The organism is Paenibacillus piscarius, from assembly GCF_022234545.1.
GTDB lineage: Bacteria > Bacillota > Bacilli > Paenibacillales > Paenibacillaceae > Paenibacillus_AQ > Paenibacillus_AQ piscarius.
In genome coordinates, this window is the sequence record NZ_JAIEUI010000034.1 from 1 (window position 1) to 43,771 (window position 43,771).

Annotated in this window: 42 protein-coding genes, 1 tRNA gene, 1 other RNA gene and 2 riboswitches; of the genes, 30 read left to right on the forward strand and 14 right to left on the reverse strand. The window is 53.5% G+C overall.

The window, feature by feature from the left end:
- Positions 1–721: 721 nt before the first annotated feature.
- The 9 genes from guaB (at position 722) to K1558_RS31100 (ending at position 8,687) form a co-directional block, all read left to right on the forward strand.
- Positions 722–2,179 carry an IMP dehydrogenase gene (gene guaB, locus K1558_RS31060; protein WP_238655838.1) on the forward strand — a complete coding sequence of 486 codons (1,458 nt, stop codon included), beginning with the start codon at positions 722–724 and terminating at the stop codon, positions 2,177–2,179.
- Positions 2,180–2,305: 126 nt separating this feature from the next.
- Positions 2,306–3,703, forward strand: a complete 1,398-nt coding sequence (locus tag K1558_RS31065) for a D-alanyl-D-alanine carboxypeptidase family protein (RefSeq protein ID WP_238655839.1) — start codon at positions 2,306–2,308, stop codon at positions 3,701–3,703.
- 118 nt (positions 3,704–3,821) lie between these two features.
- Positions 3,822–4,703 carry a pyridoxal 5'-phosphate synthase lyase subunit PdxS gene (gene pdxS, locus K1558_RS31070; protein WP_238655840.1) on the forward strand — a complete coding sequence of 294 codons (882 nt, stop codon included), beginning with the start codon at positions 3,822–3,824 and terminating at the stop codon, positions 4,701–4,703.
- Between the two features lie 16 nt (positions 4,704–4,719).
- The gene (gene pdxT, locus K1558_RS31075) at positions 4,720–5,304 is read left to right on the forward strand and encodes a pyridoxal 5'-phosphate synthase glutaminase subunit PdxT (RefSeq protein ID WP_238655841.1); all 585 of its coding nucleotides are present in this window, start codon (positions 4,720–4,722) and stop codon (positions 5,302–5,304) included.
- Between the two features lie 89 nt (positions 5,305–5,393).
- Complete coding sequence (gene serS, locus K1558_RS31080; protein ID WP_238655842.1) at positions 5,394–6,683, forward strand: serine--tRNA ligase; 1,290 nt, start codon at positions 5,394–5,396, stop codon at positions 6,681–6,683.
- A 65-nt stretch (positions 6,684–6,748) separates the two neighbouring features.
- Positions 6,749–6,837: transfer RNA gene (locus K1558_RS31085), tRNA-Ser, on the forward strand.
- A 142-nt stretch (positions 6,838–6,979) separates the two neighbouring features.
- Entirely contained in the window at positions 6,980–7,321 is a 342-nt protein-coding gene (locus tag K1558_RS31090) for a hypothetical protein (protein WP_238655843.1), read from the forward strand.
- Between the two features lie 12 nt (positions 7,322–7,333).
- Positions 7,334–7,486 carry a small acid-soluble spore protein P gene (locus K1558_RS31095; RefSeq protein WP_238655844.1) on the forward strand — a complete coding sequence of 51 codons (153 nt, stop codon included), beginning with the start codon at positions 7,334–7,336 and terminating at the stop codon, positions 7,484–7,486.
- Positions 7,487–7,589: 103 nt separating this feature from the next.
- Complete coding sequence (locus tag K1558_RS31100; RefSeq protein ID WP_238655845.1) at positions 7,590–8,687, forward strand: hypothetical protein; 1,098 nt, start codon at positions 7,590–7,592, stop codon at positions 8,685–8,687.
- A 73-nt stretch (positions 8,688–8,760) separates the two neighbouring features.
- Here the strand turns inward: K1558_RS31100 and K1558_RS31105 are convergent, their stop codons facing one another.
- Positions 8,761–9,339, reverse strand: a complete 579-nt coding sequence (locus K1558_RS31105; protein ID WP_238655846.1) for a GNAT family N-acetyltransferase — start codon at positions 9,337–9,339, stop codon at positions 8,761–8,763.
- Positions 9,340–9,383: 44 nt separating this feature from the next.
- Positions 9,384–9,896 carry a tRNA adenosine(34) deaminase TadA gene (tadA, locus tag K1558_RS31110; protein WP_238655847.1) on the reverse strand — a complete coding sequence of 171 codons (513 nt, stop codon included), beginning with the start codon at positions 9,894–9,896 and terminating at the stop codon, positions 9,384–9,386.
- A gap of 302 nt (positions 9,897–10,198) precedes the next feature.
- On the opposite strand from tadA, the gene K1558_RS31115 reads away from it, so the two are divergent.
- Together K1558_RS31115 and K1558_RS31120 are read left to right on the forward strand one after the other, a co-directional pair.
- On the forward strand, positions 10,199–12,529 hold the full coding sequence (locus K1558_RS31115; protein ID WP_238655848.1) for an ATP-binding protein: 2,331 nt from the start codon (positions 10,199–10,201) through the stop codon (positions 12,527–12,529).
- Entirely contained in the window at positions 12,516–13,217 is a 702-nt protein-coding gene (locus K1558_RS31120) for a pseudouridine synthase (protein ID WP_238655849.1), read from the forward strand. The genes K1558_RS31115 and K1558_RS31120 overlap by 14 nt, the downstream gene beginning before the upstream one ends.
- Before the next feature lie 73 nt (positions 13,218–13,290).
- Here the strand turns inward: K1558_RS31120 and K1558_RS31125 are convergent, their stop codons facing one another.
- Together K1558_RS31125 and motA are read right to left on the reverse strand one after the other, a co-directional pair.
- Positions 13,291–14,118, reverse strand: coding sequence for a flagellar motor protein MotB (locus K1558_RS31125; protein ID WP_238655850.1), 828 nt, complete (start codon positions 14,116–14,118; stop codon positions 13,291–13,293).
- Positions 14,102–14,902, reverse strand: coding sequence for a flagellar motor stator protein MotA (gene motA / locus K1558_RS31130; RefSeq protein ID WP_238655851.1), 801 nt, complete (start codon positions 14,900–14,902; stop codon positions 14,102–14,104). The genes K1558_RS31125 and motA overlap by 17 nt, the downstream gene beginning before the upstream one ends.
- 202 nt (positions 14,903–15,104) lie before the next feature.
- On the opposite strand from motA, the gene K1558_RS31135 reads away from it, so the two are divergent.
- A complete protein-coding gene (locus K1558_RS31135; RefSeq protein ID WP_238655852.1) occupies positions 15,105–15,398 on the forward strand; it encodes a hypothetical protein in 294 nt (97 codons plus the stop codon).
- 209 nt (positions 15,399–15,607) lie between these two features.
- A complete protein-coding gene (locus tag K1558_RS31140) occupies positions 15,608–15,883 on the forward strand; it encodes a 4a-hydroxytetrahydrobiopterin dehydratase (RefSeq protein ID WP_238655853.1) in 276 nt (91 codons plus the stop codon).
- A 110-nt stretch (positions 15,884–15,993) separates the two neighbouring features.
- Here the strand turns inward: K1558_RS31140 and K1558_RS31145 are convergent, their stop codons facing one another.
- From K1558_RS31145 to K1558_RS31170, 6 genes are all read right to left on the reverse strand, one after another.
- Entirely contained in the window at positions 15,994–16,350 is a 357-nt protein-coding gene (locus K1558_RS31145; protein WP_238655854.1) for a c-type cytochrome, read from the reverse strand.
- 126 nt (positions 16,351–16,476) lie between these two features.
- Positions 16,477–16,962, reverse strand: a complete 486-nt coding sequence (locus K1558_RS31150) for a GNAT family N-acetyltransferase (RefSeq protein ID WP_238655855.1) — start codon at positions 16,960–16,962, stop codon at positions 16,477–16,479.
- A 249-nt stretch (positions 16,963–17,211) separates the two neighbouring features.
- Complete coding sequence (locus K1558_RS31155; protein WP_238655856.1) at positions 17,212–17,703, reverse strand: C40 family peptidase; 492 nt, start codon at positions 17,701–17,703, stop codon at positions 17,212–17,214.
- 4 nt (positions 17,704–17,707) lie between these two features.
- Positions 17,708–17,851: riboswitch (cyclic di-AMP (ydaO/yuaA leader) on the reverse strand.
- 394 nt (positions 17,852–18,245) lie between these two features.
- A complete protein-coding gene (locus K1558_RS31160) occupies positions 18,246–18,674 on the reverse strand; it encodes a C40 family peptidase (RefSeq protein ID WP_238655878.1) in 429 nt (142 codons plus the stop codon).
- A gap of 57 nt (positions 18,675–18,731) precedes the next feature.
- A riboswitch (cyclic di-AMP (ydaO/yuaA leader) is annotated at positions 18,732–18,871 on the reverse strand.
- 223 nt (positions 18,872–19,094) lie between these two features.
- A complete protein-coding gene (locus K1558_RS31165; RefSeq protein ID WP_238655857.1) occupies positions 19,095–19,892 on the reverse strand; it encodes a hypothetical protein in 798 nt (265 codons plus the stop codon).
- 45 nt (positions 19,893–19,937) lie between these two features.
- Positions 19,938–21,956: a M1 family metallopeptidase gene (locus K1558_RS31170; protein ID WP_238655858.1), complete on the reverse strand. Its 2,019-nt coding sequence runs from the start codon at positions 21,954–21,956 to the stop codon at positions 19,938–19,940.
- Between the two features lie 102 nt (positions 21,957–22,058).
- On the opposite strand from K1558_RS31170, the gene K1558_RS31175 reads away from it, so the two are divergent.
- Complete coding sequence (locus K1558_RS31175) at positions 22,059–22,565, forward strand: YwhD family protein (RefSeq protein ID WP_238655859.1); 507 nt, start codon at positions 22,059–22,061, stop codon at positions 22,563–22,565.
- A 92-nt stretch (positions 22,566–22,657) separates the two neighbouring features.
- Here K1558_RS31175 and K1558_RS31180 read toward each other — a convergent pair whose 3' ends face one another.
- The 3 genes from K1558_RS31180 to K1558_RS31190 all read right to left on the reverse strand — a co-directional run bounded on the left by K1558_RS31180 (position 22,658) and on the right by K1558_RS31190 (position 26,283).
- Positions 22,658–23,137 carry an AbrB/MazE/SpoVT family DNA-binding domain-containing protein gene (locus tag K1558_RS31180; protein WP_238655860.1) on the reverse strand — a complete coding sequence of 160 codons (480 nt, stop codon included), beginning with the start codon at positions 23,135–23,137 and terminating at the stop codon, positions 22,658–22,660.
- A 284-nt stretch (positions 23,138–23,421) separates the two neighbouring features.
- The gene (locus K1558_RS31185; protein ID WP_238655861.1) at positions 23,422–24,099 is read right to left on the reverse strand and encodes a DNA-3-methyladenine glycosylase; all 678 of its coding nucleotides are present in this window, start codon (positions 24,097–24,099) and stop codon (positions 23,422–23,424) included.
- A gap of 105 nt (positions 24,100–24,204) precedes the next feature.
- Positions 24,205–26,283 (reverse strand): transglycosylase domain-containing protein, encoded by a 2,079-nt coding sequence (locus K1558_RS31190; RefSeq protein ID WP_238655862.1) that lies wholly within the window; start codon positions 26,281–26,283, stop codon positions 24,205–24,207.
- Positions 26,284–26,517: 234 nt separating this feature from the next.
- Here K1558_RS31190 and K1558_RS31195 point away from each other — a divergent pair, with 234 nt between their 5' ends.
- Together K1558_RS31195 and argS are read left to right on the forward strand one after the other, a co-directional pair.
- The gene (locus K1558_RS31195) at positions 26,518–26,961 is read left to right on the forward strand and encodes a YwiB family protein (RefSeq protein WP_238655863.1); all 444 of its coding nucleotides are present in this window, start codon (positions 26,518–26,520) and stop codon (positions 26,959–26,961) included.
- Positions 26,958–28,643 carry an arginine--tRNA ligase gene (argS, locus tag K1558_RS31200; protein WP_238655864.1) on the forward strand — a complete coding sequence of 562 codons (1,686 nt, stop codon included), beginning with the start codon at positions 26,958–26,960 and terminating at the stop codon, positions 28,641–28,643. Before K1558_RS31195 ends, argS begins: the two co-directional genes overlap by 4 nt.
- A 59-nt stretch (positions 28,644–28,702) precedes the next feature.
- On the opposite strand, the gene K1558_RS31205 is transcribed toward argS, so the two are convergent.
- Positions 28,703–29,911: a S8 family peptidase gene (locus tag K1558_RS31205; RefSeq protein WP_238655865.1), complete on the reverse strand. Its 1,209-nt coding sequence runs from the start codon at positions 29,909–29,911 to the stop codon at positions 28,703–28,705.
- 444 nt (positions 29,912–30,355) lie between these two features.
- Between K1558_RS31205 and rpoE the strand changes: the two genes are divergently transcribed.
- The 14 genes from rpoE to K1558_RS31275 all read left to right on the forward strand — a co-directional run bounded on the left by rpoE (position 30,356) and on the right by K1558_RS31275 (position 43,358).
- Entirely contained in the window at positions 30,356–30,913 is a 558-nt protein-coding gene (gene rpoE, locus K1558_RS31210) for a DNA-directed RNA polymerase subunit delta (RefSeq protein WP_238655866.1), read from the forward strand.
- A gap of 300 nt (positions 30,914–31,213) precedes the next feature.
- A complete protein-coding gene (locus K1558_RS31215) occupies positions 31,214–32,821 on the forward strand; it encodes a CTP synthase (protein WP_238655867.1) in 1,608 nt (535 codons plus the stop codon).
- A gap of 345 nt (positions 32,822–33,166) precedes the next feature.
- Positions 33,167–33,553: a response regulator gene (locus K1558_RS31220; protein WP_238655868.1), complete on the forward strand. Its 387-nt coding sequence runs from the start codon at positions 33,167–33,169 to the stop codon at positions 33,551–33,553.
- Between the two features lie 206 nt (positions 33,554–33,759).
- Positions 33,760–34,614: a class II fructose-1,6-bisphosphate aldolase gene (fba, locus tag K1558_RS31225; RefSeq protein WP_238655869.1), complete on the forward strand. Its 855-nt coding sequence runs from the start codon at positions 33,760–33,762 to the stop codon at positions 34,612–34,614.
- Between the two features lie 194 nt (positions 34,615–34,808).
- Positions 34,809–36,062 (forward strand): UDP-N-acetylglucosamine 1-carboxyvinyltransferase, encoded by a 1,254-nt coding sequence (locus K1558_RS31230; RefSeq protein WP_238655870.1) that lies wholly within the window; start codon positions 34,809–34,811, stop codon positions 36,060–36,062.
- Between the two features lie 143 nt (positions 36,063–36,205).
- A complete protein-coding gene (gene rho, locus K1558_RS31235) occupies positions 36,206–37,564 on the forward strand; it encodes a transcription termination factor Rho (RefSeq protein WP_238655871.1) in 1,359 nt (452 codons plus the stop codon).
- Positions 37,565–37,594: 30 nt separating this feature from the next.
- Positions 37,595–38,872, forward strand: coding sequence for a radical SAM family protein (locus K1558_RS31240; RefSeq protein ID WP_238655872.1), 1,278 nt, complete (start codon positions 37,595–37,597; stop codon positions 38,870–38,872).
- Between the two features lie 124 nt (positions 38,873–38,996).
- On the forward strand, positions 38,997–39,194 hold the full coding sequence (gene rpmE / locus K1558_RS31245) for a 50S ribosomal protein L31 (RefSeq protein WP_238655873.1): 198 nt from the start codon (positions 38,997–38,999) through the stop codon (positions 39,192–39,194).
- Positions 39,195–39,367: 173 nt separating this feature from the next.
- Positions 39,368–39,636: signal recognition particle sRNA large type (gene ffs, locus K1558_RS31250), an RNA gene on the forward strand.
- A gap of 262 nt (positions 39,637–39,898) precedes the next feature.
- Positions 39,899–41,605 carry a DNA polymerase III subunit gamma/tau gene (dnaX, locus tag K1558_RS31255; RefSeq protein ID WP_420800487.1) on the forward strand — a complete coding sequence of 569 codons (1,707 nt, stop codon included), beginning with the start codon at positions 39,899–39,901 and terminating at the stop codon, positions 41,603–41,605.
- Positions 41,606–41,655: 50 nt separating this feature from the next.
- The gene (locus tag K1558_RS31260; RefSeq protein ID WP_036698884.1) at positions 41,656–41,967 is read left to right on the forward strand and encodes a YbaB/EbfC family nucleoid-associated protein; all 312 of its coding nucleotides are present in this window, start codon (positions 41,656–41,658) and stop codon (positions 41,965–41,967) included.
- Positions 41,968–42,003: 36 nt separating this feature from the next.
- On the forward strand, positions 42,004–42,603 hold the full coding sequence (gene recR / locus K1558_RS31265; protein WP_238655875.1) for a recombination mediator RecR: 600 nt from the start codon (positions 42,004–42,006) through the stop codon (positions 42,601–42,603).
- Positions 42,604–42,796: 193 nt separating this feature from the next.
- Complete coding sequence (locus K1558_RS31270; protein WP_238655876.1) at positions 42,797–43,063, forward strand: hypothetical protein; 267 nt, start codon at positions 42,797–42,799, stop codon at positions 43,061–43,063.
- Between the two features lie 28 nt (positions 43,064–43,091).
- A complete protein-coding gene (locus K1558_RS31275) occupies positions 43,092–43,358 on the forward strand; it encodes a pro-sigmaK processing inhibitor BofA family protein (RefSeq protein WP_238655877.1) in 267 nt (88 codons plus the stop codon).
- The last annotated feature ends 413 nt before the right edge of the window (positions 43,359–43,771 follow it).

A 43,771-nucleotide genomic window follows, 5' to 3' on the forward strand; every position in this document is an offset into this window, starting at 1 on the left:
TACTTGGACCGAAGGGTCCTGGGAGAGTAGGACGCCGCCAAGCACATGAGACCACTGTTGATCACTCAGCAGTGGTCTTTTTGCGTGTATGGGCAGTGTGATGGGCGATGGCTGAACGTGCCCGATAAACGGAAATGAAGGGACAAAGGGGAAATAGTTGGATTCTGTACACTTGCTGGGGAAGAAGTGGGCGATTCCCGGACAGAAGTTGGAAAAACAGCACTTAATTCTTTCGATTTCAGCCAAAGTAACCGTAACGAGTTCCAATAGATGCTGTTAATCCAATTGCTTCAGCCGAATGCGCGGAAACCAGCAAAATAAGGTACGTAAATACAATTACTTTCTCGGCTTACCTAGATGGATTCGGCCGGATCGGCCAGATCAACCAGAGGTGTGAGCTCCTTACCCAGTAGCATTAAGATTAAGTATACAAAAATGTCCACCACACACGGACTTTCGTCCAAGAATTCGCTTACCTGAGGCCGGTTGGCGAAATCCTCTCCCAGGTGAAGTAATGTTCTTGACAGGCCAAAAGGCCTTTGCTAAGATGGCAATAATATATTTTTGGACAAGCCTCTCAAACCTTAACTGAAGACATTATTATGTTGAGCTCCCAGGCTCGTACCGCTGTCTATCGGGTATGGACTTGAATCAGGAGTTTCTTTATTCATAAGTTGGCGGGCGGGTAGAGAATAGAACATTTTGAGGAGGAATGACCCAGGTGTGGGAAGATAAGTTTGGTAAAGAAGGATTGACTTTTGATGATGTGCTGCTGGTTCCGCGTAAATCCGAGGTGCTGCCCAAGGAAGTGGATCTTTCAACTGTACTCAGCAGTGGTGTTAAGCTTAACATTCCGCTGATCAGTGCAGGTATGGATACTGTTACAGAAGCTGCTATGGCCATTGCTATTGCCCGCGAAGGCGGGGTTGGCATCATCCATAAGAACATGACTGTGGAGCAGCAGGCTGGGGAAGTGGACCGAGTGAAGCGATCCGAAAGCGGCGTAATTACCAATCCTTTCTCTCTCACCCCGGATCATCTGGTCTCTGACGCCGAACGCCTTATGGGCAAATACCGTATCTCCGGCGTTCCGGTTGTAGATGAGAATAACAAACTGGTTGGCATTATCACGAACCGGGATATGCGCTTCATTCATGATTACAGTGCACCAATCAGCGAATATATGACACGCGATAATCTGGTGACGGCTCCGGTCGGCACTACGCTTCAGGAAGCTGAAGTGATGCTCCAGAAGCATAAGATTGAGAAGCTGCCGCTGGTCGATGATAACAATATTCTGAAGGGCCTCATTACTATTAAGGACATTGAGAAGGCGATTCAATTCCCGAACGGTGCCAAGGATGCCCAGGGACGCCTGCTGGTCGGCGCAGCGATCGGGATCTCCAAGGATGCGGAAGAGCGTGCCCAGGCGTTGATTGACGCAGGTGTGGATCTGCTGGTTGTAGATTCCGCGCATGGACACCATATCAATATTATTGAAGCTGTACGCAATCTGCGTGCCAAGTATCCTGATCTTACAATTGTAGCCGGTAATGTGGCCACAGGTGAAGCTACACGTGAGCTGATTGAAGCTGGAGCTTCTATTGTGAAGGTGGGCATCGGGCCGGGTTCGATCTGTACAACCCGCGTCATTGCCGGTATCGGTGTACCGCAGATTACAGCCATCTATGATTGTGCAACGGTTGCCCGTGAATACGGGGTACCGATCATCGCAGACGGCGGGATTAAGTACTCTGGTGAGATTACCAAGGCGATTGCTGCCGGAGCATCGGCGGTTATGATGGGAAGCCTGTTCGCCGGAACGGAAGAGAGCCCGGGAGAATCGGAATTGTACCAGGGACGCAAGTTCAAGGTATACCGCGGGATGGGCAGCATGAGCGCCATGAAGCAGGGCAGCAAGGACCGTTATTTCCAGGATGATGACAAGAAGCTGGTGCCTGAGGGTATTGAAGGGCGTGTAGCCTTCAAGGGGCCGTTGTCCGATACGGTTCATCAGCTGATCGGCGGACTGCGCTCGGGCATGGGATACTGCGGAACGAAGACGCTGGAGGAGCTGCGCAACGACACTTCATTTATCCGTATTACCGGAGCGGGACTTCGCGAGAGTCATCCGCATGATGTGCAGATTACCAAGGAAGCTCCGAACTATTCGCTGTAAGCGGCGAGAATCGCATATTTTGCTGACAGGCAGGACGAATTCGTCCTGTCTGTCTTTTTTTGCAGATACCCCTGTGTTAGAATAGAACAAGCACTGATCTGAGGAGTAAAAGGAGAGTAGTAATCATTGAATTACAAGCGGAAACTAAGCGGTAAGCAAATTGTGATTAAGACAGCGACAGTAGGTCTGCTTCTAAATATGTTAGCATTTCCGGCGGCTTCTGCGATGGCAGAGGCTGCTTCCAAACCGGCAGCGACATCATCCGGGAACAAAGCGGCAGCTACAGCTCCGGCCAAATCAGCGGCCGCCAAGATTCCAAGTGTGGAATCCCTGGGGCTGAATGTGAAATCAGCAGTGCTGATTGAGCCGACAACAGGCGAGGTGCTGCTCTCGCTGAATGCCGACCAGCCTATGCCTCCGGCGAGCATGACGAAGATGATGACGGAATACCTTGTGACGGAAGCGGTTAACAGCGGCCAGATCTCCTGGGACCAGAAGGTCATTATTCAGGAGAATGCTTCCAAGCAGATTGGTTCGCGGATTTTCCTGGCTGCGGGTGATGAACACACCGTGAAGGAACTCTACATAGCGATGGCCGTAGGCTCTGCTAATGATGCTACTGTTGCCCTGGCCGAACTGGTCGCAGGTTCAGAGCAGCAGTTCGTCACAATGATGAATGAAACAGCGAAGAAGATGGGGATGAAGACCGCCCATTTCATTAATCCCACCGGGCTTGACCGTAAGGACATGCCCAAGAAATTCCGTCCCGAGGGTGAAGGCGAAACGGTAATGTCCGCGATGGATGCTGCTATTCTCGCCAAGTACATTGTCACTGATCATCCCGATTTCACTGACTTCACGACCATCCAATCCTACAAATTCCGCGAGCGCGATGCCAAGCCGATGATCAATTACAACTGGATGCTGGAGGCCAATAAGAATATTCCTAACTTCAAGGCCTACGCTTATCCGGGTCTGGACGGGCTCAAGACAGGGCACACGACTAATGCAGGCAACTGCTTCACAGGTACGGCGGTGCGTGACGGTATGCGTCTGATCAGCGTAGTTATGGGAGCAGACTCTGAGGCCCACCGCTTTACAGAGACGAAGAAGGTGCTGGATTACGGCTTCAATAACTTCGAGATTAAGCAGGTTGTTGCGCCCAAGGCTGTAATAGCCGGAACGGAGACGGTTCCGGTACTGAAGGGCAAGGAGAAGCAAGTATCCGTTGTTACGGATGCTGGCGTTACGTTCATGGTACCGAAGGGGACCACTGCGCCGCAGATTAAGACCACTGTAGTGACGAATGACCCGGCGACACTGGTTGCTCCGATTGCCGGTGGCAGCAAAATCGGCAAGGTCACCTATTCCTACCAGATCGAAGGAATGCCTCAGGTCCAGGAGAAAACCGTCAACCTGATCACTGCTGAGGAAGCGGAGAAGGCAGGCTGGTTCAAGCTGCTGCTACGGGCGATCGGAAGTTTTTTCGCAGACTTGTTTAAAGGAATCAAAAACCTGTTCTAATGAACCCGGCGGGTTATGCCGGTGACACGATGAAATCCCAGCAAATGGGTTGTGTATATGAAGGCCTTACGGTAGAATTACAAGTTAGATTGCGATAGATTTAGCGGGAGGCGGAGAGATGGAGACAGGAACATCGCGGGTTAAAAGAGGTATGGCAGAGATGCAAAAGGGTGGCGTCATTATGGACGTCATGAATGCGGAGCAGGCAAAAATTGCTGAAGCCGCCGGTGCGGTAGCGGTTATGGCACTGGAGCGGGTTCCTTCCGATATCCGCGCAGCGGGCGGAGTTGCACGTATGGCTGATCCTACCATTGTTGAAGAGGTTATCCGGGCAGTGAGCATCCCTGTTATGGCCAAAGCCCGTATCGGACATTATGTCGAAGCGAAGGTACTGGAATCTCTGGGCGTTGACTATCTCGATGAGAGCGAAGTCCTGACTCCTGCCGATGAAGTATTCCATATTAACAAGCATGAATTCACCGTACCTTTTGTATGCGGAGCCAAGGACCTGGGAGAAGCACTGCGCCGCATTAGCGAAGGAGCTTCGATGATCCGCACCAAAGGTGAGCCGGGAACAGGCAACATTGTGGAGGCGGTACGCCATATGCGCTACATCAACGGCCAGATCCGCAAAGTGGCAAGCCTCTCAACGGATGAGCTATATAATGAAGCAAAGACGCTGGGAGTGCCGTATGAGCTGCTGCTGGAGGTCCATCAGCTGGGCAAGTTGCCGGTAGTTAATTTCGCTGCCGGGGGTGTTGCTACACCTGCAGATGCCGCGCTGATGATGCATCTTGGTGCCGACGGCGTGTTTGTCGGCTCGGGCATCTTCAAATCGGACAACCCCGAGAAATTCGCGCGCGCCATTGTAGAAGCAACGACCCATTTTACAGACTATAAGCTGATTGCTGAAGTGTCGAAGAACCTGGGTACCCCGATGAAGGGGATTGATATCGCCTCGCTGACCCCGGCTGAACGCATGTCGGAACGCGGCCGCTAAGAGAGAAGGCTTGTGGATGAGAATAGGAGTGCTGGCGCTGCAGGGCGCTGTAACCGAGCATATGGCCAGTATCGGGAAGACCGGGGCCCAAGCGTTGCCCATCAAGCGTACAGAGCAGCTTAATGAAATAGACGGCCTGATTATTCCCGGCGGCGAGAGTACAACGATTGGCAAATTAATGCGCAAATACGGATTTATTGAAGCGATCCGCGAATTTGCCGGTCATGGGAAGCCGATCTTTGGCACATGCGCCGGCATGATTGTATTAGCGAAGCAGATCGAAGGCGGAGAACCCGCCCATCTGGAGCTGATGGACATTACCGTTGCCCGGAATGCCTTCGGCCGCCAGCGGGAAAGCTTTGAATGTGACCTTGAGGTGAAAGGCATTGCGGAGCCGGTAAGGGCGGTATTCATCCGCGCTCCGCTGTTGACTGAGGTGGGCCCGGACGTTGACGTGCTTGCTGTCTATAACGGTGAGATTGTAACGGCGCGTCAGGGCAGCCTGCTGGTCTCCTCCTTTCATCCGGAACTGACTGAGGATTACAGGCTGCATCAATATTTTGCCGATATGGTAGAGGACAGAATTGCGGCCAATCTATAGAACTGCATATAAGAACATCTTTGACTCTTTCATAGCTGTCCATGACGGCCTGATGAAAGAGTTTGGGCTGTTTTCAGGAGGGAAACGTTGTGTTAGATGTTAAAGTATTGCGCAGTGATTATGCCAGAGTAGAAGAGGCGCTGAATAAAAGAGGGAAATCGCTCGATCTGATTGCCGGCTTCCCGGAGCTTGACCTGCGCCGCCGTGAGCTGCTTCAGGAAACGGAAGGTCTCAAGAACCGCCGGAATACTGTATCGGCAGACGTAGCCAAGAAGAAGAAGAATGGCGAGCCGGCCGAGGATCTGATCGCAGAGATGCGTACTGTATCTGACCGGATTAAAGAGCTGGATGATGAGGTTCGCGGGCTTGAAGCCAAGATTGATGAGCTGACGATGAGCATTCCGAACATTCCGCATGAATCGGTGCCTGTCGGCAAGTCCGAGGAAGATAATGTGGAAGTCCGCCGCTGGTCGGAGCCCAAGGAATTCGGTTTTACACCGAAATCACACTGGGAGCTGGCACAGCAGCTGGATATTATTGATTTTGAGGCGGCCGCCAAGGTTGCGGGTTCCCGGTTTGTCTTCTATAAGGGTCTGGGTGCCCGGCTGGAGCGGGCGCTGATTAACTTCATGATGGATCTGCACAGCGGCGAGCACAACTATGAGGAGATGCTGCCTCCTTATATCGTCAATAAGGACAGCCTGTACGGAACAGGACAGCTGCCGAAGTTCGAAGAGGATCTGTTCAAGCTGCGGGACACAGAGTATTATCTGATTCCTACGGCGGAAGTGCCTGTGACCAACTACTACCGGGAAGAGATTCTGACGGCTGCTGACCTGCCGAAGTACCATGTGGCTTACAGCTCTTGCTTCCGTTCGGAAGCCGGATCTGCGGGACGCGATACCCGCGGCCTGATCCGCCAGCATCAGTTCAACAAGGTGGAGCTGGTGAAGCTGGCCAGCCCGGAGAACTCCTATGAGGAGCTGGAGAAGATGACAGCCGATGCGGAGCGCGTCCTGCAGCTTCTGGGGCTGCCCTACCGCGTCCTGCTGTTGTGTACAGCGGATATGGGCTTCACCTCCGCGAAGACGTATGATCTGGAGGTATGGCTGCCGGAGAGCGGAATGTACCGTGAGATCTCCTCCTGCTCCAATACAGAGGATTTCCAGGCCCGCCGGGCCAACATCCGCTACCGTAAGGAGCCTAAGGCCAAGCCGGAATTCGTGCATACGCTGAACGGTTCTGCACTGGCTGTGGGCCGCACCGTAGCCGCGATTCTGGAGAATTATCAGCAGGAGGACGGCAGCGTGCTGATTCCGGAATGCCTGCAGCCGTACATGCGGAATGTGAAGTCGATCAGCCCGAAATCCGCCCAATAATTATGCTTGCATCTGATTTGATCCGTGTGGTATAATTCCTAATGCATGTGAAATTTGGTTGCATTGGAGAGGTACCGAAGCGGTCATAACGGGGCGGTCTTGAAAACCGTTAGGGTGCAAGCCCACATGGGTTCGAATCCCATCCTCTCCGCCATTTCCAACAATATATACTGCCGATAGAAGCCGTTCTCCTTAGGAGAGCGGCTTTTTTGCGATTTAGCGGGAGGCAGAGGGAATAAAAAGCCCTCTTTCTCCGCAATGTATTAATGTATTAGAGAAGGAGGCTGATAATCAAGATGGACCGACAATTACAAGTAGATCAGCAGAGTCTGGTGTCTGCGTGGCAGGAGAGACTGCCTGCTCTGATGGAGGACGGGGAGAGCTTCAGTGTCCAGGGAGACGCCGCCAACCAGAACAGCCTGCTTATTCATTTCAATGCGGCAGGGCGGCAGGGGTACTCTCTGGATTTCCGCTGCACGTATGTGGACAGCCGGGAGGTCGCGGTAGACCTGCTGGATGCCGAGCAGCACGGCGCACCTGCCGATGATCATCTGGAGGCTGTACAGGCATTAGCGCAGCAGTATACGAGACAGATTCATGAATGTGCCCAGGCCCTTCAGGGCATAACCAATCCGTAGGAGGTTAATCCGATGAGCAAGCCAAAAAGCATGCCGGTTCCCGGTGTACAGCAGGACCGTCAGGAGAAACGTAAAGAGCATCATTCTTCAGGTCCGGAGCCGCTATCCGGTTCCAAAAAGGTAAAGCAGGCCAATCATGTGGATCATAATAATCCTCAAGGCTGAGCCCAAAATACAATGAAATTAGTGAGAAATGTTTCTCATATTTGCCAAATGGTTTATCATTAAGGAGGGGAAAGAATTTTGTATATGGGAGAGGAGAAAAATAATGAACAAAAAATGGGGGTTGTCGGCTGCCGCGCTGATGCTTGGCGCAGCATTAATCCTGCCGGGATGTGCCAAGAAGGAAGAGCCGAAGGAAGCGTTGACCGCTGCGGCATCCAAGGCCACGGCAATGAAATCTTACGAAATGAAAACGAAGCTTGTCATAAATGATCTGACTATTGATACAGGCAGCAATGAAGCTGATGCTTCGACAGGTCAGATTATGAGTATGCTTAAGAACGCTGAGCTTACCATTGATGGCGTCTACCAGGCAGAGCCTATGCAGACAGAGTTTACTACCGTTCTTAATCTCAAGGGAGATATGGCCATGTCCTTCACGGTTCCAATGGTCATGACCGGAGACAAGATGTATATCAAGGTGCCGTCTATTCCGTTCTTTCCGATTCCTGAGACGATTGTGAATAAATTCGTTGAATTGGATCTCAAAGAACTGGCAGAGCAGCAAGGAGCTGAATTCAATCCTTCACAGATGGACGCCCAGAAGGTGCAGAAGCTGTCGAATGAAGTGATGAATACCCTGCTTGGCGAATATGACCAAGCGAAGTACTTCGAAAATATCAAACCTAAGGATGCCGGACTGCCTGAAGGTGTAGATGCCAAGCAAGTCGTTCAGTTCAAGGTGACCAACGATAATGTCAAAGAGGCGCTCACCATTCTGGTGAACAATGCTATGCCGAAGATCATTGATATTCTGGGCAAGGAAGAATATAAGGATCTGCTGCAGATTGAGCCTGCTCAGCTGGCAGAAGCCAAGCAAGAGCTTCAGTCCAGTGAGGCACGGGCTGAATTCGACAAGAACCTGGCTGATCTGAACAAGTATCTGACGATTAACCAGTTCCATCTGAATACGGCACTTAATAAAGATGACTTTCCGGTATATCAGGATATGCTGATGGATATTAAGGTAAACGACCCTGACAAGGGAGAGAATGTGACCGTATCAATGAATGCAAGCAACCAGTACAGCAAGATCAACGAGAAACAGACCTTCAAGATTGGTATTCCGCAAGGCGATGACGTTATTACCCTTGAAGAGCTGCAGCAGCAGTTCGGCAATTCGGGTATGAGCACTACTTATTAATACAAAATAATCCCCACCTGAAGATCCCGCAGAAGCGCTAATGGCTCCTGCGGGATTTTTGGGCCGCGGGGCTTCACTCAGAGACCGTCTCTGTCTCTGTCAGGAAGTCCTCTGCGAGTATGGCATAAGTGCGGTGGTCCTGCCATTCTCCGTTAATCTTAATGAAACGGCGGGCCAGACCCTCCGCCTGGAAGCTGTTCTTCTCCAGTACTCTGCGGGAGGCGTTGTTATGGGGAAGGATGGCCGCCTGCACCCGGTGAAGCCCCAGAGAGCGGAACGCATACTCCAGGACGAGATGGACCGCTGCACTGGCATATCCCTTGCCCTGCCGGGTATGGTCGATTAAATAGCCGATGTCGGCAAATTGTCCCACTCCCCGGACTACATTGGAGATCGTAATCTGTCCGATCAGCTCACCGCTCAGCAGAAAGATGCCGAACATATACGCCCGGTCCACCTGAGTCTCCAGTCTGCGCTGATTAATCAGATGATGCTGGCTCTCCAGCGTGAAGTAATCCTCATCCCGCAGCGGTTCAAATTCCTGATGGGCTGTGCGGTTGTTCAGACGCAGATGAAGCAGCGCCTCAGCATCCTTAAGCTCCAGCAGCGAGAGATAGATTCCCTGAGGGGTGTTATACAGCTTAAATGACATGAAGAAGCATCCTCCTTATGGAATTATAAATGTGCAGGTTCGGGTTAGAGCCGGGCAGGCCTCTGTTGCCGTAACCGGCGGAAGAAGGAGGTCAGAAGCTCTGCGCATTCTTCCTGCAGGACACCCTGGATGACCTCAGTACGGTGATTAAAGCGGGATTCCTCCAGCAGGTTCATCAGGGTGCCGGCACAGCCTGCCTTGGGGTCAGGTGTCCCGTACACTGTAAGCGGCACCCGGGCCTGGACCATCGCGCCCGCGCACATCGGGCAGGGCTCCAGCGTAACGTAGAGCCGGCAATCGAGCAGACGCCATGAACCGAGGACAGTGCTGGCTTCACGGATGGCGACCATCTCTGCGTGGGCGGTGGAATCAAGCGTGGTCTCGCGCAAATTGTAGCCCCGGCCGATGATCGTATCATTATGAACGACAACCGCTCCGATCGGCACCTCGCCCAGGGCCTCAGCCTTGCGGGCTTCCCCGATCGCTTCAGCCATCCAGCGTTCATGCAGGGCCCGCTCTTCGGCTGAGAGTTCTTCCAGACGTATATTCAATTTCATCTTCCCTTCTTCAATAACCCCTTGTCCAACGAACAAATATTCGCGCTTAACAAATTGTGCATAACTCTGTGGATAAACCGCTACTTATGCACAAAATTGTACACATCAGAGCATTAATAATTGTAGATATGTGCACAACCTGTGGATGGTCCTTATTTATTGTAGAGAAACTGTGGGAAGAATTCAATATTTTCCGTTGTTTAGGTACTTTGGAAATGTCTTTTCAAATGAGGGGGCAACAGGTATGATTATGATGAATGCCCCGCTAGGATTTACCAGCGGATAAGAGGTGAAGATTACGCTTGTCCATCAAAACGAAGTTATCAGCGATTCTATTCGGCTCAGTACTCCTCATCCTGATGCTCAATCTTACACTTAACCTGTATGCCGCCCGGAATAACCTGCGTAATGAAAGTGTAAGCAATATGAAGATTACTGCGAAGCAGGTTGCCGTCTCGGTAGAACAGAGCAGCTACAGCTCCAACTATGTACAACACAAAATTGCCCAGAACCTCCGGCTGATCGCCATTTTGGCGTCTAATGAGCTGGACCCGGACATTAACAATATTGATAACAGACAGCTAAAGGATCTGGCGAATAAGCTTGCAGTGTCTAACATTTCGCTGCTGGTCAAGACTGATAATGATATTGTCGTTGCCAAGTCATCCGACCCTGCGGAGATCGGGCTTTCAACCAAGGGGATGGGGTATTGGTATGTAGCCTTTCTTGAGCTGTTTGCAGGCCAGCGCGTCTCTGTGGACAAGGGGCAGTCGTTGGAGAATTTCTGGTCCGGCCCGTTCGAGTATTCGACGTCCAATCCCGATTTTATCGATAAATGGGGTTACTATTATGACGGCAAGCGCAACTATATCATAGATCCGTATATCCGGAGCACTGCTGTAAGCGACTATGTCAAAATCATGAATCCGGAGGAGATCATTCAGGAATCCAAAGCCGTAAACCCGGGAATTCTGGAGATTACGGGCATTAATCCGCAGACCTTCGGTTCGTCCACCATGATGCCTGACGGCACTGATCCCAAGAATACGAAGCTGCGCAACCGACCGATTCAATATGGAACCTACACTTACGGCAATATAGCAGAGGATAAGGCCGCCATCCGGGATGCTCTGAACAAGGGCGAGCCGGTAACCCTGGATACAGAAGCGCTCGGCAAAAGAGTGCTAAAAAGCTTCATTCCCATCTCACAGCCCGGCGCTGGGGACTATGTTATCAGTGTGGTCATGGACTATTCTACAATCTCCTCCGTCATTAAAGAGCAATTGTTCAATAACATTACCACATCGGTCTTGCTGCTGGTGATCTTCTTGCTGGCCAGTTATATTATGGCCGGTGTAGTGACACGCCCGATTAAGGATATACTGGCTAAGGTGAATGATGTGGCCAAAGGGAAGTTCGAGCCTCCGCTGAATGTGGCCAGCCGCGATGAGCTTGGACAGCTGGCCCAGCGGATCAATGCCATGACCTCGCATCTGCTGCAGCATACGAACCGGCTGGGCCAGACGCTGGAGGAGAACCGGGCGGTGAAGGAGCATCTGGAGTCGGTAATCAACGGAACCTCGGATGCGATTCACACGGTGGATATGGACGGGCGGATTATCAGCACGAACAGGGCCTTCGAGGAGCTCTACGGCTGGGGGGCGGAGGATGCCCTGGTCAAGCCGCCGTATCTGGTGCCGGCAACGGTACAACAACAGGAGGATACACGACTGCAGCTGCTGAAGGACGGGGCAACACTGCCTCCTGTGGAGACCGTCAGGCTCAAGCGGGACGGCTCCCTGGTAGAGGTCAGTGTCAGCAGCTCGGTGATCCGCGATGAGGAGGGGCAGCCCCAGTCCATCGTGCATGTCTCGCGCGACATGACTGAACGCAACCGGATTGAGGAGCTGCTCCGGCGCTCTGAGAAGCTTACAACAGTCGGCCAGCTTGCCGCCGGGGTGGCCCATGAGATCCGCAATCCGCTGACCACACTGAGAGGCTTCCTGCAGCTTCAGCAGGAGAAGAAGGTACTGGTGCCGCTGCATATTGACCTGATGCTCTCCGAGCTGGACCGGATTAATATGATTGTCAGCGAGTTTCTGATTCTGGCTAAGCCGCAGGCCGTTCATTTCCAGCAGAGGGACCTGCGGCATATTGTCGGCGATGTAGTCTCGCTGCTCGACAGCCAGGCACATCTGTTCGGCATCGAGTTTGCCACGAACTTCTCGGCTGAACCCGCCATGGTCCATTGTGAGGAGAATCAGCTGAAGCAGGTCTTCATCAATGTCATTAAGAATGCGATCGAAGCGATGCCGGACGGGGGAACGATTACCCTGGAGCAGCATCAGCAGGAGAACTCTATCGTTATCGTCATTACAGATGAGGGCGGAGGCGTTCCCGAAGACATGCTTCCCAAGCTGGGCGAGCCGTTCTTCACGAACAAAGAATCGGGCACCGGGCTGGGGCTGATGGTCAGCCAGCGGATTATTCAGGCCCACAAGGGCAGTCTGGAGATCAGCAGCGAATATGGCCGGGGGGCGCAGGTTATTATCAAGCTGCCGGAAGCGGGAGCGTATAATCCTGCGGAAGGCATGAATATAGAACGGAGTGAAGACAACCATGAGAATCAATAAATTCATCAGTGAGACAGGCTACTGTTCACGCCGTGAAGCAGACAAGCTGGTGGAAGGGGGCAGAGTGACCATCAACGGTGAGCCCGCTACGCTGGGCAGCCAGGCGGAAGCCGGGGATACGGTGCTGATTGACGGGAAGCCGCTGGAGAAGGGCCACAGGGTCGTCTATATCGCGCTCCATAAGCCGGTAGGCATCACCTCCACTACGGAAGGGCATGTGCAGGGCAATATCGTCGACTTCGTCGGCCACGAGGAGCGCATCTTCCCCATCGGCCGGCTGGATAAGGATTCGGAGGGTCTGATTCTGCTGACCAATGACGGGGACATCGTGAACAAAATATTGCGCGCAGAGGGCAGACATGAGAAGGAATATGTGGTGACTGTCGACCGGCCGGTTACACCATCCTTTCTCACCGGCATGGCCTCGGGAGTGAAGATTCTGGGCAGCAAGACGCTGCCCTGCGAGGTCACGCGCGTCAGTGAGCGGGTATTCCGCATGGTGCTGACCGAGGGCAAGAACCGGCAGATCCGCCGGATGTGCAGTGCCTTCGGATATGAAGTGCGGCGGCTGCAGCGCATCCGGGTGATGAATATCCGCCTGGGGGCTCTGAAGACGGGGGAATGGCGGGAGTTAACCCTGCAGGAGAAGCAGGAGCTGGGCGCCATGCTGAATTACCAGCTGCAATAAGCTTAAGATCCCTCATAATTGATCAAAGAGCTGTTCCAGCAGGCCGGGGGGCCTGTCAGAGCAGCTCTTTGATCTATTTGGCGGGCGGCGCTACATTAGAGACATCGGTCGTCTCTGTTGCCGCATCTTTATACTTGCGGAGAATCGAAACTTCCACTCGGCGGTTCTTGGCCCGCCCGGCCGCTGTAGCGTTGGAGGCGATGGGATGATATTCGCCTGAGCCGGTCGGGCTGAACTTCGTCGGGTCAAGGTTCGGGTTCAGCAGCAGAATCTTCATGAAATGAAGAGCTCGGTCCACGCTAAGATCCCAGTTCGAGGAGTACATACTGTTGGAAATCGGGACATTATCTGTATGCCCCTGGACCAGCACTTGATAATCCGGGAATTGCTGCAGCATCGTAGAGATGGACTTGGCGAGCTGGCGGGCATCATCCTTCACGACCGCCTGGCCTGAGGCGAACAGGGCGTTATCACTGATCGTAATCATCAGCTGGGACTGGTTCAGCTTCGTGCTGAGCAGGTCGGTCATGCCGTTGTTCTTGATATATTGATCGAATTGCTTCTTCAGCTTCTCCAGGTCCTCCTGCTCTTTGGCACGAAGCTTGGAGAGCTCGGCCGTTCCGACATTCTTGGAAATAACACTGTTCATTTTGTCCTTCTTGCCCTGGTCGAGCTGGGTATCCGTAGGAGAATCGGAGCGGTATTCCAGAACGCCGCCCCCGCCGCTGAGCGCCGAATTGAAGGCTTCCGCCATTTGCTGGAATTTCACTGCATCAGTAGCACTCATTGCATACATAACCAGGAACAGCGCAACCAGCAGGGTCATCAGGTCGGAATAAGGCAGCAGCCAGGATTCGTCGGCATGTTCTTCGTGCTCTTCATGCCTAGTCTTTTTGCTCACTCGAAGTGCCCTCCTTCTCGCTCAGCTTGGCGCGTTCGAACGGAGTCAGGAAGACCGACAGCTTCTGGTTAATGGCTATCGTAGATACCCCGGACTGAATCGACAGGAGGCCCTCCACCATCATCAGACGGACTTCAATCTCCTTCTTGGAGATGCGCTTCAGCTTGTTGGACATGGGATGCCACATCACATAACCGGTGAATATCCCCAGGAGCGTAGCAATGAATGCGCCGGCAATGGCGTGAGCCAACACGTCCATATTACTCATATCACCTAAGGCGGCGATCAGCCCGATCACCGCACCTAGTACCCCGAGTGTAGGTGCGTACATCCCTGCTTGAGAGAAGATCAATGCGCCGGCTTTATGTCGATCCTCGGTAGCGTGAATATCTTCCATTAAGACATCGCGGACAAATTCCTGATCGTTGCCGTCAATGATCATCCGCATACCGTTTCGGAGAAAAGCATCTTCGATTTCGTCCACGCTGGATTCCAGCGCCAGCAGACCCTCACGGCGGGTGATCGATGCCCAGTCCATGAACATGGTGATCAGTTCAGGCTTGCTGACCATTTTTCTTTTGACGAACAGAATCTTCATCAGCTTAGGGAAGTTCTTGATCTCCGACATAGGGAAGGCCATGAAGATAGAGGCTGTGGTTCCCAGGAAAATAATTACATAGGCAGCGGGATTATTTAAGCTTGCAAGCGGAGCATGCTTAAGAACCATCCCCCAGATTACTGCGATCAGACCAAACACCAGGCCCAGAATTGTTGAAATTTCCATTTATGCACCTCATCCATGAGAAATAAGAAGTGATCGACTCCCCGCGAATTTCGTCCTTGAAACGCAGGGGAACACTCAGCGCCTGACCAAATCACGTATATTCTTATTTATCGTCAGCATTCCGTTTTTTGTGAAGTGATATTTTCGGCTATAATGGATAAGGTAAGGTATTATTCATTGCGAAGAAAACGGAGTGATTGATGTGGGAGTTAAGCATGGCAGAGACTACAGTGAGATTCTGGTGGAACTGACCGGAGCAGTCGGACGAATTTCCGACGGATACATTTTCTTTGAGATGGAGCCTGAAGAATGGGGAAGCCTGCCTGAGGAATCGAAGCTGGAGGTCTGGGAGGCGCTTGCGGAGGATCTGTTCTACGCGCTGGGCAATGAGCCGGTAATCCAGGTGGGCAGCGGAGTTGTGATGTACGATAAAGACACTCACCGCATTAATATTCTGCTCGGTGATGAGGATCTGGCCTCCGTCCTGCTGGTGTAGCCATCCGGCAATAACGCCCTGGCGGTTTGTCCCCGGGATCAGCCCATGTTAAAATTGGGAGGAAGTAATAATTGCCGGGATTCAGGAATACATTTAATCACAAAAATCTTTGGCCTGGCACATCCCTTGGACTTTCAGAAGCTGAGGGATGTTTTATTTAAGGAGAGAACGCATTTCCGTACAGTTAACTCAGCAAGGGAGGAAGAACATTGCAATTTACAGAGGAAGAGCTGCAGGAAGAGGTCGGCAAGCTGGAGGGCTGGAGGCTGGAGAAGGATCACCTGGTGCGCAAATACATGTTCAATGAATACATGAAGGGAATTGCTTTTGTGGATGAGGTGGCCGCCATCTCGGAAGCGTTCGATCATCATCCCCATATCACCATTGATTACAAGACCGTTATTCTGCGGCTGGCTGCAGATGCGCAGAAGCTGGATATCCGCCAGGCCCATCAATTTAATGAGGCCTTTGAGAAGAACCGCTAGGGAGACAGTATTTATAGATATGGAAATGACAGGTGAGCCTGAATCATAAAAATGCCCGCTCCAGGAGTGACCTCCTGACAGCGGGCATTTCACATCAAGCTATAAACGGATTATTTCTTCTCAGCCAGCCATAATGCGATGTTGGCAATCTCTTCAGGGGCCAGCTTGTCTTTGAAAGGAGGCATTTGACCGCGTCCCTTGGTGACAATCGTGAAGATCTGCGCTGCATCATGCTTGCCGCCCTCCTGCTGCAGGCTGGGACCTACACCGCCCTGAAGCTGGTCACCGTGGCAGGAGATGCAACTGGCCTTCACCGTAGCCTCAGCACTGGCCGCGTCCAGCACAACCTCAGGCATCGTTGGCTTATTCTCTTCGGCTACCTCGGATTTGCCGGGTAAGGTAAACATTAAGATCACCGCAAAGGCGCAGGCGGCAAAAAACAAACCGCTCATGATCCATTTCTGCATCTGCATCCGTCCCTCCCTGTAAGCTGCTTCCTCCATTATAGCGGATGGTGAAGCGTTATCATAGTATTTGTGTCAAAAAAACGAACAGAAAGCCCCGCTTTTTTGAGCATAACCATGTGACGGGTGCTATTTCTCATAGACCATGCAATAAAACGGCTTATTGCCGGTAGGAGTCCTGCGTTCATACGTATCGGTTATAGTGAATCCGCTCTTCTGGTAGGCGCGGATAGCCCGCTGATTCCACGTTAGCACCTCCAGATCAATCTCCCGCTCCGGGTACCGGGCGAGCGCTGCCTGGACAATAGCTTTCATGAATGGCTGCCCCATGCCGTTGCCGCACAGGTCCGGCCGCATCCCCACGCCGAGCCTGACTACACCCTCCATGGGGAACAGCTGGGCGAAGCCGCATAGAATGCCTTGCCCGTCCACCACGGAGACATATTGCTCGCTGCGCAGCTGCGGGTCTCCGAATTCCACGCCCAGCGCCTGCATCTGCTCCCAGGACATCCAGCCGTATATATTATAAGGCGGGTTATACTCCCATTCGCAGATTTCCCCGGCATGAAGGGATTCCATCGGTACCACATAAAAGGTTAGCGGAGAACGAATCATCGGCCAGTCTCCTCTCATTAATGCTTCAATGCTTCCTGTTACCTATATATACATCATACGCCGGAATCAGCGCAAATTCCTGGCGGAGAGGCCGAAACTTGACAAATGCCAAAAAATATTTTATGAAAAGCCCGAAAGGGTGTTTGGCCAATACGGAGACGGGTAAGTAGGGAGTAACAACAACAAAAAAGCTCTTCTCCCAGATGAAACATCATCCTGGAAAAGAGCCTGGTGATAGCAATATACGATCTATTGTACGTCGTCGTTGTCCTGGGAGTCCGTTGCTACCGTCTTGTAAGCGTCTGTGCTCATAATCCGTTTGGCACCGACATAGCGGTTGACATAATAGTTGTCGCTAAGCGAACTGATGGTAACCCCGCGGGAAGAAGAAGCATGCGCGAACTCGCCGTCACCGACATAAATACCGACATGGGAGACGCCTCTGCCGTTAGTATTGAAGAATACAAGATCGCCTGCTCTTAGCTCATCACGTGATACAGCGGAGCCCATCTGGTATTGGGAACCGGACTGATGAGGCAGGTTAATGCCGATCTTATCAAAAACATACATGGTAAATCCGGAGCAATCAAAGCCGTTCGTGGTAACACCGCCGGACACATACTTGGTACCGATGGCCTTGTCAATCACCTTATCCATCTTGGAATCCGCGAAAGCGCTTCCTGCTCCGATTGTGAATATAATGGATAAACTTAGTACTGCGGCTGCCAGCTTCTTCTTCAAAAGTAAATACCCCTTCCGATGCCTACGAGGTTAGCTTAAGGGTTCGGTTGAAGGTCCCCTATGACCCCTCTTAGAATAGGAGGTCAATTCACCCAAAACTGGTTCCCCCGTTTCCCTAATTCGTTAGGGAACTCGGCACGACTATTGATTAGGATTAGCTATTTATCCGATACATGACAAAAACTTGATTAAAAGGCACTCAATAATTACAAAAATGTTACTAAAAGCTTACTGCGATAATTGTAGCAAAGACTGCAGAGATTGGCAATCACTTATAACATATTAATGCATCTTTTTTGTGTTTTTTAGAGTGATAGCCCATTGTGAGGACACATATCTATGCGTACAGCCAGTTTTATATGTTTTTTTCTTTGATTTTGCCATACAATGCTGTTTCAAGATTGAGGATCCGGGTAAAAGGTAGAATAAGGTAAAGGAAAAACCCGGAAATGATTACGGCAATAATCAAATTCCGGGCTTCTATAAGCTATATATGGATGTTAGAGGTTAAAAAGGTGCGGGGTGTAATTCAAACATTCAGCTCAATCGTACGCGACAGCTTGGTAGGCTGTGGTGCTCATTACCCGTTTGGCGCCAACGTAGCGGTTGGCCCAATAGGACTGGCTCATTGAAGTGATGGTTACTCCGCGCGAACTGGAGGACTGAGCAAACTTACCGCCTCCGACATAAATACCTACATGGGAGACTCCGTTGCCCAAGGTGTTGAAGAATACGAGATCGCCGGAACGGAGATTACTCTTGGATACGGCAGTCCCCACCTTGTACTGCGCTTTAGAGGTGCGCGGCAGGGTAAGTCCAACATTCTTGAACACATATTTGGTAAATCCTGAGCAATCGAATCCGCTGGTGGTGGTACCTCCGGTTTTGTAGGACGTTCCAATGGTTTTGGAGATGACTTTATCCATTTTGGAATCGGCGAAGGCGCTGCCCGCCCCAAGTGTGAATACCATCACAAGACCCAGCGCTGCTGCGGTGCATTTCTTCTTGAAGTTCTGAACTCTCAACAGATGTACTCCTTCCAAGGCCTGCGGGGTTAGCTTAAGGATTCGGTAGAAGGTTCCCCTATGACCCCTCTAAAGCGAGATCAATTCACCCAACATATGGTTCCCCCACTTCCCGGTGCAAAGGAATTCGGCGTGTTATGCACCAGAATAGTGACATATCGACATTTGTACATTTCATAATTTGCAGAAAATCATGTCATAAATATTACAACTTTGTTACTACTAGTACAGCCATCATTGTAACAGAGGTGTTTCCGTTTTGCAAATGCTTTTAACCATTCAGGTGATCCATACCCAAAAGAAAAAAGAGTCCTGCTCCTGAACCAGGGGCGGTGACTCTTTTTAGTATGCCAGATTAGCGGAAGTTTATTGTGGAAATGATTTGCTGGACCAGAGATGGTACTGTGCAGCGATTCCCCACATACTGAGCAGGGTGGAGGGAAGCGGAGAAGCCTGGCGCAGGAGCAGCGCAGGCAGGCCGGGATACAACAGCGCGGAGGCACTGCAGATTAGCAGGACAAGGAGACTTCCTGCTCCCAGCACCGCAGATATCCCGATAGACGGCAGCATAACCTTCAGGCAGACCAGCAGGGAAGAGAACATCCCGGTGCCGGCGGTATACCCGAACTGCATATAGAGCAGCAGTTTGCGGATGATGAAGAGATAGAGCAGCCAGCCCACCACATAGGGCACGAGCTTCAGCAGCAGCGGATAGTTCATGATCCCGCCAACCAGCAGCCGGTACATATGCGGAAGCAGCCAATAGAGGGGAAGAAGGGTGAGCACCCACTCGGCGAGGCTGAACACCAGCACAGGCAGCCCGTACTTTTTCATGCCGGGAAAAAAGAACAGTCCACGCTCCCCCGCCCGTTCCTGGTGAAGCTCATGCAGCAGCCCTGCCCGGATGAACGGGGAGATCAGCAGCCGCAGGATTGTCAGGCCCAGGAGAAGCCACAGCCACCGCAGCACAGCGGGATCGCTCTGCAAGGCCGTGTGCCCCTCGATATAATACAGCAGCCTGCCCATTTCACTGCCGCCGGAGTCTGCATCCGGGTAGCGCAGCAGCACAGGCACAACGCCGCTTTTAATGAATTTGTACAGGAAATATCCCCAGAACAGCCGGTAGATAAACAGCAGAATCAGTATATAGAATTGCTCTTTCATGCTGAGCCAACCGCGGGCTATTGAACTTTTCACCATTCCCTCACCTCACCAGCCAAGAGTTCCGAGCAGAGTTTCCAGCAGTGTCGTCGCACTAAGCGTCCAGCGGGAGAGCGTGCGCTCCTCCAGCTCCGCCATTCTGAAATTGTTAAGATGTCTGCTCTCCAGCAGGACCGAATGCTTCGGATCAATCTCAGCGGAGACCAGAGGTGCTTTATACGCTAACTCGAAGGAAGTGGACTTGCCCCCTCCATTCCAGTACTGCTGCACGGTGTACCCGTCGGAGAAGGTGAACTGTACAGGAACATCAGAATATAGCGTGCCTTTGTTGCTAACATCCACTACCGCCTTGTACTCGGGCGCAGCACTGTCACTTCCGGTCTGTCCCTCAGAGAGCCTTATATCATCCACTGCGAAATCGGGAGCACCCCCGGCGTAGACATAGCGGTCAAAATAAGTCTGCCAGGACTGCTTGGTCACCTTCTCAACGGTCTTCTGGAAGTCGGCGGTCGAAGGATGCTTGAAGCGGTATTTGCGGGCATAGGCGGCGAGAATGGCATCCATATTCTTGGCTCCCGCAATCCGCTCGATATCCTTCAGCACCAGCTTCCCGCGGATATATACATTGCGTGTGTAGGCATCGTCACCGGTGTATTTCCAGGTCTCCAGATTGAGCGGCTGTGACGACGAGACCAGGGTAGACTGGAGCGGAAGGCTCGCCGCCACACCGTATTCCTGTTCCATCAGCCGGTCTTCGGCATAAGAGGTGAAGCTCTCATCCAGCCAGGCTTCTTCGAATTCGTTGCTGGCCAGCATCCCGTAGAAGTACTGGTGCCCGATCTCATGGATGATGGTACGCTCCAGCGAGGTTCCCGGCGACGCCTCCGCTGCACCGAAGGCGGTAATCAGTGTCGGGTATTCCATTCCCCCTGCACCGTTGCCGGACTCAGGCGGGACCACGATGGACAGAGTGGAATAAGGATAAGGCCCGTACCATTTGCTGAAGGCGGTCAGTGCTGCCTCGGCGGCCTGGAAGTAACGCTCCTGAAGATCCTTATGCAGCGGATCGAGATAGAGCTTGATCCGCACACCCGGCACCTGCGGTGCAGAGAAGGCTTTCTCCGCTACAACAAAATCCGGTGAGGCCGCCCAGGCGAAATCATGCACGTCGTCGGCGTAGAACTGATACACCTTACGCCCCTGTACCACCCGGGCATTCTTCACCGGAAACCCGGTGGCGGCAACGATATAACCGGGGGGAACAGAGATGGATACATTGTAAATCCCGAAGTCACTGTAGAATTCGGAGGTGCCGTGATACTGGTGAAGATTCCACCCTTCCTCCTGCACCCCTCTTCTGCCGGCCGGCTCATAGACGCTCAGCTTCGGAAACCACTGGCCGGCCATGACGAAGCGGTCAGCAGTGCCCATCCGGGCGAAGATTTTGGGCAGCTTGACCTCGAACTTCAGCCGTACCGTCACACTCTCGCCGCCGTTAACCGGCTGGGGCAAGTGAACCTTGAGCAGTGTCTTATCATGAATATTGCCGTCATCCGGCTGAACGTACTGGGTCCGCTGCATCAGCGACACCCCTTCGGAGGTCCGCAGATCAGTGAGGGTAATGCTGCCGTAACCGCCTGCAGGCATCGAATCTCCACGAAGTTTGCCTCCCGATTCCTTCATGAAGGTAGTGTCTTGGGAAGCGAAGGCGTTGGGATACAGGTGAAAATAGAGCTCCTGGACCGGCTTCTTGCCCGGATGGGTCCAGGTCAGCGTCTCGGAGGCCGTCAGGGTCCCGTTATCCGGCTGGAGCTGCACATCCATGTGGTATTCGACCACACGCTGGCTTAGCGCCTCAGTCTCGGGGGGAGACATCGCATTCTCCGGATAGATGGACTGGACTGGCTGCTGCTGCGGGATGACGGCGGGGGACTTGGCCTCTTTCAGGGCAGCGGCTGTCCAGGCAGCGGGGCTATGTCCCGCCCTGAGCCAGATTCCGCCTCCAATCAGGAGGAGAACGCCCAGGATTGCGAAGATGAGGGTATACTTTAATGAATGTGGCTTCATAGTGTAATTCCTCCCGTGACAAGCATCTACGGGATGTATATGTTTGCAATCGCCGCATTATTAGCTAAAATTAAATAATTAGTGATTGGAAGGAGTGCTACTGTGGATAACGTACAACCGGGAGGCAAAAAACAGATTGCCCTGAATATTGTCAATGCCAAAGCGAAGCATAAGGGATTCGGTGCAGGCTCGATTGATCTGAACAATGTATCGCCCGTCATCATTGACCGGGGGGAGGCCGTTATCGATATCGGTGCCATGCACGCCAAGAGCAAGGTGGAGAAGGGAATCAAATTCTCGATGAACCGTGAGGATGTACCGGACGGAAGACAGGTCTGGGTGGTGTGGGTGGCTGTAGACCGTACACCGGAGGGACAGCATTACGGGGGAATTACCGCCTGTGAGATGTGGATTGATACGGAGGCCCGCCGCGGCTGGAAGATTCTTGCCGATCATGTCAATAAGCTGGATGCGGCCCTGAAGCGGAAGGTGATCCTGGAGGGACTGGGAAGCGCGGAGCGGGCAGCACTGAAGACATTGCTGATAGCCCATAACGAAGAGTGGTGGACAGCCTCGCCTGAAGAGCTGAAGGCTGCTTTATCGGTATAGAAGAAGGCGTTAAAGCGCGCATAAATGAAGGCTTGGCCCTCTGTGATGGAGGGCCAAGCCTTATGCAGGTTCTGGGTTGGGATGAATCAGGGTTACTGCGGGGCCGATCGTCCGGAAGCACCCAGCTTGCGCTTTAACTGGCTGACCCGGGCCTGGCTGATGCCGAGAACCTCGGCAAGCTCCTTCTGATTGGCGTAGGGGTGATCTTCCATGGCTTGCTGTAGACGCTGGCTCATTTCTTCTGTCTTGGTTCTCCGTCCGCGGGGAGGACCCTGAGGTTCTGCAGGTACCGGGGAAGCGGTGACGGGTTCTTCCGATCCGCGCGCGGGATCGCTTAGCTCCTTCAGGCAGGAATTGCAAATGAACTGATCCTTGTAATACGTTACATGATCAAGGCTTCTGCAAAAGGTGCATTCTGTGGAGGTGTACTTCCTGAGGACAATAATATCCTCATCGAGAATAAAAAATTCGATAGGATCCCCAATGTCAATATTGCGCGTCATGCGGATTTCTACGGGAACCACAATTCTTCCAAGACTGTCTAGACTCCGGATCATGCCTGTATCTTTCATCCCATGTTCCCTCATTTACTTCTTTATATTTTTTGAAGATATCTATGATTATAACAGTAATTGTAAGTTAAGAGAACGGGGGAAGCGCGTTCAAATTGGGATAAATGTTGTAATCTTATAGGAAGTTTTATCATTTTATGGCGAAAGAAAACATTTTGACGGGTGAAGGCAGGTTAAACTGACAGAAACAGCCTCTCCCTGTGGAAGGTTCCAAGGGAGAGGCTGATTAGGGTTCACTTCTATATACCCCGTTTCAATCCCCGCCGAAACAGCGGCCCGGCAATTCATCCGGGACAGAACGGCCGGGCCTGGGGATCCATGATTGATACATAAGGATTACTCTTCAGATAGAAGCGCCAGGGGAGATCTGCATACTCTTCGGCATAAGGAATATTGATGCGCGGTGCCTGTACAATGGGCAAGCTCCCGGCAGGCTCGCCCTGCTCGATCCACATGGCGCCTTCCTTGCGGTCGAATCTCGACAGGTTCAGGCTCTTATCAATCCGCAGCGCCCGGCACAGCTTGCCCGGTCCGCCGGACAGAGCGTGCGGCTTCCTGACGGCGGTGCCTCTGTAGCGGGCCATCAGCTCGGCATCATGTGCGGTGAGCGGCTCAACCGCCCGGATCAGGACCGCATGAGGCTCGTCTTCGGCGGCTGTTACGACGTTCAGGCAATGATACATTCCGTAGATCAAATAGATATAGACTGCGCCTCCGCTGCTGAACATCGCTTCAGTCCGGGCGGTACGCCGCCCGCCATAGGCGTGGCTGCCCTTGTCCTCAGCGCCGCCGTAGCTCTCCGTCTCGACAATCCGGCAGCGGATCTCCCCGTCCTCAGTACGGCGGACAAGATGCTGGCCCAGAAGGCGCGGAGCGGCTTCCAGTGCAGGAAGCATATAGAGCTCAGGCGGCAAGAGCGCCCCTGCTTCCGCCTCGTGGCTGCCGGATGAATCCTGCTTCATGAATGGAACGACACCTTCCTGCGGCAGAGTAAGGCACCAGATGCGCCTGCGCCGGATTCACGTTCCTTCCATCGTACCGCAAGCCGCATAGCAGCGGCAACCCGGTTAGTTCATCCACCACCGCTTAATGCTGTTCCACAGCGAATGATCCTCTTTCACAGGATCAGCAGCACCGGCAGGGCCGCCTCCGCTTCCGGCAGGAGTGCTGTTCTCCCCGCTGCCATGCAGGTTACAGTACTCTGTCGGCTCTGTGCCGCTGATGAAGGCTTCCAGCTTCTTCTCAGGGCAATCAGCGGTGGCGAGCAGACCGGACTGCGGATTCACATAGACGTTGACCACACCTGGCGGAATCGGGAAAATCTTCGGCGGCACATTCTCCAGCGCCTGTTCCGTAAACTGCGCGAAGATCGGCGCCGCCCGCCTTCCGTCGGCGGTGGCAATCTCCCGGCCCTTATCATATCCCACCCATACGGCGGTAGAGAGCTCGGGGGTGAAGCCGACCATCCAGCCGTCGGTATCCGTGGTCCCTGTCTTCCCGGCGACCGGACGCTTGATCATCGCGGCAACCCGGTTCCCGGTCCCTCCGCTCTCGAACACTCCCTCCATCAGCCGGGTCAGCACATAAGCGGCCGCCGGATCGACCACGGATTCACCCTGAGGCTCCGGGGCTTCATATAGAAGGTTTCCGGCGTTATCGGTAATCTTCAGGATGGCCGTTACCGGCTGCTTCACGCCGCCATTCGCAATCACCGCGAAGGCGGAGGCCATCTCCAGCGGGCTGACCGGCGAGGAGCCGAGCGCCAGCGAGGGCACGCTGTGAAGCGGGCTCGTGATCCCCAGAGCAGCAGCCATTGCGGCAACCTTGTCCGCGCCGACCTTCATAATCGTATTCACGGCATAAATATTGTCGGAAGCGGCGATTGCCTGCTGCATATTAATCTCGCCGAGATACTTGTCGCCGAAGTTCCGGGGCTGATAGGTTTTGCGGTTGTTGTCATAATGGAACAGCGTAGGCTGGCTGTTGAAGACAGACAAGCCGGTCATCTCCTTGGAGGCCAGGGCCGTCAGATACATCACCGGCTTGAACGAAGAGCCGGGCTGGCGGGTGCCGGCCAGGACATGGTTGAACGGGCTGGACCGGTAGTTGGTCCCGCCGACCATGGCCTTCAGATAGCCGGTACGCGGATCAATGGAGACCAGAGCGGTCTCCAGCTCGCTGGCGGGGTCCATGCCCTGGTCCACCGCCGCTTCTGCGGCCTGCTGCATATCCGGGTCGAGTGTTGTGTATACATTCAGTCCGCCGAGGTCCAGCTCGTCGCTGCTGATCTTCAGCTTGTCCATCACAAGCGTGCGTACATAATCACGGAAGTACGGGGCCGCCACCGTCGTATCCTTCTGCCCCTGCGGATTCAGCTGGAGCTTCTCGCCGGCAGCCTCCCGGGCCTGGGCTTCCGTAATATCCCCTACATCGGCCATCGCGGACAGAATGATACCTTGGCGCTTCCTGGCGCTATCCGGATGGTTATAGGGGGAATAGTAGGTCGGACCTTTGGGGATTCCGGCCAGCAGGGCACTCTCCGCCAGATCAAGATCAGCGGCGGACTTGCCGAAATACATCCGGGCAGCGGCTTCGATTCCGTACGCACCGTGGCCATAATAGACTTCGTTAAGATACATATTCAGAATCTCATTTTTGGTATATTTCATCTCAAGCTGGAGGGTGTACAGCGCCTCCTTGCCCTTGCGGGTCCATGTTTTCTCATGGGAGAGATACAGATTCCGCGCCAGCTGCTGGGTGAGCGTGCTTGCCCCCTGGGAGCGTCTGCCTGTTTCCAGGTTCGCGAGCACAGCCCGGCCCATCCCCTTCAGGCTAAAACCAATATGATGATAGAATTTCCGGTCCTCGACTGCCAGTGTGGCCTTGATGAGCAGAGGGGAAATCTGGTTAAGCTTCACAGGCTCGCGGCTGCGTCCGTCTGTGGTGAAGGTGGTCATCACGTTGCCTCTGGCATCGAACAGTCTGGACCGGACATCATCCCCAAGCGGGGGCAGCGGTTTGTGATATAAGTATCCCAGCAGAGCCCCGGCCCCCAGCACGAACAGGAGGGCAGAGACACCCAGCAGCCGGAGGAACAGGCGGAAGCGGCGTCTTGGGACTTGGGGTACAGCAGAATCGCGCGTCATGGCATCAGGCTCCTTCATATTCAAGCGAAGACACAGCTGGCGCAGTTAGGCCGCTGCTGGCTTGTATTCCTCATTATGGGAAAGGAAAGGGGGAGATATTCATGACCGCGGGACCTGCCCCGTGTAATTTTGCCGCCTGTTAACCCGTTATGGTAAAATTCTCGATATAGTGTACAATGGGAAAGCGAATATGAACTTTATGCATATTAGGCAGAAATAAGCGAGGAACTTGTGATGACTGAACTGCAGCAAGGTAAATACAGCGTTTCGGTAACGCTGGTGAGTGTACAGGGTACGGAGCGCAGTGTCGTCCATGCCGCCGGAGAGGCCTTCGGCAAGGGGAAGTCGCTGTATATCCGTTACGATGAGCTGCAGTCCGGTCCTGACGGGAGAGAGGCTGCTGTCCGCAATACGCTGAAGATTACCGGCAGCGGACTGAAGCTGATCCGCCACGGCACGGTCCAGTCGGAGCAGTCCTTCGAGCCGGGGCAACAGCTGCCCGGATTCTACCGCTCGCCGTATACCCAATTCAATCTCACAACTGACACCAAGACCTTAGACATCCGGCGCAGCGGAAGATCGCTTGACGCTTCCTGGGAATATGATCTCTACGTATACGGGGAATTATCAGGACAGTTCGCCATTAGTTTGAAGATACAGGAGGAACCACAATCATGACACAACGTTTGAATCCGCTCCAGATCGCCCATGAACGGGTGAAGGAGGCCATCGCCGACGCCGTGGTAGCGGCCGGTCTGGTCGCACGCGAGGAGCTGCCAGCCATTGTTCTGGAGGTGCCCAAGGATAAGGCGCACGGAGATATCGCGACGAATGCTGCTATGCAGCTGACCCGAATAGCCAAACGGAATCCGCGGCAGATCGCCGAGGCGATTGTCGAACATCTGGACACGAGCCGGGCTTCCATTGAGAAGACGGAGATTGCCGGACCGGGCTTCATTAACTTCACATTGTCCAAAAGCTATCTCTATCCCGTGATCGCACTTGTGGCTGAACAGGGCGAGGGCTATGGACGTGTCGATATCGGCCAGGGCAAGAAGGTCGAAGTAGAGTTTGTCAGCGCCAACCCTACCGGCAGCCTGCATCTAGGCCATGCCCGCGGAGCTGCTGTCGGCGATGCGCTGTGCAACCTGCTTGATTATGCCGGCTATCAGGTCACCCGGGAATACTATATTAATGATGCAGGGAACCAGATCTCCAATCTCTGCCTGTCGATCGAAGCCCGCTACCTGCAGGAGCTGGGCCAGCCTGCCGAGATGCCGGAGGACGGCTATCACGGCGAGGATATCAAGGGCTTCGCGAAGGAGCTGGTAGCCGAGAAGGGTGACTCCCTACTCGCTATGACCCCGGGCGACCGCGCGGCCTTCTTCCGCACCTATGGTCTGGCCAAGGAGCTCGATAAGATCAAACGCGACCTCAGCCGCTTCCGGGTGAACTTCGATATCTGGTTCAGTGAAACCTCGCTCTATGAGAACGGTGAAGTGCTTCGCTCGCTGGACGAGCTCCGGGAACGCGGAGAGGTCTATGAGCAGGAAGGGGCCACCTGGCTTGCGACCACCAAGTACGGCGACGACAAGGACCGTGTTCTAATTAAGAATGACGGCACATACACGTACCTTACGCCAGATATCGCTTACCACAGCGACAAATACGGACGTGGCTACGATACGATGATCAACATCTGGGGAGCGGACCACCACGGATACATTCCGCGTATGAAGGCGGCTATGGCGGCGCTTGGCAATGATCCAGACAAGTTGGTTGTGCTGATTGCCCAGATGGTCAGCCTGTTCCAGAACGGCGAGAAGGTCAAGATGTCCAAGCGTACCGGCAAGGCCGTAACGATGGAGGACCTGATGGAGGAAGTCGGCCTCGATGCCATCCGTTACTTCTTCACGATGCGCAGCATGGATTCGCATCTGGATTTCGACATGGATCTGGCGATTTCGACCTCCAATGATAACCCGGTCTTCTATGTCCAGTACGCCCATGCACGAATCTGCAGTATTTTCCGCCAGGCGGAGGAGCAGGGCATTGTGCTGCCGGCTGCGGACCAGATGGATTTCAGTAAGCTGACGGCGGCCCATGAATACGACCTGCTCCGCAAGATCGGCGAGCTTCCCGCCGAGATTACGGTGGCTGCCGAGGGCTATGCGCCGCACCGCCTGATCCGTTATGTGTACGATCTGGCTTCGCTGTTCCACAGCTACTACAAGGCAGAGCGCGTCATCACCGAGGACGCTGAGCAGACTCTGGCCCGCCTGGCCCTATTGGGCGCTACACGGACGGCCATTGCCAATGTTCTGCGGCTGGTCGGCGTGAGCGCACCGGACCGGATGTAACTTCATATGTATACAGCGCCGCCCCTGTACCCCAGGGGCGGCATTTCTGTTTGCCGCCGCTACGCCTTCGCGGCGGCCACGGCCTTAGCGCTGCTGCCGCTGCCAGCGCTGCCGCTGCGCCGCCGGGCCCGGATGCCTGCGCGCAGCAGCCGCAGCGCATCGGCCGCCCCGCCGCCCAGCGCGGCGCGGCGCTGGCCCTTGCGCAGCCGCACCGGCATGGAGGTGCGGCGCAAGAGCAGCTTCAGCTCGCGCGGCGTGAGGCCAGGCCTCAGCGCGAGCAGCAGAGCCGCGGCACCGGTGACATGCGAGGTCGCCATAGAGGTGCCGCTCATTTCCTTGTACCCCTCCCGCAGCCAGCAGGAGGGGATGCTCTCGCCCGGCCCGTACACGTCGATGTACGGGCCGCGGTTGCTGAAGGCGGCGACGCGCTGCCTTCTGTCCAGAGCCCCTACGGCAATCGTCTCCGGGTAGCGGGCAGGGTAATCCCCGCCGCGCTTGCCGTCGTTGCCGGAGGAAGCGATGATGGCGATCCCGGCCCGGTAAGCCTTGATCACCACATCGTGCAGTGCCTTGCTCCGGTTCCTCATCCCGAAGCTCATATTGATCAGATCGATATTGTTCTGGACGCACCAATCGATCCCCAGAACAATATCGGACACATAGGCCGAGCCGTTGTGATCGAATGCCTTCACCGGATACAGCAGCGCCCGGGGGGCTACGCCCATCATATTCCGCGCGCCTCCGGCAGCCGCCAGCGTCCCGGCAATATGCGTGCCGTGGCCGTTGTCATCCAGCGGCATCATGCCGCGGTTCAGCAGATTGACGCCGGAGGCCAGGGAATGCTTCAGATCGGGATGCCGGAAGTCAACGCCTGTATCAATGACGCCGATCTTCACATGAACGCCGGTCGACCGGGACCAGGCCTGCGGGGCGCGGATGGCCTTGATCCCCCAGGGCATCAGGGCGGAGCCGCTTTTGTCTGCAGGAATCGAATGCACTTGAATCCGGGAATCTTCTTCTATACATAGGGAACCGGCATAACGGTCCATCAGCCGCTGTGCTCCTGTGGCGGGCATGACAAAAGCCCGGATCAGCGTAGACACCCGAACCTGCCTCAGACCGGGCTTCTTGGCCTTCAGGGATTTCCATTGTGACAATGCTCCGGCATAATTCCGGGGATCATTGAAGGTCACAATCTGCCGCTGTGCACTGGTGGGGGCAGCCTTCATTTCTTCAAGCAGCATCTGCCAAAATCCGTAATAATCCATAAGTAACGCCGTCCCCTCCTCGGTGCCGTGCTGACATATTGTATGACAGGGGGAGGGGGGCCGAATGGGAACTTGCCCTTTTTTGAGGAAATAGGCTGCCCATCGTGTCAAAAGGCCGGCGTTTACATAAAATAAACAGAGGGAACCGTGAAGCTCCCTTTGCAACATCCCGTAAGGAGCCGATTCCTTGGCGTGGATACAGTCATGTGCGGAGGGTTTCCCTCCGCCTTTTTACAAAATATAATGTATATGTTTCACACGATAACTTATCGGATTCTGCGGGACAAGCCTACACAGGGGAAAGCAACGCCGCTCTCCCGCCCGGAGTCCTGCGTAATAGACTTGCAATTTGCCCGCAAATAGGTTTTACTTAGGTTTGTTAATGGATATCATGAATGAAGATATGATGTTCTGTGAAGAATGCGTGAGAGGAAGTGTCCTTTAGTGAGTACGCCACTCAATTTGAAGCTGGACCCTGAGAAAGTGAAAGAAATGCCTATGGTGGACCTGGCTTTTCTGGTGCTTAAGGCTGCCAATACGCCTTACTACTACCGTGATCTGATGGTCGAGGTTGCCAAGCTGCGCGGAATGACCAACCAAGAGAGCGAAGATACGATTGCCCAGCTATATACCGAGATTAATATCGACGGGCGGTTTGCCTGTGTCGGAACCAACCTGTGGGGTTTGAAGCGCTGGTACCCGCTGGAACGCTCCGATGATCCTGTCGGCAACACCAAGCGTGTGCGCATCATCAATGATGAGGACGACGATCTGGAAGATGATGACTTCGCTGAGGAAGAAGAGAACTACGCTGCAGAGGAAGAGGACTTCGATGCGATTGACGAAGACCGCGACGACCTCTATTCTGATGACGACAGTGAAGAGGAAGTTGACGAAGATGTGGTCATCGATGAAGACGACATTGACGAAGACGACGAGGAAGATTCGGATGACCTCGAGGAAGAAGAGAGCGAAGACGGGGAAGAGGACGATAATTACTAATCCATAGTCTTTGCAGGGGTACAAATTCCACCCTTGACAGCGGCAGGACCGTCAGAGTACACTATTGCATGGGCTTATAATGAAAGTTAATATTGTTTTCCAAAATAAAAAGTGCCCCGGCTCTACGGGTGTCACTTTTTTGTTTTTTTAGAGGAGAAGTAAGGGCAGAATTCCGCGGTTGTCGCGCATTCATGGTTCCTGATCTTTCTTTGGGTTCCCCGGTTGGATGATGGAAAAAAGGGTTACGATAAGCATCAAGCGTCCCCTGAATTTCTGGACTTTATTTAGGAGGGTTTTACAGTGACAAAGTATATTTTCGTAACGGGTGGCGTTGTGTCCTCCCTGGGCAAAGGCATTACCGCTGCCTCGCTGGGCAGACTGCTCAAGAACAGAGGTCTGAAAGTAACGATCCAGAAATTCGATCCTTACATTAACGTGGACCCGGGAACGATGAGCCCCTATCAGCACGGGGAAGTATTTGTGACCGATGACGGTGCGGAGACGGACCTGGACCTTGGGCACTATGAACGCTTTATTGACATCAACCTGTCGAAGAACAGCAACGTGACGACAGGCAAGATCTATTCCTCCGTCATCAGCAAGGAGCGCCGCGGGGAATATCTGGGCGGAACCGTACAGGTCATCCCGCATATTACGAACGAAATCAAGGAACGCGTCTTCCGCGCCGGCCGTGAGACCGGCTCTGATGTAGTCATCACTGAAATCGGCGGCACCGTCGGTGATATCGAGAGTCTGCCTTTTATGGAAGCTATCCGTCAGATCAAGAGCGATATCGGCCGGGAGAATGTCATGTACATTCACGTGACCCTCATTCCATATATCAAGGCAGCAGGCGAAGTGAAGACCAAGCCGACCCAGCATAGCGTCAAAGAGCTGCGCAGCATCGGGATTCAGCCGAATGTGATCGTATGCCGTACCGAATATCCTCTGACTGATGATATGAAGGCCAAGCTGGCCCTCTTCTGTGATATTGATGCGAGCGCTGTGGTGGAATGCCGTGACGCCTCGACATTATATGAAGTTCCGCTCAATCTGCGCGATGAAGGACTGGACGAGATCGTCGTCAACCATCTGAAGCTGACCACGCCTGCGCCGGATATGCGGGAATGGGAGAGCATGCTGGAGCGGATTCAGAAGCTGGAGCGTACCGTTGAGATTGCCATCGTCGGCAAATATGTAGCCTTGCATGATGCTTACCTCAGTGTAGTGGAGTCCCTGTCTCATGCCGGATTTGCTTCCAATGCCGAAGTGAAGATCCGCTGGGTGGATGCTGAGCTCGTAACCGATGAGAATGTGGACGAGCTGCTGGGCGGCATTGGCGGCATTCTGGTTCCCGGCGGCTTCGGCGACCGGGGGATTGAAGGCAAGATCTCGGCGATCCGTTATGCGCGGGAGAAGTTAATTCCGTTCTTCGGCATTTGCCTGGGGATGCAGGTGTCTGTGATTGAATACGGCCGTTCCATGCTGGGACTGGCGGGGGCGAACAGCTCCGAGATCGATCCTTCCACTCCGCATCCGCTCATTGACCTCCTGCCGGAGCAGAAGGATATTGAGGATATGGGCGGCACGATGCGACTGGGGCTGTACCCTTGCAAGCTGCTGCCGGATTCCCTGGCGATGTCCTGCTACGACGATGAGCTGGTGTACGAGCGCCACCGCCACCGGTACGAGTTCAATAATGCTTACCGCGATGAGATGGAGAAAGCCGGTCTGATTATTTCCGGAACCTCCCCTGACGGCCGTCTGGTGGAGATTGTCGAGCTGCCGGGTCACCCTTGGTTCCTGTCCGTGCAATTCCACCCGGAATTCACCTCCCGCCCGAACCGTCCGCAGCCGCTGTTCCGTGAATTTGTCTCCGCCTCGCTGACACATTCCGAGCAAATGTAATGCTTAAGATTAACAGGCCGGCCTGGCCTGCGGGAGCCTCCTTAGGGAGGCTTCTTTTTTAAAATATAGGAAACTCATAGAATTCCCGCGATCATCGGCAAAGCCGTTTCCGCTTGGATGGCAGCACAGCACAACTCCTTCCGGATTGCAAGGGGACTGTACTCCCGCTTTTTCACCGATAATCCCCCTTTAAATGGCATAGATTTACGCATTTTAACCAATTAGCAGGATTTTGGCTGCAAAGCACGAATAATAGGTTTCGTATAGACTAAGTTGAAGCGGGGCCGTTAGCTGTTGAGAGGGCGCGGTATGGACAATCTGCCTTAAACTCTGGGAGGGTATCGTATGGAAAAGAAGAAAGTGTTAATCGTCGACGATCAGAATGGAATCCGGATTCTTCTCATGGAAGTATTTAATAGTGAAGGTTATGCCACCTTTCAGGCAGCTAACGGAAAAATGGCGCTGGACATCGTCAGGACGGAATCCCCGGATATGGTTCTGCTGGACATGAAGATTCCTGGAATGGACGGGCTTGAGATCCTCAAGCATCTGAAGGAGCTGAATCCGGCAATCAAGGTCATTATGATGACCGCCTACGGGGAGCTCGACATGATCAAGGAAGCCACCAAGCTGGGAGCCCTGATGCATTTCACCAAGCCGTTTGATATCGATGAGATGCGCGTTGCTGTCAATATGCACCTGCACAACAAATCGGTAGACCAATGCAGCTAGCTTAGAAGCTCAGAGTTTGGGAAGGTCTTGTTATGGATACGCTAAAATAGGGAAATGATCCGCAGATAAAGGGTTGGCTAAATATCGTCCCACCGGGACATTTTTTTGTCTATCCTATTTAGTATTTATTACAGGATGTGCTATAATAGGCCTGTATGTGATGTCGGCTTATATAAGCAGCCCAATATTTTAGGAGGATTGAAACCATGCCATTAGTATCTATGACAGACATGTTATCCAAAGCACTTGAAGGAAAATATGCGGTTGGCCAGTTCAACATCAACAACTTGGAGTGGACGCAGGCGATTCTCGGTGCAGCAGAAGAAGAGAAGTCACCGGTAATCCTTGGCGTATCCGAAGGCGCAGCCCGTCACATGGGCGGATTCAATACGGTAGTGAAGATGGTTGAAGGTCTGATTCAGGACATGAAGATCTCTGTTCCTGTAGCGATTCACCTGGACCACGGCTCCAGCTTTGACAAATGTAAAGAAGCTATCGATGCCGGATTCACATCCGTTATGATCGACGGCTCCCACCACCCGATCGACGAGAACATTGAAATGACGAAGAAAGTCGTTGAATATGCTCATGCCAAAGGCGTATCTGTAGAAGCTGAAGTTGGTACTGTAGGCGGACAGGAAGATGACGTAATCGGCGGCATTCAGTATGCTGACCTTAACGAATGCGTACGCATCGTCAAAGAGACCGGCATTGACACCCTGGCTCCGGCGCTGGGCTCCGTACACGGTCCTTACCACGGCGAGCCTAACCTGGGATTCAAGGAAATGGAAGAAATCTGCAACGCAGTGAACCTTCCGCTCGTGCTGCACGGCGGTACCGGTATTCCATTGCATGATATCCAGAAGTCCATCTCCCTGGGAACTTCCAAGATCAACGTGAACACTGAGAACCAGATTGCATTCGCTAAGGTTGTCCGTGAAGTGCTTGCTGCTAAGCCGGATGCCTACGACCCGCGTACATTCATCGCACCGGGCCGCGAAGCCATCAAACAGACCGTTATCGGCAAAATCCGTGAGTTCGGCTCCAGCAACAAAGCCTAATTATTACCCTGCCGCATAACTCGTTTTTCCACACAAGCCATTCGTTTTCCTCAGAAACGGTCGCCGTCCTAAGCCAAGGGCGGCGCAGCCGTTTCTTCTTCTAATCACCAATCACCATTACCGTATGTCTCACAAGCCACAACTGGTATTGCCGCAACAAGATGCAATACACGTAGGGGGAACCAGATAAATTTATGGAAAAGTTAATGATTGGCGGCGGACGTCCACTAGAGGGTGTTGTAACCATCAGCGGGGCCAAGAATAGCGCCATTGCGCTCATTCCTGCGGCAATTCTGGCGGAATCTGAAGTGGTGCTGGACAATCTGCCTGCGCTCAGCGACGTTGCTGTGTACTCTGAGATTCTGGAGGAGCTAGGCGCAAGTGTGTCGTGGACAGGCAGCCAGATGAGAATTGATCCTTCCCGCATCGTATCCATCCCCATGCCGAACGGACCGGTTAAGAAACTCCGGGCCTCTTACTATATGATGGGTGCGCTGCTGGGCCGTTTTAAGGAAGCGACGATTGGTCTGCCCGGCGGCTGCAACTTCGAGCCCCGTCCGATTGACCAGCATATCAAAGGCTTTGAAGCGCTTGGTGCGACGGTCACCAACGACCATGGCTCTATTCACCTGTATGCCAAAGAACTGCGCGGCGCCAAGATCTACCTGGACGTATCCAGCGTGGGCGCTACGATTAATATTATGCTAGCGGCCTCCCGTGCCAAAGGCTCTACAATTATTGAAAATGCGGCTAAAGAGCCTGAGATTATAGATGTAGCTACCCTGCTCAACTCCATGGGCGCTGTAATTAAAGGCGCCGGTACTGAAACCATCCGGATCGAAGGCGTAAATGAGATGCATGGCTGCCGCCATTCCATCATTCCTGACCGCATTCAAGCCGGAACCTACATGATTGCCGCTGCGGCAACGCGGGGCAATGTCCTGATTGATAACGTGATTCCCAAGCATCTGGAGGCGCTGACCGCCAAGCTGCTGGAGATGGGAGTAGACATAGAAGAATTGGATGAGAGCATCAGGGTGATCGGCAGAGCCTCTTACGAGCATGTCGATGTGAAGGCATTGATCTACCCGGGCTTCGCCACCGACCTGCAATCCCCGATGACCAGTATCCTGACACAGGCTGAGGGTGTCAGTGTGCTGAGTGATTTCGTCTACAGCAACCGGTTCAAGCATGTTCCTGAGCTGGTCCGTATGGGCGCTAAGATCCGGGTTGAGGGACGTTCGGCGATTATTGAAGGCGGCAGACTGAATGCGGCCAAGGTCAAGGCTGCCGATCTCCGGGCAGGTGCCGCTCTGGTGATCGCAGGACTTACCGTAGAGGAAGGTATCACTGAAGTGACGGGCGTGGAATTCATCGACCGCGGATATGACAACCTCGTAAGCAATCTGCGCAACTTAGGAGCCGAAGTCTGGCGGGAGAACGAATAATATGGATACCCGGATGAGAAGCATGTATATTTTGCCTTAATTCTGCATATCTCCTTCCAATTCGGGTAATCCTATCCTAATAAGCATTTTCATAGACTCATAGTTTAGAACTCATCATACAAAATTGAATAGGTGGTTATTACATGGATCTTCAAATTTCCGATCTGGAAGAAATGAAGCTGACCGATCTGTATAAGCTGGCTAAGAAATACCAGATTCCATACTACGGTACGCTTAAGAAACGGGAGCTGATCTTCGCGATTCTCCGGGCGCAGGCTGAACAAAGCGGTCTGATGTTCATGGAAGGCGTGCTTGAGATTCTGCCGGAGGGCTACGGCTTCCTCAGACCGATTAACTATCTGCCAAGTGCTGAGGATATCTATATTTCCGCTTCGCAGATCCGCAAGTTCGACCTTAGAAGCGGCGACCTGGTCTCCGGGAAATGCCGGACGCCCAAAGAGAATGAACGTTACTTCGGACTCTTGCAGGTTAATGCCGTCAACGGAGAGAACCCTGCAAGCGCAGCGGAACGGCTGCATTTCCCGGCGCTGACACCTCTGTATCCGCAAGACAAGCTGCCGCTTGAGACATCCCCAACTCATCTCTCTACACGTATCATGGATCTGCTTGCTCCGGTAGGCCTGGGGCAGCGCGGTTTGATTGTAGCACCTCCCAAAGCGGGCAAGACGCTCCTCCTGAAAGAAATTGCCAACAGCATCTCCACCAACAATCCTGAGATTGCCCTGTTTGTTCTGCTGATCGATGAACGTCCGGAGGAAGTAACGGATATGCAGCGGTCGGTGAAAGGTGAGGTCGTGGCTTCGACGTTCGATGAGCTGCCGGAGAATCATATCAAGGTAGCGGAGCTCGTGCTGCAGCGCGCGCTGCGTCTGGTGGAGCACAAGAAGGATGTCGTTATTCTGCTGGATAGCATTACCCGCCTCGCCCGCGCCTATAATCTCGTGGTTCCGCCGTCCGGGCGGACACTCAGCGGGGGGATTGACCCTGCAGCCTTCCACCGGCCGAAGCGCTTCTTCGGCTCTGCGCGTAACGTGGAGGAAGGCGGAAGTCTGACCATTCTGGCCACCGCCCTGGTTGATACCGGGTCGCGTATGGATGATATTATCTATGAAGAGTTCAAAGGAACAGGGAATATGGAGCTGCATCTGGACCGTAAGCTGGCGGAACGCCGGATCTTCCCTGCGATTGATATCCGACGTTCGGGTACACGCCGTGAAGAAGTGCTGCTGACCAAGGAAGAGCTGGATACCATCTGGTCGATCCGCAAGAATATGAATGAATCGTATGACTTCGTTGAAGGCTTCCTCAAGAAGCTGCGTGACAGCAAGACGAATGCCGAGTTCCTGGCCTCCTTTGATGTAGCCGGCAACAAGGAATCCCAGTCGGCAAGCGGCACGGCCAGCAAGGGCGGAACCTCCAACAGCGGAGCGTCGGCCCGCCGTACGACCCGGCCCAAGGCTCCGACTGTGCCTACGACCTGATCTGAGAAATGAGAACAAGAGGAGATTAACATGTATCTGGTATATGCTGACGAGCAAGGAAACGTATATGATCATCCCGAGCTGTATGCTCTTGCCCGCAGCGGCGATATGATTGTCGAAATGCTGGAGGAAGAATTGATTCCGCTGCCCGAAGGGGCCACCCTGGTGGGCCTTCCCTGTACACGGGCGGTGGGGATGAATCCTGAGACAGGTGAGATGCTGCCGCTGCCAGAGGGCTCTCAGGCAGTCGGGGCGCTGCTGCCGCAAGGATACACCCGTCTGTGTCTTCCTGGTTATGTTAAGACAGACAAGTCGTATAAGCTTCCGCTTTTCGGGTATTCTGCAGTGGTGTGGAAGGACGGCAGATTCTACGTGGCCGCAGATCTGACGGATGATCCGGAGCAGTGGAATCCTCTGAATTGTGACCGGGATCAAGTGAAGGCCGGGGTGGGCGATCTAACCGCCAAGTACCCTGAGAACCGTCTGTACGGTCACTTGTCCAACTGTGCGCTGGGCTATGAATGCCTGACTTCCTCGAATACCTTTCTGGGCCGGTGGGAGGGGGCGGTCCCCGTCTCTTACTCCTGTAATGCCGGATGCTTCGGCTGTATCTCGGAGCAGCCTGACGACAGCGGGTTTGTATCCCCGCAGACGCGGATGAACTTCCGCCCTACAGTGAATGAGATCTCGCAGGTCATGCTGGAGCATCTGAAGACGCCCCAGTCCATCGTCAGCTTCGGCCAAGGCTGTGAAGGGGAGCCTTCTACCCAGGCCAAGCTGATCATTGAGTCGATCCGTGAGGTGCGCTCTATCACCGATGTGGGTTATATCAATATTAATACGAACGCAGGTCTGAGCGATCATATCCGCGGGATTGTGGATGCGGGCCTTGACCTGATGCGGGTCAGCACGATCAGCGCTTTGGACGACCATTATAATGCGTATTACAAGCCGCGCGGGTATACACTGGCTAATGTGGAGAAGTCGCTCAAATATGCCGCATCCCAGGGTGTGTATACTTCCATCAACTATCTGATCTTTCCCGGGGTTACCGACCGTGAGGAAGAGATCGAGGCGATGGTCGAATTCGTCAGACGCACGGACCTTAAGCTGATCCAGATGCGTAATCTGAATATTGACCCGGAGAGCTATCTGGCGCTCATCCCTCCGGCGCAAGGCGAGATTCTCGGTATGAAGACGATGCTTGAGATTTTCCGGGAGGAGCTTCCAGGAGTGGTAATCGGCTCATTCACCCATGTTCCGCCTGCTGAACTGGCCCGCTCCAAGCCGCGCAGAGTAACGCTCTAGTACAAGTGGATGGACAGCGGCAGAACCTATTGCAGTACCTGGGCTTCCATGCTAGAATGTAGCTTGCGTAATCATATAACTCTAGGCCCGCATGAGGCTTAGGGCATGAGAGGTGAGATTTCATATGCAAACAGCCATTCAACCCAAGTACAATGTAACGAAGGTGACCTGTTCTTGCGGCAACACCTTTGAAGCAGGATCGGTCAAGCAGGAGCTGAAAGTCGAAATTTGCTCGAACTGTCATCCGTTCTACACCGGCAAGCAGAAGTTCCTGGATGCCGGCGGCCGTGTTGACAAATTCAAGAAGAAATACGGAATCTAATGGATCTGCCGCCCTGCGGCTTAAGATGGTGGACCCTTGCGGCGACTGGTGCTGCAAGGGTCTTCTTGTGGTCTGCGGCAGGGATTTGCCCAGAAGCCGGGCCGTTGCCGGTCGGGCGGCCGGCGGATATGAACAGTTGATTTTTGCCCGGCTGTAAGCTATACTTATCTTCGCCGTGCTAGACGGGGAGGTAGCGGTGCCCTGTAACTCGCAATCCGCTGTAGCGAGGTTGAATTCCTGTTAGAGGTGCTGTCGATGTGAGGCCTTGGTTCCTATGGGCTGTGTTGACGGCTGGGTCCTCCGCAATGAGTGCTTGTGAACCTGGTCAGGTCCGGAAGGAAGCAGCCATAAGCAAGTCTTCTCTTGTGCCGGAGGGTGGCCTAGCCCGAGCAGTTTTGTGGGGTTACCGCTCGGATCGCAGTCATCAATAACAGGTGCACGGTTTATAACTTGGATATCGATAGCGTCTTTGCCACCAGCGAAGATGCTTTTTGTTTTTTTGGGAATATAAGAATCTATATCCGCTTGCGGTGTGTAAGACCTGTGCCTGATTGCCGTATTCCCGTTTCTGCATGGTTAACCACTGGGGAATATAGTATAATAAATTAGCAACAACTGCCGGAAAGCGGCAGTCTGAGAGAGGGTAATGCATAGTGGAACATATCGCGCTGTATCGTGCCTGGCGGCCGCAGTCGTTTCAAGATATGGTAGGGCAGCAGCATATTATTCAGACTCTGCAGAATGCCATCCGTGAACAGCGGGTGTCGCATGCCTACCTGTTCAGCGGACCGCGGGGAACCGGTAAGACGAGTGCTGCCAAGGTATTGGCTAAGGCAGTGAACTGTGAACGGGGGCCCGGTCCGGAGCCTTGTAACGAGTGCCCGTCCTGTCTGCGGATTACCACAGGCAACATCATGGATGTCCAGGAGATCGATGCGGCGTCCAACCGTGGCGTTGAAGAGATCCGCGATCTGCGGGATAAGGTGAAATATGCACCTACCGAAGTTCGCCGCAAAGTGTATATTATTGACGAAGTGCATATGCTGACAACAGAGGCATTCAATGCCTTGCTTAAGACGCTGGAGGAGCCGCCGCAGCATGTGATGTTCATTCTGGCGACAACCGAGCCCCATAAGCTGCCGGCCACGATTATCTCCCGCTGCCAGCGGTTTGACTTCCGCCGGGTCTCGCTGGAAGAGCAGACCGGGCGGCTGACAGAGATCTGCCGGAAGGAAGGCATCACAGCGGATGCCGATGCGCTTCAGTATATTGCCCGCCTGTCCGACGGGGGGATGAGGGACGCGCTAAGCATTCTCGACCAGATCTCATCATTCACAGACGGGAAGGTAACCTACCAGCAGGTGCTGGGCATGACCGGGGGGATCCCCTCCGAGCAGTTTGCCCGGCTGGCGGCTGCAATTCTTGAGGGTGACATGGGACAGCTGCTGGAGCTTGTGGAGCAGCTGATGCATGAAGGCAAGAGTGCGGATAAATGTCTGGAGAACCTTTTGTATTATTTCCGTGACTTGCTTATGATTAAGATGGTGCCCGGAGCAGATCAGCTGACGGACCGGGTGCTGAATCCGGCAGATTTCCGTGACATGGCTGCGGCATACAGCCGCGAGCGGCTGTTCGTGATTGTGGAGACGCTGAGCCGTTATCTGGGGGAGATGAAGTATGCCTCACACCCGCAGACGATCTTTGAGGTGGCGCTGATGAAGCTGTGCAGCAGCGGGTCGGATACGGCGGGTGCGGCAGGGAATGCGTCTGCGGGTGCGGTGATGCCTGCAGCGGCGGGTGCGGAGCAGCCGGCCGAATTGGAGCTGCTTAAGCGGCAGATTGCTGCACTGGAGAAGAAGCTGGAGCAGGCGATCCAAGCCGGCGGTGTCGGCGGAGGGCGCGAGCAGGCAGCTCCGCAGAGGCCGGCTGCACCTGTAAGTGCCCCGCGGGTATCTGCGGCATCGAAGCTTCCTCCTCAGCTTGATAAGTTCATCGCGAGTAAGGACAGTGCTGACTTCGGTGAGGTGTATAAGCAGTGGAGCCATGTTCTGCAGGGTGTGAAGGAAGAGAAGGTCACCGTACATGCCTGGTTTGTCGACGGAGAGCCGGTATCAGTGATGGATGATGCAGTGCTGGTCGCCTTCAAGAACACCATACACCGGGATACGACGGAGAAGCCGGCGAACCGGCAGGTCATTGAGCATGTGATGAATGCGAAGCTGGGCAAGCCTTACCGTCTGGTCACTATGATGATGAAAGACTGGAGCGAGGCTGCAACCAAATCGGCCTCCGGCGCCACAGAAGAGCTGCGTCTGGAACATGAGCATGAAGCTGCTGAAGCGAAGTCTGAACCATGGATTGACGAGGCGATCCAGCTCTTTGGAGAAGACCTTGTTGTCATAAAGGAATAAAGCCTATAGCCTATCAGCGCAGAACTGCGCATCCAAAGGAGAGACGATGTATGAATAATATGAACCAAATGATGAAGCAGGTCAAAAAGATGCAGGAGCAGATGCTCAAAGCCCAGGAAGAGCTGGGCAGCAAGACTATTGAGGGTTCATCCGGCGGCGGCGTAGTTACCGTACAGGTGAACGGCCACAAGAAGCTGCTGTCCATTCAGATCAAGCCGGAGGTTGTAGATCCGGAGGATATCGAGATGCTGCAGGATCTCGTAATCACTGCTGTTAATGATGCCCTTACCCAGGCTGAAGAGTTGGCTAACAACGATATGGGTAAATTCACCGGCGGAATGAAGATTCCTGGCCTGTTCTAGGCTCATTCCACCCCCGGGCATAAGGAGAACTATACTTTGTATTATCCCGAACCGCTAGCCAAGCTGATTGAAGCGTTTACGCGTCTGCCCGGTATCGGTCCGAAGACGGCTGCCCGTCTGGCCTTTCATGTGCTGAACATGAAGGAGGATGAGGTGATTGACTTCGCCAAAGCTCTGGTCAGTGTCAAACGTAATCTTCATTACTGCTCGGTCTGCTGCAACATTACTGATACCGATCCGTGCCGGATCTGCCAGGACAAAACCCGCGATGCTTCGGTCATCTGTGTGGTTCAGGATTCCAAGGATCTGGTCGCTATTGAACGGACCAAAGAGTATGGCGGCTATTACCATGTGCTTCAAGGCGCCATTTCCCCGATGGAAGGGATAGGGCCGGATGATATCCGGCTGAAGGAGCTGCTGACCCGGCTCAGCGATGAGCGGGTGAAGGAGCTGATTATGGCGACTAATCCCAACATTGAGGGGGAAGCCACGGCCATGTATATCTCACGCCTGGTCCGTCCGTTCGAGCTGAAGATCACCAGAATAGCCCATGGGTTGCCGGTTGGCGGAGATCTGGAGTACGCAGATGAGGTCACCCTGTCGAAGGCGCTGGAAGGCCGCCGTGAGCTGTTCTGAGCGTGCTGGTGCAATATAAGTTCTAAGGGAGCCTCTGGCTCCCTTTTTTCTGTTTCTCCTTGTCTGAACTTCGATTAATTGCAGCTACATGCTTCTGCAAGGTTCTAAGTTTGTCCCTGTTCCGATATGTATGAGATTAGAGAATGCTGAGCGCTGGCTCAGTCTGCACTCATTCATATCAGGAGGGATTGCGATGAAATGGTGGAGCGTCAAGTGGCTGGGCGGAGCTGATGAGAGAGCGGAGAGAGCGAAGGCGGAAGAGGAGCTGGGAACAGTGTACCATGAAGTACGCAAGGCGCATTCCGAATGGGAACGGGCGTATCTGATGTTTGATGAGGCGCTGGGCCAGGACCAGATTGATTACGCCATCTATATTCTGGAGGCGGCGGAACGTAAATATCAGATCCATCTTAAGGACGCCAAGCGGCTGGGGCTGGACCGGAGCCGGCTGCTGCTATGAACAGTCTGAATAGTGGAGGGATGCTGGAATGCTGAGATTATTGGCTATAGCTGTACTGATTGTATCAGGTGCCCTGCTATTAATGATGGTGTTCCGGCACAAGCTGGGCTGGGCGTGGTTGAGTGTTTTCGGGACCCATCTGATTTTGGCTGCACTGGCGATATACATTGTTAATTTCTCGGGGGTTGTAACGAATCTGCATATTCCGCTCAATCCCACCACGATAGGAACGGTAACTATCCTGGGCTTGCCCGGAGTGCTCCTGTTATTGGGCTTGAAATTAACTTTGTTCTAGAGGTTGACGGCGCCTGCTGATTCGTGATACATTAAGTCTCGGCCCTTTGGACAAGGTATCTTCGGATGACTTGCTGAAAGCTAAAGCGAAAAAGAAATTCAAAAAAAGCTTGACTCAAATTAGGGCGCTGTGATATATTATAAAGGTCGCTGCTGAGACAAAATAAAGCGACAAAAGATGTGCTTGATCCTTGAAAACTGAACAACGAGTGAGTGGGAAATCACTTCGGTGAGATCCAAAAAAATGATGAATTTCACAGCGTCTTTTACGCTTTAGAAATATCATCTTGAGAATGTAACATTCTCGTCAGATGTTTCAAAATGAGCAATCGCTCTTTCTATAAGCACTTACTTCGGTAAGTGACCTAATTGGAGAGTTTGATCCTGGCTCAGGACGAACGCTGGCGGCGTGCC

What these genes read in the sequence shown, in the direction of transcription:
- K1558_RS31275 (WP_238655877.1), top strand. Translation starts at nt 43,092, where the DNA reads ATGCTGAGATTATTGGCTATAGCTGTACTGATTGTATCAGGTGCCCTG.
- K1558_RS31180 (WP_238655860.1), bottom strand. Translation starts at nt 23,137, where the DNA reads ATGAAAGATACAGGCATGATCCGGAGTCTAGACAGTCTTGGAAGAATT.
- rpmE (WP_238655873.1), top strand. Translation starts at nt 38,997, where the DNA reads ATGCAAACAGCCATTCAACCCAAGTACAATGTAACGAAGGTGACCTGT.
- K1558_RS31150 (WP_238655855.1), bottom strand. Translation starts at nt 16,962, where the DNA reads ATGATTCGTTCTCCGCTAACCTTTTATGTGGTACCGATGGAATCCCTT.
- K1558_RS31120 (WP_238655849.1), top strand. Translation starts at nt 12,516, where the DNA reads ATGAGAATCAATAAATTCATCAGTGAGACAGGCTACTGTTCACGCCGT.
- K1558_RS31270 (WP_238655876.1), top strand. Translation starts at nt 42,797, where the DNA reads ATGAAATGGTGGAGCGTCAAGTGGCTGGGCGGAGCTGATGAGAGAGCG.
- K1558_RS31100 (WP_238655845.1), top strand. Translation starts at nt 7,590, where the DNA reads ATGAACAAAAAATGGGGGTTGTCGGCTGCCGCGCTGATGCTTGGCGCA.
- K1558_RS31170 (WP_238655858.1), bottom strand. Translation starts at nt 21,956, where the DNA reads ATGAAGCCACATTCATTAAAGTATACCCTCATCTTCGCAATCCTGGGC.
- K1558_RS31230 (WP_238655870.1), top strand. Translation starts at nt 34,809, where the DNA reads ATGGAAAAGTTAATGATTGGCGGCGGACGTCCACTAGAGGGTGTTGTA.
- K1558_RS31195 (WP_238655863.1), top strand. Translation starts at nt 26,518, where the DNA reads ATGACTGAACTGCAGCAAGGTAAATACAGCGTTTCGGTAACGCTGGTG.
- fba (WP_238655869.1), top strand. Translation starts at nt 33,760, where the DNA reads ATGCCATTAGTATCTATGACAGACATGTTATCCAAAGCACTTGAAGGA.
- K1558_RS31260 (WP_036698884.1), top strand. Translation starts at nt 41,656, where the DNA reads ATGAATAATATGAACCAAATGATGAAGCAGGTCAAAAAGATGCAGGAG.
- pdxT (WP_238655841.1), top strand. Translation starts at nt 4,720, where the DNA reads ATGAGAATAGGAGTGCTGGCGCTGCAGGGCGCTGTAACCGAGCATATG.
- K1558_RS31105 (WP_238655846.1), bottom strand. Translation starts at nt 9,339, where the DNA reads ATGTCATTTAAGCTGTATAACACCCCTCAGGGAATCTATCTCTCGCTG.
- K1558_RS31145 (WP_238655854.1), bottom strand. Translation starts at nt 16,350, where the DNA reads ATGCAGAAATGGATCATGAGCGGTTTGTTTTTTGCCGCCTGCGCCTTT.
- argS (WP_238655864.1), top strand. Translation starts at nt 26,958, where the DNA reads ATGACACAACGTTTGAATCCGCTCCAGATCGCCCATGAACGGGTGAAG.
- K1558_RS31240 (WP_238655872.1), top strand. Translation starts at nt 37,595, where the DNA reads ATGTATCTGGTATATGCTGACGAGCAAGGAAACGTATATGATCATCCC.
- K1558_RS31220 (WP_238655868.1), top strand. Translation starts at nt 33,167, where the DNA reads ATGGAAAAGAAGAAAGTGTTAATCGTCGACGATCAGAATGGAATCCGG.
- K1558_RS31205 (WP_238655865.1), bottom strand. Translation starts at nt 29,911, where the DNA reads ATGGATTATTACGGATTTTGGCAGATGCTGCTTGAAGAAATGAAGGCT.
- K1558_RS31160 (WP_238655878.1), bottom strand. Translation starts at nt 18,674, where the DNA reads ATGGTATTCACACTTGGGGCGGGCAGCGCCTTCGCCGATTCCAAAATG.
- K1558_RS31095 (WP_238655844.1), top strand. Translation starts at nt 7,334, where the DNA reads ATGAGCAAGCCAAAAAGCATGCCGGTTCCCGGTGTACAGCAGGACCGT.
- K1558_RS31185 (WP_238655861.1), bottom strand. Translation starts at nt 24,099, where the DNA reads ATGAAGCAGGATTCATCCGGCAGCCACGAGGCGGAAGCAGGGGCGCTC.
- tadA (WP_238655847.1), bottom strand. Translation starts at nt 9,896, where the DNA reads ATGAAATTGAATATACGTCTGGAAGAACTCTCAGCCGAAGAGCGGGCC.
- K1558_RS31190 (WP_238655862.1), bottom strand. Translation starts at nt 26,283, where the DNA reads ATGACGCGCGATTCTGCTGTACCCCAAGTCCCAAGACGCCGCTTCCGC.
- rho (WP_238655871.1), top strand. Translation starts at nt 36,206, where the DNA reads ATGGATCTTCAAATTTCCGATCTGGAAGAAATGAAGCTGACCGATCTG.
- dnaX (WP_420800487.1), top strand. Translation starts at nt 39,899, where the DNA reads ATGGTAGGGCAGCAGCATATTATTCAGACTCTGCAGAATGCCATCCGT.
- pdxS (WP_238655840.1), top strand. Translation starts at nt 3,822, where the DNA reads ATGGAGACAGGAACATCGCGGGTTAAAAGAGGTATGGCAGAGATGCAA.
- K1558_RS31165 (WP_238655857.1), bottom strand. Translation starts at nt 19,892, where the DNA reads ATGAAAGAGCAATTCTATATACTGATTCTGCTGTTTATCTACCGGCTG.
- K1558_RS31090 (WP_238655843.1), top strand. Translation starts at nt 6,980, where the DNA reads ATGGACCGACAATTACAAGTAGATCAGCAGAGTCTGGTGTCTGCGTGG.
- motA (WP_238655851.1), bottom strand. Translation starts at nt 14,902, where the DNA reads ATGGAAATTTCAACAATTCTGGGCCTGGTGTTTGGTCTGATCGCAGTA.